Source organism: uncultured Phocaeicola sp., from assembly GCF_948499155.1.
GTDB classification, from domain to species: Bacteria; Bacteroidota; Bacteroidia; order Bacteroidales; family Bacteroidaceae; genus Phocaeicola; species Phocaeicola faecalis.
In genome coordinates this window covers 1-57671 of sequence record NZ_CAOOSE010000005.1, presented here as the reverse complement: position 1 = coordinate 57671, position 57671 = coordinate 1, and the positions used below count along the sequence as shown (strand labels likewise).

General features: G+C 41.1%; 37 protein-coding genes and 2 tRNA genes (1 of these 39 running past the window's edge). 18 read left to right on the top strand and 21 right to left on the bottom strand.

The annotated features are described in order from the left end of the window. The 6 genes from QYT14_RS05740 to QYT14_RS05715 all read right to left on the bottom strand — a co-directional run. Positions 1–325: the 5' portion of an RNA polymerase sigma-70 factor gene (locus tag QYT14_RS05740; protein WP_288324990.1), read on the bottom strand. Its footprint begins 254 nt before the window's first position; only the first 325 of its 579 coding nucleotides appear in the window; its start codon is at positions 323–325; its stop codon lies beyond the left edge, outside the window. Between the two features lie 732 nt (positions 326–1057). Beyond that, positions 1058–3589: a hypothetical protein gene (locus QYT14_RS05735; protein WP_288324989.1), complete on the bottom strand. Its 2532-nt coding sequence runs from the start codon at positions 3587–3589 to the stop codon at positions 1058–1060. 44 nt (positions 3590–3633) lie between these two features. Next, positions 3634–4134, bottom strand: coding sequence for an AraC family transcriptional regulator (locus QYT14_RS05730; RefSeq protein ID WP_289826312.1), 501 nt, complete (start codon positions 4132–4134; stop codon positions 3634–3636). Between the two features lie 524 nt (positions 4135–4658). Beyond that, positions 4659–6971 carry a GH92 family glycosyl hydrolase gene (locus tag QYT14_RS05725; RefSeq protein WP_288325871.1) on the bottom strand — a complete coding sequence of 771 codons (2313 nt, stop codon included), beginning with the start codon at positions 6969–6971 and terminating at the stop codon, positions 4659–4661. 16 nt (positions 6972–6987) lie between these two features. Then, the gene (locus QYT14_RS05720; protein ID WP_288325872.1) at positions 6988–9252 is read right to left on the bottom strand and encodes a GH92 family glycosyl hydrolase; all 2265 of its coding nucleotides are present in this window, start codon (positions 9250–9252) and stop codon (positions 6988–6990) included. A 40-nt stretch (positions 9253–9292) separates the two neighbouring features. After that, positions 9293–11518 carry a GH92 family glycosyl hydrolase gene (locus QYT14_RS05715; protein WP_237039118.1) on the bottom strand — a complete coding sequence of 742 codons (2226 nt, stop codon included), beginning with the start codon at positions 11516–11518 and terminating at the stop codon, positions 9293–9295. Positions 11519–11729: 211 nt separating this feature from the next. Here QYT14_RS05715 and QYT14_RS05710 point away from each other — a divergent pair, with 211 nt between their 5' ends. Continuing rightward, positions 11730–12416: a hypothetical protein gene (locus tag QYT14_RS05710; protein ID WP_237039119.1), complete on the top strand. Its 687-nt coding sequence runs from the start codon at positions 11730–11732 to the stop codon at positions 12414–12416. 128 nt (positions 12417–12544) lie between these two features. On the opposite strand, the gene QYT14_RS05705 is transcribed toward QYT14_RS05710, so the two are convergent. The 4 genes from QYT14_RS05705 to QYT14_RS05690 form a co-directional block, all read right to left on the bottom strand. Then, entirely contained in the window at positions 12545–13810 is a 1266-nt protein-coding gene (locus QYT14_RS05705; RefSeq protein WP_288325880.1) for a DUF2264 domain-containing protein, read from the bottom strand. 12 nt (positions 13811–13822) lie between these two features. Next, positions 13823–15097 (bottom strand): glycoside hydrolase family 88 protein, encoded by a 1275-nt coding sequence (locus tag QYT14_RS05700; RefSeq protein ID WP_289307287.1) that lies wholly within the window; start codon positions 15095–15097, stop codon positions 13823–13825. A 468-nt stretch (positions 15098–15565) separates the two neighbouring features. After that, positions 15566–17269, bottom strand: a complete 1704-nt coding sequence (locus QYT14_RS05695) for a RagB/SusD family nutrient uptake outer membrane protein (RefSeq protein ID WP_288325884.1) — start codon at positions 17267–17269, stop codon at positions 15566–15568. 18 nt (positions 17270–17287) lie between these two features. Then, a complete protein-coding gene (locus QYT14_RS05690; protein ID WP_288325886.1) occupies positions 17288–20455 on the bottom strand; it encodes a TonB-dependent receptor in 3168 nt (1055 codons plus the stop codon). A gap of 921 nt (positions 20456–21376) precedes the next feature. Between QYT14_RS05690 and QYT14_RS05685 the strand changes: the two genes are divergently transcribed. The 4 genes from QYT14_RS05685 (at position 21377) to QYT14_RS05670 (ending at position 30164) form a co-directional block, all read left to right on the top strand. Next, positions 21377–23215, top strand: a complete 1839-nt coding sequence (locus tag QYT14_RS05685; protein WP_288325888.1) for a heparinase II/III family protein — start codon at positions 21377–21379, stop codon at positions 23213–23215. Positions 23216–23384: 169 nt separating this feature from the next. Further along, complete coding sequence (locus QYT14_RS05680; RefSeq protein ID WP_289307579.1) at positions 23385–25655, top strand: glycoside hydrolase family 95-like protein; 2271 nt, start codon at positions 23385–23387, stop codon at positions 25653–25655. Positions 25656–25666: 11 nt separating this feature from the next. Next, positions 25667–28591: a glycoside hydrolase family 2 TIM barrel-domain containing protein gene (locus QYT14_RS05675; protein ID WP_288325892.1), complete on the top strand. Its 2925-nt coding sequence runs from the start codon at positions 25667–25669 to the stop codon at positions 28589–28591. 31 nt (positions 28592–28622) lie between these two features. Next, the gene (locus tag QYT14_RS05670) at positions 28623–30164 is read left to right on the top strand and encodes a Gfo/Idh/MocA family oxidoreductase (RefSeq protein WP_288325894.1); all 1542 of its coding nucleotides are present in this window, start codon (positions 28623–28625) and stop codon (positions 30162–30164) included. A gap of 210 nt (positions 30165–30374) precedes the next feature. Here the strand turns inward: QYT14_RS05670 and QYT14_RS05665 are convergent, their stop codons facing one another. The 3 genes from QYT14_RS05665 to QYT14_RS05655 all read right to left on the bottom strand — a co-directional run bounded on the left by QYT14_RS05665 (position 30375) and on the right by QYT14_RS05655 (position 38388). After that, positions 30375–34358, bottom strand: coding sequence for a two-component regulator propeller domain-containing protein (locus QYT14_RS05665; RefSeq protein WP_288325896.1), 3984 nt, complete (start codon positions 34356–34358; stop codon positions 30375–30377). Between the two features lie 260 nt (positions 34359–34618). After that, a complete protein-coding gene (locus tag QYT14_RS05660) occupies positions 34619–37069 on the bottom strand; it encodes a TIM-barrel domain-containing protein (RefSeq protein WP_288325898.1) in 2451 nt (816 codons plus the stop codon). A gap of 803 nt (positions 37070–37872) precedes the next feature. Further along, positions 37873–38388, bottom strand: a complete 516-nt coding sequence (locus QYT14_RS05655) for an outer membrane beta-barrel protein (protein ID WP_288325900.1) — start codon at positions 38386–38388, stop codon at positions 37873–37875. Between the two features lie 541 nt (positions 38389–38929). Here QYT14_RS05655 and QYT14_RS05650 point away from each other — a divergent pair. The 6 genes from QYT14_RS05650 (at position 38930) to QYT14_RS05625 (ending at position 41611) form a co-directional block, all read left to right on the top strand. After that, positions 38930–39187: a GlsB/YeaQ/YmgE family stress response membrane protein gene (locus QYT14_RS05650; protein WP_288325902.1), complete on the top strand. Its 258-nt coding sequence runs from the start codon at positions 38930–38932 to the stop codon at positions 39185–39187. A gap of 30 nt (positions 39188–39217) precedes the next feature. After that, a complete protein-coding gene (locus tag QYT14_RS05645; RefSeq protein WP_288325904.1) occupies positions 39218–39514 on the top strand; it encodes a YtxH domain-containing protein in 297 nt (98 codons plus the stop codon). Positions 39515–39549: 35 nt separating this feature from the next. Further along, positions 39550–39846: a hypothetical protein gene (locus tag QYT14_RS05640; protein ID WP_288325906.1), complete on the top strand. Its 297-nt coding sequence runs from the start codon at positions 39550–39552 to the stop codon at positions 39844–39846. A gap of 32 nt (positions 39847–39878) precedes the next feature. Beyond that, positions 39879–40811: a manganese catalase family protein gene (locus QYT14_RS05635; RefSeq protein WP_288325908.1), complete on the top strand. Its 933-nt coding sequence runs from the start codon at positions 39879–39881 to the stop codon at positions 40809–40811. A 251-nt stretch (positions 40812–41062) separates the two neighbouring features. Then, a complete protein-coding gene (locus QYT14_RS05630) occupies positions 41063–41353 on the top strand; it encodes a YtxH domain-containing protein (protein WP_288325910.1) in 291 nt (96 codons plus the stop codon). A gap of 51 nt (positions 41354–41404) precedes the next feature. Then, positions 41405–41611, top strand: a complete 207-nt coding sequence (locus QYT14_RS05625; protein WP_005682952.1) for a hypothetical protein — start codon at positions 41405–41407, stop codon at positions 41609–41611. A 91-nt stretch (positions 41612–41702) separates the two neighbouring features. Here the strand turns inward: QYT14_RS05625 and QYT14_RS05620 are convergent, their stop codons facing one another. After that, the gene (locus QYT14_RS05620; protein WP_288325911.1) at positions 41703–42926 is read right to left on the bottom strand and encodes an FAD-dependent oxidoreductase; all 1224 of its coding nucleotides are present in this window, start codon (positions 42924–42926) and stop codon (positions 41703–41705) included. 112 nt (positions 42927–43038) lie between these two features. Then, positions 43039–44181, bottom strand: coding sequence for an OmpA family protein (locus QYT14_RS05615; RefSeq protein WP_288325913.1), 1143 nt, complete (start codon positions 44179–44181; stop codon positions 43039–43041). A gap of 400 nt (positions 44182–44581) precedes the next feature. Here QYT14_RS05615 and QYT14_RS05610 point away from each other — a divergent pair, with 400 nt between their 5' ends. From QYT14_RS05610 to QYT14_RS05585, 6 genes are all read left to right on the top strand, one after another. After that, entirely contained in the window at positions 44582–45616 is a 1035-nt protein-coding gene (locus QYT14_RS05610; protein ID WP_288325919.1) for a hypothetical protein, read from the top strand. 505 nt (positions 45617–46121) lie between these two features. Continuing rightward, positions 46122–47558 (top strand): phage integrase SAM-like domain-containing protein, encoded by a 1437-nt coding sequence (locus QYT14_RS05605; protein WP_288325915.1) that lies wholly within the window; start codon positions 46122–46124, stop codon positions 47556–47558. Between the two features lie 39 nt (positions 47559–47597). Then, on the top strand, positions 47598–48602 hold the full coding sequence (locus QYT14_RS05600; protein WP_148476883.1) for a virulence protein RhuM/Fic/DOC family protein: 1005 nt from the start codon (positions 47598–47600) through the stop codon (positions 48600–48602). A gap of 103 nt (positions 48603–48705) precedes the next feature. After that, positions 48706–49539: a DUF6043 family protein gene (locus QYT14_RS05595; protein WP_148476881.1), complete on the top strand. Its 834-nt coding sequence runs from the start codon at positions 48706–48708 to the stop codon at positions 49537–49539. A gap of 191 nt (positions 49540–49730) precedes the next feature. Continuing rightward, positions 49731–50045 carry a helix-turn-helix domain-containing protein gene (locus tag QYT14_RS05590; protein WP_148476879.1) on the top strand — a complete coding sequence of 105 codons (315 nt, stop codon included), beginning with the start codon at positions 49731–49733 and terminating at the stop codon, positions 50043–50045. A 4-nt stretch (positions 50046–50049) separates the two neighbouring features. Then, positions 50050–51354: a DUF3987 domain-containing protein gene (locus QYT14_RS05585; protein ID WP_148476877.1), complete on the top strand. Its 1305-nt coding sequence runs from the start codon at positions 50050–50052 to the stop codon at positions 51352–51354. A gap of 72 nt (positions 51355–51426) precedes the next feature. Here QYT14_RS05585 and QYT14_RS05580 read toward each other — a convergent pair whose 3' ends face one another. The 6 genes from QYT14_RS05580 to QYT14_RS05555 all read right to left on the bottom strand — a co-directional run bounded on the left by QYT14_RS05580 (position 51427) and on the right by QYT14_RS05555 (position 57079). Beyond that, entirely contained in the window at positions 51427–51741 is a 315-nt protein-coding gene (locus QYT14_RS05580; RefSeq protein ID WP_262349712.1) for a helix-turn-helix transcriptional regulator, read from the bottom strand. A 96-nt stretch (positions 51742–51837) separates the two neighbouring features. Continuing rightward, positions 51838–52977 (bottom strand): hypothetical protein, encoded by a 1140-nt coding sequence (locus QYT14_RS05575; protein WP_148476875.1) that lies wholly within the window; start codon positions 52975–52977, stop codon positions 51838–51840. 92 nt (positions 52978–53069) lie between these two features. Further along, on the bottom strand, positions 53070–53711 hold the full coding sequence (locus QYT14_RS05570; RefSeq protein WP_288325918.1) for a hypothetical protein: 642 nt from the start codon (positions 53709–53711) through the stop codon (positions 53070–53072). Beyond that, complete coding sequence (locus QYT14_RS05565; RefSeq protein WP_148476871.1) at positions 53712–55058, bottom strand: hypothetical protein; 1347 nt, start codon at positions 55056–55058, stop codon at positions 53712–53714. It lies immediately after the preceding gene. Further along, positions 55055–55585, bottom strand: coding sequence for a hypothetical protein (locus QYT14_RS05560; RefSeq protein ID WP_148476869.1), 531 nt, complete (start codon positions 55583–55585; stop codon positions 55055–55057). The genes QYT14_RS05565 and QYT14_RS05560 overlap by 4 nt, the downstream gene beginning before the upstream one ends. A gap of 1421 nt (positions 55586–57006) precedes the next feature. Continuing rightward, positions 57007–57079 (bottom strand) — tRNA-Phe (locus tag QYT14_RS05555). Between the two features lie 126 nt (positions 57080–57205). Between QYT14_RS05555 and QYT14_RS05550 the strand changes: the two genes are divergently transcribed. Then, positions 57206–57278: transfer RNA gene (locus tag QYT14_RS05550), tRNA-Pro, on the top strand. Positions 57279–57671 lie beyond the last annotated feature (393 nt).

Genomic DNA, 57671 nt, shown 5'->3' with positions numbered 1-57671 from the left:
CATTTGAAACTCCACTCACAAATTGTTTTTCCTGATAAGCCGTTTCCAACTCCCTCCTTCTTACCCAGTCTATACAAGCATTGCGCACACTGGTCACTAAAAAATTCCGTGCAGAAGTGGTAATGGTTATCTGATGGCGATTCTTCCACAACTGAAAAAAAACCCCTTGTACAATGTCCTCACATACCTCCTTTTGTTCCACATACCTTTTTGCAAAAAGACACAGGGGAGCAAAGAAATCGAAAAACAATTTCTTGTATGCCGTAACATCATCCCTTGTGAGTATGCGGATAAATAGCAGGTCTATATCGTTATAGTTTTGCATGACTAAACAAAAACTATAAAGTTATGGTTCTTCGTCACTTAAGGTGAACATTTGAATAAAATGTTATAATATTTATTTCTAACAAGTATTATAATTACGTTGCAATACAAGTATCTATATTAACTCATAATACAATTGTTATAAACAATCCCCCCATAAGCACAAACAATAAATTACAATGGACAGTTAACATAGGTGCTTGGCTAAATTACAAAGAATTCATGCAAGGCAACAAAGATAAGCCTTCTTTTTGAATTTATATCTTAATCATATATTAAAATCCGATTTTCCATATAAAGGATTACCAAAGAGCGGGCATATAAGGACTTGGACGGATGGATTTAGTAACAGAGTTCTCGAAAATACTTTCAATAAGATAAAGACCATTAGCCGACAGTTCTTTTATCTTTATTCGGCAACATTACTCTGACACAGAAGCACCCATGTGACGAATGACTTCCCCACAAAGATCGTCAATTCCTTTATGGAATATTCCGCTAGGATAAACGCTAAAATGAGGAAGGGTAAGAAATAGAGTTCCAAGGTTGATAAAGTACGCAATATATTGCACATCAACAGTCTGAAGCAAAAATACCAACTTCTATCCTATTCTACCTATCAATGATTATGGAATTGTGTTTAGGGGCACAAAAAAGAAGGCATCCTTTTATCAAAGGACACCTTCTTTAATGATTCATCTATCTTAAGTAGATAATATACTTAGGATAATGATTAGGGCTTATTGATAGTCATAGGCAATGTAACGGTAGTCTTAATACCATTCAATGCTGTAACTGTCATTTCAAGAGTTGCTGAATAGTTAGGAGCATAAGTCATACCTTCCAAAGCGATACCGTCAGCAGATAATTTAGCTGTCGCACCGGTAGGAACACCTTCACCCTTAACTACGAATGTGAACTTATCATTTGTTGCACCAAACAATGTCATTGTATTGTAAACTGCCACCTTTGCACTGCTGGCAACTAATTGCAAACCTTCTTCTTTTCCAGCTGCTTTGGTTTCATCAAATTTAGCAATAGTACCTTTACCATCTGATGTAATTGCAACATTCAAATCTGCCACTTTACCGGCTTTGTAGAAGTTAAGCACCGCATCATTGAACGGAGACATAAAGTTTACTGCAAATGCAGGAACTTCAACTTTCAAGCCTGCTTTACCGTTAATCGAATATGCACCTTCTACTGTTACATTGCCTCTTACTGCACCGTCTTTCAGCAATTCATCAGTCATTGCCAAGATTGAACCAGATACAGTATAGGTAGCAACATCAGTAGCAACACTATTAATAGTCATTTGTTTCGGAACAAAAGTTAAGTTATCCCAATCCGCACCTGAATTTTCTACAGCCTTGAATGCGTTAGTCATTACATATTGTTTAGCAACTGTTGCATCAGCAGAGCCAACCAACAAAGCATTCAATACAGTCTTATCTGCATTCCATACAGAAGTAACCTTAGAGAACAAGTCTGTGAATGTAGGAACAGAGATGGTTACAGGAGCAACGACTTTCTTCAATTCATTACCACTAGCATCAGCAAATTTCATGTTCAATACATAAGCACCCGGAGCTGCAGTTGCTTGATAATCAGCATTTGCAAATACAGCATACTTAACCTTCTTAAGATTATCGGCATTATTGATAGGAGTAACTTCTGTTTTCGGTGTACCATCAGCATTCAAGTCTGAGTAGTATTTTACCTGAGCCATTGTAAATGCAAACTTACCGTTAGCGGTAGATTGGTCTGTTGTAGCTACCGCTTTACCGTCAATAGAAATCACATTCCAAGTCGGAGTAACAGCAGCCAACGCTGTAGCAGTCTGAGCACTCAAGCTTGTAAATGTAGTACCTAAATCAATAATGATAGGTTTAACCCCATCAGTTGCTGTATATTTCACTGCTGCTACAGGAGCTTCAGGATCAACAGTTGCCCCTTCGAATTTTACTGTTACCTCAAAAGAAGTACCGGTTGCTCCCTTAAAGTTTACGAAATTCACCATAAACTGAACCGTCTTTCCAGCAGCCTTTTCTGTAGAAGTGAATGACATCGTCTTACCATCAATAGTAACACCTGCCAATTCTAATGCACTAGCCGATTCCGGAGTCAAGTAAGCATCGTATGCTTTAGTTCCGTCAAATTCAAGAGTGACTGTTTTACCGAAAGGTACTTTAACTGAGCTAAGAGTTTCAGCATTGTATGTAACATCAGCAGCTACAAGAGCCGTAGCGTTAGACTTATCAGCAAGAGTAACTTTAGAAGCATATCCGGTTAGAATATTGCCATTGATTTGCAATGCATAAGCATAGTTGTTAGTTTCAGCCTTAAATGCATCTGTAATAGTCTTATCTGTTACCGTTTCATCCGGCTCGATATTCAGATTCCACAGACCATTGGCAGAAGCAGCCTTGGTAATAATACCTTCAAACGGAGTAGCCGTTACCTTAACCGGAGCAACTGTGCCATCACTACCCACCAACTTAATATCTGCATTAGACAAGTCTGCAGAAGAAGGATATACTTGCAAAATAAGAGGTTCGATAGTACCTACCAACAGCTGATCTTTAGCAATCGCACCTTTAGGACCATCCCATTTTGCATTGGCTACTGTTGCTATACCATAGTTCAATTTGTATTCAGGATTAGCTTCAACAGCTCCGTTAGTTACATTTATAAATTGTACACTAGTGATAGCAGCCGAAGTAGTAGGCAACTGAACTGTCTGCATCTTACCGTCAGCGTCGGGTATATTCAATGTACAGATACCGTTAGCCACTACTGCATAAGCATTACCGGCAGCTTTGTATTCCGACTTAACAAACTCTTTGGCTGTCTTGTCATAAAGATACCAGTATCCGTCTTCTACATACGGAGTCATATCCACTGCTTCTTCACCTTCACCGGTAGTGGCAAACCAGCCTGTAGCCTTGTCATCAATGCTGATTTCACCGGTCTTGTCGTCAATCACGACCTTGCTACCGGCAGCAGCGCTAGCAACAGTCAGATTATAAGAAGTACCGTCACTTACCGATACTTTGAAACCGCCGTCCACAGATTCAATCTTGGTAACGTAAGCACCACCGGCATTTACTTTGGTTTCAAGGTCTGAAAGCTTAGACTTCAAATCAGTCAGTTTCTTGTTGATTGCGTCGATATCATCGTCGTAATCTTTACAAGACACGAATGTTCCTGTTGACGAAACCATCAAGGCTCCGAACAGGGTTGCACTTAAAAACTTTTTGTTCATAATAGAAAAACTTTAAATTTATAAATTTAAAAAACTAAAATTGGTTATACATATTCTATTGGTTCTGAGGACTGTATCGCCCTCTGTTCTTGTTTCATATAGCGTTTTGGAGAGACGCCCGCCACCTTCTTAAAGGAAGTGTAAAATGTACTTCGCGACAGAAACCCGCATCGTTGGGGCAGTTCCTCCAACGGACACTTGCCTGAACGGAGCAGCTCCTTGGCATATTCTACTCGGTATGTGTTCACCAAATCTTTCAGGTGACAACCGAAGTAGCGGTTCACCACGTTCGACAGATAAGTCTGGTTCGTTTCAATCATATCGCTCAGCTTATTCAGTGAGAGCTTCGGGTCAAGAAACACCTGGCGCACTTCCAAATAGTACAATACATATTTATATAGCTCACAATCGACTTTCCTTGCCTGCTCCACGTTACGGCCTGCAAACTTCTGCTCCCAGTAAAGATGGGCAGCCCGGAAGAGCAGATTCTTCTGCCTTTCGGAAGTAAAGGTGCGCTTGTCGCGATGTAGGAACAGGTAGTCCATTGTACTCTCTTTTTATCGTCTCTATTTCAGATAATTACACATTTTTCAAACCCTTAAAAAAGGGTTGCGTTCGGTGCATCTCTTAGTAAGAGATACACCGAACGCACATAACCGCTTTATTATTAATAGTTTAAGCCGATAAAAAAGTGTCCTATAACTTAAGACTAAAGATATTTTTGCACTTGCCTTGTGATTTTTCTTCTCAAAAAGTTTTAATTATCAAAACTTTGTGTAAATTTGCATCGAAAAGTGTATCTCTTAGTAAGAGATACACTTTTTTTTCTTCATTCTCCCAAAACCTTATTCACCACGTTCCCAATAGATTAAGCATCATCAAGTGTTTGTTTTACTTCTGTTCTGTAAATCTTAACGGATGTCAACGTATCATAATGGAGAAATCTTGAGATTAAAAAAAAAGACCAAGGTCTTTCTGAAAGGAACTTAAGTGTTTTTCAATAAGACCAAGGCCCTTTTTAAAGTAGCCGGAAAAGTTTTAAAACGATGGGCAGGAAGTGAAACAATGCCTAATGCACAGCATCCCTTGAGAAGGAATAGGGCAAATCAGACTCTTGTGTTCCTCGCAGCAAGTTAGGATAGGCGGACATACGAAACTCTATCTTGCCACCCTTCAACATTTCACCGTGCTTCAGGAAATTGGCCGTATAAGATTGGCCGTTGACCTCCATTTGGTCAATATAACGGTTTCCTTCACTATTCTCGGGGGCAGAGAGTACCAAGTCGTTTCCATTTTCAAAGTGAAGGGTTGCCTTGCGGAACAGCGGTGCACCAAGAATATATTCATCCGTTCCGGGACATACCGGATAAAAGCCCAATGCAGAAAATACATACCAGGCCGAAGTCTGACCGTTGTCCTCATCTCCACAATATCCGTCGGGGGCCGAAGTATACATACGGTTCATCACCTCACGCAACCAATATTGCGCTTTCCAAGGTTGTCCGGCATAGTCGTAAAGGTAAATCATGTGTTGGATAGGCTGGTTGCCATGTGCATAGTTCCCCATGTTCATTACAGTCATCTCACGTATTTCGTGAATCACCTGTCCGTAATAGCTGTCATCGAAAACAGGAGGAACGGCAAATACCGAGTCGAGCATCGTGACAAACATTTCCTTACCTCCCATCAGGTCTATTAATCCCTGAGGGTCATGAAATACCGACCAGGAATAATGCCAGCTGTTTCCTTCGGTAAAGGCATCACCCCATTTCAGTGGAGAAAACGGCTTCTGAAACTTTCCGTCCTTGTTCTTGCCACGCATCAACTTGCTTTCACTATCAAACAGGTTCTTATAATTCAAGGCACGTTTCGCGAAAAGACTGATTTCTTTCTGCGGACGCTTCAATTCCTTAGCCAAACGATAAATACACCAGTCATCATAAGCGTACTCCAACGTGCGGGCAGCATTCTCGTTGATGCTTACATCATAAGGGATATACCCCAAACGGTTGTAATATTCATATCCCAAACGTCCGGTGGAGGAAGCTTGGGGATACACATTTTCAGTGCCGTGCAATAACCCCTTATACAGACTTTCCACATCTTCCACACGCACACCTTTCATATAGGCATCCACCAAAACAGAGGCCGAGTTATTCCCCACCATACAACCGCGATGTCCCGGACTCGCCCATTCTGGAAAGAAGCCGCTTTCTTTATATGTATTTATCAGACCTTCCTGAATTTCTCTGTTGACCGACGGATACATTAAGTTAAGCAATGGAAACAGACAACGGAATGTATCCCAAAAGCCGGTATCGGTATACAGATAGCCCGGCAATACTTTTCCATTATAAGGACTGTAATGTATCGGTCGTCCCTCCGCATCCATTTCATAAAACTTACGCGGGAAAAGCAACGAACGGTAAAGGCAGGAATAGAATGTACGATATTGTTCGTCTGTTCCGCCTTCCACCTCTATCTTGCCCAGCACCCGGTTCCAAGCATCCTTACCTTTTTGTACCAACGCATCAAAAGTATCAGTACCCAATTCGCGAAGATTTGCTTCCGCCTGTCCGAAGCTGATAAACGAAGAGGCTACCCGGGCATGTACCACTTCACCTTTACCGGTTTTGAAACCGATTACGGCTCCTGCATGGAAAGCAGTCTGCTCCATGACGTCCCTTTTTAAAGAAAGGGAAACCTTATCCTTTTTTCTTTTAGGTTCTACATCATTGGAAAAAGTAGCCCGATAGACAAAAGGTTTCTCGAACTCAATGACAAAATAGTTCTTGAAGTTGTCGGGAACACCTCCGCTGTTACGTGTGGTGTAGCCTATAATCTTATTCTCTTCGGGAATAATCCTGATAAAGGAACCGCGGTCGAAAGCATCAACCACCACATAAGAATCATTATCGGGAAAGGTGAACCGAAACATAACCGCACGTTCGGTCGGTGTAAGTTCGGTCACGACATCGTGTTCCGCTAAATATACCTTATAATAATAAGGATGCGATACCTCCCCCTTATGGGAAAACCAACTGGCACGCTTGTCTTCATCAAACTCCGGTTTTCCGGTGACAGGCATCAGAGAAAATTGACCGTAATCGTTTATCCACGGACTGGGCTGATGAGTTTGCTTAAAACCGCGAATCTTGTTGGCGGTATAAACATACTGCCATCCGTCACCCATCTTCCCGGTTTGGGGCGTCCAAAAATTCATTCCCCACGGACGGGCAGTCGCAGGATAAGTGTTGCCGGTGGAAAGTTCGAAGGAGGACTGAGTCCCCACCAACGGACTCACATAGCCGACATAGTCTTTTGCCTGCACCCATAAAGTGAGGCAAAGAGCTATAGCTGAAAGGAAAAATTTCTTTATCATCGTGTCCCGGATTAGTTTATGGTTTTAACGGTTCAGCCCCCATACTGATTTCCATCACCCCTCCCGCCGTCAGGTCGCTGTGCGTAAAGAAAGGCTGTTCCAACGGTTTTCCATTTAACACAATGGACTGAACATATTTATTTTCTTTTGAGTTATTCTTCGTTCGAATGACAAACTCCTTTTGACTGGGCAAGTGAATAGTCACCTCTTCAAACAAGGGACGGCCAATAGAGTAAACCGGCTTACCGGGGCATACCTGATAAAAGCCCATCGCATTCAGAATATACCAAGCTGACATCTGACCGCAATCTTCGTTGCCCGAAAGCCCATCGGGAGCATTGCGGTACTGACTATGCAGCACACTATCGACCAACTCCTGCGTCCGCCACGGACGATTGACATAGTTATACAGATGAATAATGTGATGACTCGGTTCATTGCCATGAGCATATTGTCCGATAAGGCCGGAGATATCTGCCGAAGCTGTCTCTCCCTCAAGTTCGGAAGAAACAGCGAACAGGGAATCCAGCTTGCCGACAAAAGCATCTTCTCCTCCCATCAGTCCGACCAGACCGGGTACATCATGAGGCACAAACCAAGTCCACTGCCAAGCCGTACCTTCGCAATAATCGTCATTACGGTGAGTAGACGAACGAGGATTGAACGGAGTACGCCATTTTCCTTTACTGTCCAATCCACGCATAAAACGAGTTTCGGAATCGAAATAAGACTTGTATGCACCGGCAAAACGAGCATATTTATCTCTTGTTTCCATATCTCCCAAGCTATCTGCCAAAACAGAAATGCACCAATCGTCATAAGCATATTCCAAAGCCTTTGCCACCGACTCGTTTTCGAAGTCGCAAGGAATATACCCCATTACATCCTTATAATAACGCGCGCGAGGCATCACAAAAGGAACCAGCCATTTCGGACCGACAATACCGGTTGTGTCATATTCGGCAACACGCAGACAGGCTTTGTAGGCTTCTTGAACATCAAAATCACGATACCCTTTCACGTATGCATCAGTGATAATAGAGACAGCATGATAGCCAATCATCGTTCCCGTATAATTGGCAGCACAGTCCCATTTTGGGAAAACACCTCCCTCACGCTGTTTCTTCAGCAACGAACGGATATAGCTTTCGTTGGTCTGAGGATCTATAATGGTAAGTAAAGGATGCAATGCACGGAATGTGTCCCAAATAGAGAAAGTAGTATACACAGGATCTTCCTTATCGGTGGTATGCACTTTCAAGTCCATACCCAAATAACGTCCGTCTACATCGGTAAACAAGTTCGGACTTAAAAATGCATGATACATAGAGGTATAGAAGATGGCACGTTGGTCGGGATCTTCCGTTTTCACATCTATCTTCGACAGACAATCATTCCAGATGCTACGGGCATCAGCACGTACCTTGTCAAAATTCCAATCGGGCAACTCAGCCAAAAGATTCTGCCTGGCTCCTTCACTGTCGACAGATGAAATAGAGAAACGAACCATTACTTGCTCATCTTTAGCCGTATCAAAATGGAGCAGCATTTTGCAAACGGGAATCTGCTGTCCGCCCTCTACAACAGTATCAGTATAGAGAGTATGGGTAAAAGGCTTTGAGAAAACTGCATAGAAATAAAGGTCCTGTTGCCAAGCCCAATAAGCACTGCGCTTGTATCCGCGGAGCACAGTATCATTGACAGCCTCCACAGCCATAGCCTGATTAATTTGCTGCTGGATGTTATAGTCCATGTCCAGAATGAAGCCCGATTCATTGCTTTCTGGAAAAGTATAACGATGCATGGCAGCACGCCCGGTGGCCGTCAACTCGGCTTTCACACCATAAGTATCCAAGAAAACCGAATAATATCCCGGTTCGGCATACTCGTTGCTGTGTGAAAAGGCAGAAGCGAAAGGACGTTTCTGGCTCTCTTTACCAAGATATTCCACCTTTTGCTCACCCACGGTAGGCATCAGAAGAAAGTCCCCGAAATCGGCACACCCCGTGCCGCTGAGACGCGTATGAGCAAAACCATTGATGGTGGAGTCTTCGTAATAATAACCCGAACAGGAGTCCCAGCCATCGATACGTGTATCGGGGCCCGGTTGAATCATTCCATGAGGCAGCATTGCACCCGGATGCGTATGCCCGTGCCCTCCCGTTCCGATGAAAGGGTTAACATAACCAGTGTATTCTTTCAATTCCGTCGTTTGGGGAGAACACGCACTCAAGCATAATAATCCTGCCAGACAACCGCTTACAAGTATATTGAGTTTCATTGCTTTATAATTGATGTTATTTCATTTCCAACAAAATATATTACCGATACCAAACCTTTCCCGGCTCTGGCCCCATCTCAAATTCTACGGTAGCCCCATCCATAATCTGTTGATGGGTGATATAACTCTTGTCGTATGGTTTTCCGTTCAGTTTGACCGACTGAACATAGATATTCTCACGATTGACAGCCGGTGCCAGCACCGTAAACGTTTTTCCGTTATCAAGATGCATACGCATTTCGGGGAATAACGGAGTCCCTATTTCATACTCACCACTTACAGGATTAACCGGATAAAAGCCCATAGCACTGAATACGTACCAGGCAGACATCTGCCCGCAGTCTTCGTTTCCACACAGTCCGGCCGGTGCATTAAAATAAAGATTATGCATCACTTGTGCCACATACTTCTGAGTCTTCCACGGCTGACGTGCTTTATTATACAAATAAATGACATGATGACTCGGTTCATTGCCGTGAGCATACTGTCCAATCATGCCGGTACTGAAAATAGGCAAATCCTCCTTTCCGGCAGGAATATAAGTAAACATACTGTCGAGCTTTTCGGCAAAGCGATTTTTTCCACCGACCAAAGTAATCAGTCCGCGAATATCCTGAGGCACAGACCATAAATATTGCCAACCATTGCTTTCACAAATATGAGCAGTATAGTCATCGGGAGAGAAAGGTCGGATAAAAATACCTTTGTCATCAATGGGTTGCATAAATCCCGTAGCGGGGTTGAACACATTCCTGTAGTTTTGAGAACGTTTATAAAACTCCTCTGCCAGTTCTGTCTTCCCCATCTTACGAGCCATCTCCGCAATGCAATAATCATCAAAAGCATACTCCAGTGTTTTGGAAAGTGACCAGTTTTCGGAATTATACTCATCTTTTATATTATAAGGAATATAGCCGAGCTTTTTATAAAGCCCGATTCCCCGGTAATTATCCAAGTTGGCTGTGGCAACACAAGCCTTCAATGCTTTTCCGGCATCAAAATCACCTATTCCTTTCAAATAAGCATCCACAATAACAGGAACAGCATGATAACCAATCATCATATCAGTCTCACTGCCCCAAAAGTTCCAAACCGGAAGGCGGCCGTTCTGGTCATAAAAGGCCAGGAAAGACTTTATCATATCATTGGTACGAACAGGCTCGGTATAAGTAAGAAGCGGATGAGCGGCACGATAAGTATCCCATAAAGAAAAAGTACCATAATTCACCCAACCATCCGCCTTATGTATTTTCCGGTCAGGACCATAATACGAACCATCCACATCACTAAAGACAGTGGGCGCTATCATGGTACGATACAAAGCGGTATAGAAATTCACTTTATCATCCAGACTACAGATACCTCCGACCTCTATCTTCCCAAGCTCACGGTTCCAGCTTTCTTTAGTCTCTGCCACATACCTGTCAAAATCATTGTGCGGAGCCTCAACCGCCAAGTTCTTGGCCGCACCTTCCATGCTTACTCCCGAAAGTGCCGTACACAACACCACTTCTTCCCCATCTGCCGTATCAAAATTGAAACGGGCTACATAAGCAGTTCCTATAGATTTGCCATCCTGCACAACGGCAGTAGTATCTATTTCGGAAGACTTGAAAGGTTTGGAAAAACGAGTACGGAAAAAGACACGCTGTCCACGCGCCCAACCGTCAGAGAAACGATACCCCTGTATGGTGCATGAATCCACAATTTCAATATAAGAATCTTGTGTGAAATCCCAATTCATCGCTTTCTTCAAATTCAGGAATACGGCAGCCTGTGCTTTAGGAAAAGTATAACGTTGAATGCCGCAACGCTCTGTCGCAGTCAACTCCACATTAATGTTGTAGTCCTTTAGCAATACACGGTAATATCCTGCGGAAGCCTCTTCATCCGAATGTAAGAATTTAGAATGAATGCCCAAAGGGGCTTCGGCTTCATGATAAGGCAGAGTGACAGGCATATAAGAGATATCATACAAATCACCGGCCCCTGTTCCTGAAAGATGCGTATGGCTGAAACCGGCAATGGTACTGTCGGGATAATAATAACCGGAGATGCGGTCCCAACCGGGCAAGCCATTGTCCGGGCTTAGCTGAACCATGCCAAATGGTGCTTGAGCACCGGGATAAGTATTTCCGGTAAAATCAGTTCCGATAAACGGATTCACCAACAAACTATAATCAATCACCGGTGCCGGCTGCCTATCGGATATACATGCTCCCAATATCACTAGAAAAAATAAAAACGAAAGAAGCGGTGTCTTCATATTCTATAAAAGATTTCATTATTACTCTATCACAAAAATACACATTATAATCACAAGAACAACCTTTCCCGCCAAACACTTCATCCTTTTTCCGATTATTTTTCTCATGCCAATCATAAAAAGCAATAAAATAAAGAAAGTTTTTTGATAGGAAATCTGAAGTTTTTTCGTATGTTTGTCACATCTATTACTAAAAAGCACTACTTAATCAATGAAAAAGAGCGATTTTATCTTTCTTTTGGTGGCTATTGCCATCTTTCTCCCCTTCTTTGTGAGTGACGCCGTTTATGAATGGTATAAATCATTCAACACCGCCCACGGCATGACAATGAGTTTCCTGAAGTTTGCCATCCTTTCTACCATGGGCGAAATGATTGGCCTGCGCATCAGTACCGGAGTTTACATCAACCGCACTTTCGGAGTCATTCCCCGAATGGCAGTATGGGGACTGCTGGGTATGGGTATCAATATGGCTATGATTATCTTTTCAAAAGGAGTGCCGATGTTTATGGAATATATGGGCATGGCAAATGCTTCCGATACTATCAACGGAGAAATGTGCCTCGAAAAAATAATGATAGCATTAGCCATCTCTGTTGCCATGAACAGTATCTTCGCCCCTGTCTTTATGACCCTTCACAAAATAACCGATACACACATAAGCAATTGCGCCGGTTCGGTAAAGGCATTGGTTACTCCCATCCCCATGAAACAGATTATCACAGAACTGAACTGGGCGGTGCTTTGGGGATTCGTATTCAAGAAAACCATTCCTCTGTTCTGGTATCCGGCACACACCATCACTTTCCTGCTCCCACCAACTATGAGAGTATTATTTGCTGCCGTATTAGGCATCGTATTGGGAGTGTTACTGGCCGTCGCAGCCAAAAAGAAATAAACATTCTAAGTTCATAGGACTCCATAATATAAAGTAAAGGCTTCGATTTATCACAAACCGAAGCCTTCATCTATTCTCAAACAAGTCATTTACTATGTTAAAACTCTTTTTCTTCTTTTAGTTCCATATTAATATTCCACCTTATAATCTCTATGCAGGTGTTCTCCTTTCCATGCCTTTTTGGTAGTCCAGTCTTCATAAGGTTCTGTCCAAAAAGCATTGTCGGCAGGGAGTCCTAACGGCAAGAAACTCAAAGTCGCCATATAAAGGCTGCCGGTAGAAGTATAACCGTCGGCAGCTTCGGGTTGATGTCCATTAAACCCTAAAACCAGCCAACCGTTCTTGTCAAAGTTCTGATTACCTTCATATAAATTGCGATGTACGGCAGTCAAAGCACAACGCACCTGGGCAGGTTTCAAATGAGCCGGCAATTTCTCACGCAAAGCTACATCCGCCAATGACTGGAAAGCCGCCGAACGGTAAGTCACCGAACGTCCCAAAGCCGGATAAGTACCGTCGGGCCCGATAATACGTTCACAAAATTCGGCATGGCGTATCATACGTGCCATAGCTTCATCCACTTCTTTCTGACCAGCTCTTTTTTTGGATGCCAATGTTTCAAGCATAGCCACATACATCGGATTCAATACATAAGAATTATAATAGTCCATACTGAATTTGGGACCATCGCAATACCAGCCGTCACCTGCATACCATTCTCTCACTTTATTCTTGGCAATCTTCAGGCGGAATGGATCACACTCACCCCCTGCCCAATTGATGAAAGACTCATTCAGTCCCGTAAAAATCAACCAGTTATTGTAAGCACCGGTACGATTGCGCAAAGCCTTCAACGATTCAATATAGCGTTGCTTGGTCACATCGTCCAACGGTTCCCAAAGTGCTTTAGGAGCGCGCAAGAAAGCATGTACCAGATAAGCGGCATCCACGATAGGCTGTGGCTGTTTCGTAAAATTCAGTTTATCCGGCGAATTCGGATCAACGGCATTTTTCAATCCTTTCAACACTTCTTCACGCATCTGCTTGCGAAGTTTTCCCTCTTCGGTATCGTCATCGGGCAGCGACAACCAGGGAGCTACGCCTGCCAATGTACGACCGACAGCTTCCAAATGGGTGATTTCATCATAGCCTTTCGGATTTCCGCTCGGAGATTCTATCGGCATATTCTGACGCAATGTGTTCTCTGCCAGATTATGAATCACAGGATAGGCGATTTTCCACATAAGCTCCACCCAAACGGCACGGTCTTGTGCACCGGTAGTCGTTTGTTGTTCTTTCGCAGCTTTATCTTTCTTATTTTTAGCTTGCAAAGAAGAAACAGGCATTGCCATTAGAAAAACCAACAACAAAGCAAAGTAATTTAATCGTTTCATAGTCATTATTTATTAGAAGAGAGATTCATTATTCAATAATTTATTATAGCGATGCAGAGCTTCTATAAAATAGTAATCTGCATACGTCAAAGGCACATCGATTTCACCACCATGCGGAATGGCACCGGTGCTATGCTTCAGAATGAAATCAGCGTTCTCACCCAATTTGGCACGATAAGCAGGGCTGCCCAACGAATGAAGAATCTGCTTGGCACCTTCCAAATATTTTTTGCTCTTGGCACCCTTCACATAAGTACTCAGCTCCATCAAAGCCGAAGCTGTGCAAGCAGCGGCTGAAGCATCACGATACAGAATAGGCGTAATGCTGGCTTTGGAACGTACACCGGGAACATAACCTTCTTCCCAAGCATTGAAGTCCCACCACGCCACCTTATCGCTAGGCAGATTAGGATGATCCAGATAATAATCAGCCATGCCTTGAGCTGTTTTCAGGAAACGTTTATCACCGGTTTCGCGATAGCACAAAGTAAACCCGTAAATACCCCAAGACTGGCCTCTCGACCAACAAGAATTATCGGAATAACCCTGAGAGGTTTCTCCCTTGATAGGAGCTCCGGTCTCTTTATCATAATAGATAATGTGATAGTGACTGTAGTCCTTACGGATTTGATTCTTCATCACCTTTTCGGCATGCGAAACAGCTACTTTCTTATAAGTGTCATCACCTGTCACCTTGCTGGCGTGGAACAACAACTCCAAATTCATCATATTATCAATGATAACAGGAAAGTCATAGACTTTATCACCGTGCCAAGAACGGAAACCGTTCCATGACTGAATCACACCGGCTTTAGGACGGAAACGCGTACAGAGTGATTTAGCCGATTCAGTCAAAATGTCCTCGTATTCGGCTTTCGGTGCAAAACGATTCGCATTGCCGTAGCTGCAATACATCATGAAACCGATGTCATGATTGTCTGTAAAAGTCTTACAAGGCTCCATCTTCTGCGTATAAACCAAGGCAGAATCCTGCAAAGCCTTATCACCTAAGAAGTCGGAGATATACCATAAACTGCCCGGAAAGAAACCGGCTGTCCATAAGTAAATACTTCCTTTGGATACCGTTCCGTCTTTACGCATACTGTGGGGCATCACGCCACTGCCATTTTTTCCCTGACTCGGAGTCTTCAGCATCAGATTATACTGTTTGGCTGCAAATTCCATATTTTCTTGAATAAATTCCTTTTCGGAATTTTGAGCTTGCACATTGCCTGTCACACACGAAAACAAAAGAGCCGTGAACAAGCCGAAGTTTTTTTTTATCATATTCATGTTTTTAATGGTGTTAATTTCAAATAGGTTTACTGCAAAGATATAGGCATTGAATGTAAAAAGAAGGAACATCAATCTTATAAAGGAGAGAAAACGTACATTCCTGCATTTTTAACGAAGAAAGTGGGAAATAGGGCATTATATGCATAAAAAGCACCCTCTGAATTGGACAAAACATACCCCATTTGGACAATTTCTCCCTCTACATTTATTCTCCATTTCTATTACATACTGTCTGAAAGACATCCGTTACAGTATTACAGATGAGACTGTATGGATAGTCCAAGTCTTTTCAAAAAAAAGCTGTAGTTCTTTCTGAATAAAACCAAGCCCTTTTTGAGAGAGGATGAAATGACAGCCTCAGACTGTTGAACGGACAGGAAAATCCCGCCTACACACCAGAAGACTACTGATTAGTAGGCGGAATCTATTTCCCAACCTTTTTACCTTAATGATTTCAAATTACCAACCCGGATTCTGTTGTGATTTCAAATCAGGATTACGCTCAAGTTCTGTTAGAGGAATGGGCCATAAATAATCACGTTCAACAAACTTACGAGTATAACGGTCATTACCTAAGATATCATCATATTTGAAGTTTAGTTTTTCTTCGCAAAGCTTCCAACGCTTTAAATCACCAAAACGATGTCCCTCGGCTGCCAACTCAACCGCACGTTCGTGAACAATACGCTGGAACACTTCATCATGAGTGCGAGCTTCAAGCCAAGACGGACCACTATTCAAAGCCGGCATATTAGTGGACGGACGCTGACGAACCTGATTGATTAAAGCCACGGCATCATCCAGTCTACCTATCTCATTATAACATTCGGCCAACATTAGCAATACATCTGCATAACGAATAATCGGGAAGTTAATAGGCACGTGATAACGGTCATTGATTTCTCCATTCATGTCACCTTCCGGCACAAACTTGCGCCATATATAGTCATACCAACCACGATTATTGCGAATATAGCCATAATTCTCATTTGTTCCTTTCGCCAATACCAATTCCATTTCTTTAGGAGTACGACCTACTGCCCCTAGAGTATGCGCATACGGAGTAAGAACTGTTTGTTCCAAACGCGGGTCACGATTTTCATAAATCTGGCGAAGCAATTCCTTCTTTTCAGGATATTTAGAAACCACATTATTTGTCAGTTCTGCTAAAAAAGTTTCCTTTTGAATCGCCTGACTGGTCGTAAATCCTGGAATATAATCTTCCCAATCAAATGGTTTTCCATCTTTCATTTCATACATATCTACCAAAATATCCGTAGGTATGCTATTGTTCCAACCACCTCCGAAAGAAGAACGGCTACCCATATAAAGACCGGAAGGCAGACCGCTATCATTGCCGACTCCACCGGAATTCTGAACAGCGAAAATCATTTCATCACTACAGTCTCCTTCGGGTTTGAACAAATCAGGATAGCTATCATAAAGTTTATAACCGTAGCCTCTTCCACTAGGATCATTCACTACTTCTTCAAAATCTGTTGCAGCACCGCTATAATCTTGATTGAAGAGTTTTACTTTACCCCTTAATGCAACAGCAGCACCACGTGTAGCACGACCATATTCACTCTGTTCCCATTTTACAGGTAATACGTCAATCGCTTCCTCCAAATCGTCCAGAATGAATTGTCTGATTTCTTCCGCACTGCTACGAGGCTTTTTCATATTCATGAAATCATCACTAATGATAGTCGTTTCATCATATAAAGGCACACCGCCCCAGAAATCCAACAATTGGAAGTAGTAAAGAGCACGCATGAATTTGGCTTCTCCCTTATATTGAGCTTTCAACGCATCAGTTATATCCACTCTATCGATATTCTGCAACAAAAGGTTAGCGCGAGCCACACCTTCATAAAGTGCAGACCATTTGCTACTAACATCACCGTTACTATTCGTATAGCTTCCATAAATAACAGACTCATAACGTCCAAATGAAATTTCTCCTAAAGCATCTACACCAAAATAAGTGCCGTATGTCTGTTCATGTTTCATTTGGGCATAGATACTCATCATGCCTTGGTGAGCATGCTCTTCTGTTTGCCAAAAAGTAGCAGAGCTCAATTTATCGTGCGGATATTGATCCAAGTCATAGCAACTGCTCATCAATCCTGCCACTGCTAAAAGTAATAAATATTTTTTCATATTGGTATTATCATTAATTTAGAATGAAACATTAAGTCCGAAAGATGCCTGACGCATGGTCGGATAAGTAAACTTGTTTGTTTCCGGATCCATACCGGCATAATCTGTAAATGTAAAGAAGTTCTCTAAACTGCAGAATAAACGTACCCGACTCAAAGAGGCTGCCTGAACCCATTTTTGAGGGAGAGTATATCCTAACTGAATATTACGGATTTTAAAATAGGACTTGTCTGTTTCCCAAATGGTGCTCTGACGAGTATTGCGGCTGTCGCCATTGGACATCAGACGCGGATACTTAGCGTTTGTCACACCTTCATGCCAGCAGTTATCAGCTACTTCTTTACTAATCTGGTTACCGAAAGTCAAATATGAGGAACGCATGTGCGTATATTGCACTTTATAGCTGCCTGTACCGGACAATACCGTTGAGAAGTCGAAACCTTTGTATTCAAATCCCAAGTTGAAGTTGAACAAGAAGCGCGGAGTATCTCCATGACCTCTGGCCACTCTGTCGTCATCATCCAAATAACCGTTGTTATTCATATCCTTATAAAGCACGTCACCAAGCTCCGGACGCTTAAAGTTCTTGAAATAGTTAATGGGATTGCCTGCTTCATCCAATCTGGGATTATCAACAAGCGACTGTACATAGTCTAAATCCGCCTGTGTCTGAATGATACGGTCTGCAATATAGATGTATTGAGTGTTAATGCCATATCCTTCTTTAATCATGGCAGTACCGCTATAACTAGCCTCATCACCTTTGAACTTGGTTACTTCATTATCCACAAAAGTAAGGTTGGCACCGATATTATAGTGGAAATCATTGATTTTATCCGCCCAATTCAAAGTCAGTTCAAAACCTTTATTCACTACTTCCGCACTATTTTGGATAGGAATTCCGGCTGTACCGTGAACCAACGGAGCAGGAAGGTCAATCAAAATATCTGATGTCTTTTTATAGAAATATTCCAAAGAACCGTTCAAACGGTTATTCAATACTCCAAAATCCACACCAATATTAGTAATGGCTGTGCTTTCCCAAGTCAAGCTCGTATTCGAGATAGAAGTCATGCCCAATCCTACCGCTTTATTACCATTTAATACATAGTTGCTCTGAGCATAAACCGGAACTGCAGCATAATCGTTGCCTTTCAAGTCATTATTACCAAGCTGACCATAAGACACGCGCAGTTTTAAAGCATCCAGCCAATTGCGGGTACCTGCCATAAATGATTCCTGCTCCATACGCCAAGCGGCAGACATAGAGGGGAAATATCCCCAACGCTTGTCCTTAGAAAAGCGTGAAGACGCATCAGCACGAAGGTTGACTTCCAACAAGTATTTATTATCCCAACCCAAGTTAATACGTCCAAAGAACGAGCGCATAGCCCATTCGGAATGTGAACCACTTGTTGTCGACTCACCGGTGGCACCGTTGATTACATCGACAGAAGAGTCCAGCCAATCATATCTTTGTGCGCTGAAGCTACGGTCACGGCGCATTTCCTGACTGGCACCTACCATCGCATTCAAATCAAAACGATTATTGAAGAACTTGTTTTCATAACGTATTACACCATCCATAAATATACGTTCAATCTTACGGTTGTAATTGTATACATAACTCTGACCACTGTCCTTTTGAGTCATTGTCTCTGTTGCAAAATTCCAACGGTCATTAAAATTAGACTTTTCCCAATTATCTTTATCCGTAAGTTCATAAGAATAAGAGCCCGAAATACTCAATCCCTTCAGAGGAGTGATGGTTCCATTGAACTGTGCGCGTACATTACGTTCTTTCTTCTCACCTATTTCACGGTTCAACCACCACAATGGGTTATTGGCTTGCGCATCATCTTCAGGATTCTGCATAGCACCGTAACGTCCATCATGACGAAGCACCAAGCCTGGAGTACTTGCCACACCATAAGTGAACATATCGTCTACCCGATCCTGTCCCAAATCAATGTTTGCTAAGTACCCACTCACTTTTGCACCTAAAGTCAACCATTTAGTGATTTTAGCCTCTACATTAGAACGGAAATTATAACGTTCATAACCGGAATTTTCCATGACTCCCGGATTATTGTTATAACCAAAAGAAGTATAGAAATTAATCTTCTCACTACCACCGCTTACCGAAAGATTGTGATTGGTGGCAACAGCTGTATCAAAAACTTCGTCAATCCAATTGGTATTAGGATATATCAATGGATTCCTACCATTGTCATCACGCCATTCCTTAATGGTAGCTTCCGAGAAACGTCCCGGTTGGCCGGAATTACTATAAGCTTCATTCATCAATTCCATATAATCAGCATAATTTGACACCGGATCCAATGTTCTACCAATTGATTCCAATGAAGCATAGCCAGTATAATCTACATTGACCTTTCCACTTTTACCTTTTTTAGTAGTAATCAAAATAACACCATTAGCAGCACGGCTACCATAGATAGATGCAGATGCGGCATCTTTCAATACAGTCATGCTTTCTACATCCTGAGGAGCAACAGTGTTAATATTACTTTCTACCCCATCAATAATAACCAGTGGCGAAGAGTTATTCAAAGTACCTTGACCACGTACTAAAATAGAGGCATTGTCATCACCCGGCTTATTGCTGGCTGATGTTACCGAAACACCTGCTGCCATACCTGCCAAACCGGAAGAAAGATTGGTGATAGGACGTTTCTCTGCGATATCATCCATATTGACGGAAGAAACAGAACCGGACAAGTTTACTTTCTTTTGTGAAGCATAGCCCACTACCACTACTTCATCTATAAGTTCGCTACTTTCCTTTAACTTAATAGTCAGTGTGCTTTGAGTGCCGACCTTCACAGTCAGGTCTTCATACCCTACAAAACTGACAACCAAGACAGCACCATTAGGTACATTGTCTAATGAGAACCGGCCATCCACATCCGTAATAGAACCGTTAGTCGTTCCTTTTACAACCACATTGGCACCAATAACAGTTTCACCGGTTTCATCGATTACCGTACCTGTAATAGTACGGCCATTCTGCTGTACGATAAGAGAAGAATTTGTGGAACTGATATCGGAAGGATTACCTCCGGCTGCATAAGCCGGACTTACCGCCAACACCAAAGCTCCTCCCACAAAAAGTTTGAATAGCTTGGTATGTAAAACACACCACTGTTTTTTCTGTTGATACATAGTCCTATATAATTTTAAGGTTTTGCTGCAAATTTATACGAATAGTACATAGGAGCAGGGGTACATTTGTGTTTTTGAGAGGAGTATACTTGTACCCTTATATTTTTAACGTTTGCAGCACAGGGTACATATTTGTACAACAAGATACATTTCCGTACAAAGAATAAAAGTTAAAGGAACAAATTTCATCCTTTTTCCAATAGCCTGACGGAGCCTGACACAATGACATATATACGTGCAGGCTTATGCGTACGTCCGTGTAGCCCGATGCGTATATACGTGTGGGCTTATGCCACCGTACGTATAGGCTTATGCCACCGTACGTGTTGTGAATGTTGCAAAAAGACCTTTGTGTTTTTAAAAAAGCTCGTTATGTTTTCAAAAAACTTCAGCACCTTTTTAAAAAAGCTCGGTGTGTTTTTAATGTAAGGGCGGCTTGCCTCCTCTCACAAAGTTGTTCATTCCTCCTTGTCCCTTCATCCTTACATTTTAAATTTAACACACAGACGAACAACCGGTTAAAGATGACAGTACATCCCCTCATCCTCCCTTCAGCCGCGCTTTCCAAGTCCCTTCACAATCTACCTTCAGCGATTTCCTTTTTGACGAATGAAGGGAGGCTGAAAGGACGACAACAAGATGCCCATTCACCACCGGAACCCCTATCAGCAGGGCGTTTCAACGGCTAATGAAAGGAAGAAGGAAGAAAACGATTCGGCTGATACGGAGACTTTGTAACCAAAAGATTTCAGCCATTTTTATGGCTGTCTCTAATATAATTTAAATTTTTATTCATTGAACGGAAAGCACCCGTCAAGTAGATGATATTTCCCCCTACATTATATTTTATATTCTTATTTTTGTGCAATCAAATAAGAATAGAACAAATTAAATAAGCAACGCCCTAACCAATCATTTATTATGAAGAACGTTATCATTTCAACGAACCGCATAGGAAAAAGCATCATGCTTTTGGCCATGCTACTTTTAACTTGCAGTGCATGGGGACAACAAAATTGGCTGCCAAACCATCCCCGTCTATTATTTACCGGAGCCGAAACCTCGGAAGTGAAAGAATTGATAAAGAGCGAGCCATTGGCCGGTGAATTGGCGTTGTATTTGAAAGCACAAGCCGATTCCATAGCAGAGGCACCACAATTGCCATACGAAATGGATAAATACGGTAATATGTTGTGGACTTCACGTGCTTATGTCTATCGGTTGGGTACTTTATCATTAGCCTACCGCATCTATGGTGAAGATAAATATTTAAACGCAGCCAATGATGCCATCTTGTGGGTGTGTAACTTCCCTGATTGGGACCCAAAGCACTACCTTGATACAGCCGAAATGACTGCAGCAGTAGCCATTGCCTACGACTGGCTTTTTGCCGAACTTCCACACGCTACAAAACAGCTAGTCAAAGCGAGTATCTACAAGAATGCGATTCATCGGGTGTTGCGCGAATACGAAAAAGGAGGACCGGGCAGTTGGGCAAAGCGTGAAACCAACTGGAACGTGGTATGTAACACCGGTATGGTATTGGGCGCATTGGCTGTAGCCGAAGACTATCCCCAAGAAACCGGTGTCATCTTAGAAAATGCCGCCAAATACATGCCCAACTGCCTGAAACTTTTTGCTCCCGACGGTGTATGTTACGAAGGGCCCGCCTATTGGGGATACACCAACCGCTACCTTTCCATGTACTTGAAAGCGGTAACAGACAATGGCGGAGATAAGGGAGGCATTGCCCAATTGCCGGGTATCAACCGTACAGCACTTTACCAGATACGCACACTCACCCCATCAGGACATCCGTTCTATTTCGGCAATGCAGGTATCGGACATGAGTCTTTTGGCGGTCCCGCCTATTTTCTGTATGGTAAAATGTTCCATCAGCCCGAAGTATCCGCCTGGAATAGAAACGAAGTGGCTAAAGCACTGCATGGTGCCAGAATGTTCGACCAACTCTTCTTTCTCTCCTTACCTTGGTTTGACAACACTCCTACCGGTAAAACAAGCACTGTGCCTGCCATGGAAGTGTATCACAACAAGATTAATGACATTGTGGTGTTCAACGGTGACCGCAACAAAAGGGGTTCTATCTATTTAGTAGCCAAAGGCGGTTTACCCAATCAGGCACATCAGCAAATGGATTGCGGCACATTCATTGTAGAAAGTGACGGTGTGCTTTGGACAGAAGACCTCGGTGCCGATGACTACGACTTGCCCGGTTTCTGGGATGGGAAGCCCGGTGGCCAGCGTTGGAAATACTTCCGCAACAACAATTTCTCGCACAATGTCATCAACATAGACCATAGCCTGCAATATGCCAATGGCCATGCTTTTGTCTGCGAGGAACATCCCGAAGCCAAGCAGCCTTCCGTCAAACTGAACTTATGTGAAGTGTACAAGGAAAAAGCAAAAAGTGCTTATCGCAAATTCACACTACTCAACAGTCATACTATGGAAATAGAAGATGAAGTGAAGTTGCTTGATGCCAGTTCAAAGGTGTCATGGGTAGCCGGCACCAAAGCCAATGTAGAAGTGAACGGAAACAAAGCTCACTTTATGCGTAATGGCAAGCATTTTTATATGCAGATAACTGCTCCTGCCGGTGCAGTGTTCAAGACTTATCCGGCCAAGAATACTTATAAGGGAGAAAAACCTATCGAGGGTATCACCATGCTTGAAGCAGAATGTTCGTTCAAAGGAACAGACGGTAAGGTGACGGTACGGATGAGCAGCAAAAGACTTTGATAATAATTAATACATGAAACTATCAAAGATTGGCCGGAAGGCGCTGCCTATATCATGGCAGTAGGTTATGACGGACAACGTGTGAAGTGCTTTAAGAAGTAAACCAATAGAAACATTTATTAATTCGATTATTATGAAAAAAAACAGCTCAAACCATTGGAGTCGACAAATGGCTATTTTATACCTGGCAGGTCTGGTCGTAGGCAATGTATATGCCACACCTGCCTCCGACTTAAAACAACCCAATTTACCGTTTGTATCTGCCTCCTGTTTAGAACAGGAAACAGCCATAAAGCACGGCCTGCATTTCAGTACCCTTCCCAACCGCTGGGACGAGGCTGTTCCTTTGGGAAACGGTATCATGGGGGCACTTGTGTATCAGAAAGATGGTAAATTACGCCTGGCCTTGGATCGGGCCGACTTATGGGACTTGCGTCCGGTAAAAGAATTCAACGGCCCAAAGTATAGCTATAAGGCTATCTGCGAGGCAGTAGACAAGAAAGACATGAAACCGATATATGAAGTAATAGACGCACGTACACAAAAAGACATTGCACCCACCAAGCTTCCTGCAGGTGCATTGGAATTTGCCATCGGACAATTAGGTGAAGTGGCAAGTGTAGACCTGGATGTAATGACAGCCATCTGCACTATTACATGGAAGAATGGAACCAAAGGATATTTTTTTACGAATGCAGTAGATAAGAAAGGTTACTTCCGTTTCGTTCATCTACCGGAAAAGATAGCCATTAATCTCCAATCTCCTTCTTTTGAACTGAAAGAAGGAGAGAAAGAGCAACATAACTCTCTTTCTCGGTTAGGGTATAAGAATGGAAAGATTGTCAACAAAGAAAATCATATCAATTATCGTCAGAAAGTATATGGTGATGTCTCTTATGAAACCGATTTGAAGTGGGAGTACATAGATGACAGTACAATGGAAGGTGTATTTTGCATCACAACAGATGGCACTTGGTATAGCGAATCTCTTTCTGCAGGGAAACAGATGAAGAACCATACCAAAGATTTCTCAACTGCCCGCAAAGAGCATACAGAATGGTGGAAACAGTATTGGCAACAATGTGAAATCAATCTCCCCGACAAAGTATTGGAACGTCAATGGTATCTTGAAATGTATAAGTTTGGTGCAGCCTCACGTAAAGACGCTCCCCCTATCTGCCTCCAAGCCGTATGGACTGCCGACAACGGACAAACTCCACCTTGGCGCGGTGACTTCCACAACGACCTAAATACCCAACTTAGCTATTGGCCGGGCTATGCATCCAATCATCTGGAAGAATCTTCTGTTTTTACAGACTGGCTTTGGAAGATAAAAGAGAACGGGCAAGCATATACCCGCCAGTTTTTCGATGTAGAAGGACTGAACGTACCTTGTATATCTACACTCGATGGACGGAATCTGGGAGGATGGAATCAATACTCCCACTCACCTACAGCAGCCGGCTGGTTGGTTCATCATTTTTATCTACAATGGCAATATTCTGCCGACGAGGTTTTTCTGAAAGAACAAGCCTATCCTTGGGTAAAGGAAGCAGCACGTTTTTTTGAAAACATCTCTGTAAAAAATAAAAACGGAAAGCGACAATTACCTATTTCAAGTTCGCCTGAAATAAATAACAATGATTGGGATGCGTGGTTTAAAGAAACGACCAATTATGATTTGGCATGCATCCGATTTACTAATAAAGCTGCTGCTGATATGGCAGAAGCATTAGGACTGAAAGAAGAGGCCAAGCACTGGAAATCACAAAACGAAGAGTGGCCTGATTTTGCAGTAGACTCCACCGGACTAACTATTGCACCGAACTACCCGCTAGCCTATAGTCACCGCCACCTGTCGAACATGCTGGCTATCCATCCTTTTGGGTTATTAGACATTTCACAAGGAAAAGAAATGGAAAAGTTAATTAAACGTTCCATTCATCACACCGAAGAGATGGGAGTAAACGGTTGGTGTGGGTATACTTACAGTTGGCTAGCCAACTTCCATGCTCGTGTTTTCAACGGAGATGCTGCAGCACGTGCATTGCACATCTTCATCAAAGCATTCTGCTCACCCAACAGTTTCCATCTCAATGGTGACCAACTTAAAAAAGGTTATTCCGGCCTTACCTACCGGCCTTTCACCTTAGAAGGAAATTTTGCGTGTGCCTCTGCCATCCAAGAAATGTTATTACAGAGTCATACCGGGGTCATCAAAGTTTTCCCCGCCATCCCCGAATCTTGGCAAAACGCCTCTTTCCGTAATATGCGCGCGATGGGAGCTTTTCTGATTACCGCAAGTTACAAAGACGGAAAGGTGGAATATATCAAAGTTCAATCGGAAAAAGGAGGAAAGCTGAAAATCTTTAACCCATTCACAAAGAAAGTTGAAGAAGTGGAAATGAAAGCCGGAGAAACCAAGAACTTAGTTCGCTAATTTATAAGAGAATGAGAAAAATAGTATACATATTAGTGTCATTCATCTTACTTGCATTGCACGTCAGCGCACAACGTATTGCAACTTTTGAGATGCGATATATTACCTCTGACACAAAAGCAAACGGAGATAGTGATTTTCATGGGGAGACCGAATGGATGAATCTCGACCAACGCATCGACTTCTTAAATAAATATGCCGCTTACTCTGCTGAGTTTTGGGGAAATCCGCAACTGAGCCAACCACTGCTGGCTATAGGAGAAGCCCAAGGTGTAGTGCAAAATATAAAACCACAACCATTAACAAAGGTGCGACGGACGTTGCGTTTGTCTGATTGGCAGGCATATGGGCATCGACCGGGAAAAGCAGAAGAACAGAGGCAGCAATGGAGGCTATGGGCCAGTGCGCCGGAAGCCACTATTGCCAATGGCGGACTAAAGCTTAATAATGGCAGCACAGAAAGAGAAGTAGGCAAAATAGACTGGCGCTTTAAATTCAACACCACATTGGATAAACTGAGCCCTAACTTTACCCTTGCTTTCAATAAAGGAGACAAGACCTTATTGTCCATCGTGCTGGCAACAGATAAAATAATGACACAATCCGGTCGGCACAAACAAACCGCACCATTCAATTTTGATCCAAAAATAAAGTTGGAAATCTATGGTGACATACCCAATCACCGCTTTTTCGTAACTGTCAACGGAGAGACGATTTTAGAATGTCCCATAGATACGACCTTGGAACAAGAAATCAATCGTATCAAACTAACCTCTCTGCAAGGAGAAACAGTTATAGATGATATACTGCTGTTCAACTTTACAGCAGACAGCACCAACCAACATACTCCTTATTATACCAGTCTTCTTCTGGATGAAGATTTCGAAGAAGTATTGCCCATAGACGGCTGGCAGAATCCAACATATAACGACCAGTGTTGGCAAACTGTTAATCTTCCATCCGCTCACGGAGGCCTCAGAGAAAGAGAAGAGAGTTATTATCTAAGAAAGAAAGTACATGTAAAAGATTTCGGCCGTGCCGTGCTAAAGCTGGAGACACTGGATCCAGGAGGGGAAGTATGGATAAACGGACAACCGGTAGCCGTAATAAACAACCGCCATCCTTATGACTTGGATGTAACGGATTACCTAAAACCGAATAGCGAAAATCTGATAGCTGTCCGCGTGAAACCATACAAGGCCCGACACTTAATGTTACACTCGCCTTCAGATCCTTACATAGGTTGGCAATTGGGTAGAACAGAACTGATACTTACCGACCGGTGCATGATAAAGAATGTGTTTGTCCATACAGCTTCCATTGCCGACAATCAGGCAATACAAACCAATCAGATTATTCTCCAATACCCCGGAGTCTATAGTTGTAAAGGAAATGTGGAAGTCAACTACTACTCATGGTATCCTACAGAGGGTGAGAAAGTTGCCTCTACCCGACAGGACATTGAAATCCGCCCTGCCATAGACAATAAAATCATTATCAACCTACCGATAAGACAGCCCAAACTATGGCAAACCGAGCAGCCTAATTTATATAAGGTAGAAGTCATCTTGCGAAATGAGAAAGGAGAGGCCATAGACGATTATATGCTGACTACCGGCATCAGAACCATCGAACAAAGGAACGGTACTCTGTATGTCAACAATAAAGCCGAGATGCTGAATGGGGCTCAAATCATGGGAAACCGGTATCCGATAGAAACCATTTCCAAAACCAATCGCTGTGTATCCGACGAAACGGTTGCACAAGATTTACTCATGATAAAGAAGATGAACGGCAATATGCTACGCATCCACGTTCATGCCGAGAAAGATACGATAGACGGCATCAACGACCCGCGTTATGCCGAGTTTGCCGACCAACTGGGTGTATATCTTTTATGGCAGACAGCCGGATGGATACGTGAAGGAGAAGCGTGGAACGTTGACTTTGAAGGTTATCCCAAGTTCATGAAGCAAGTCTACAACCATCCGTCCATTGTGATGTGGGAAGCAAGCAATCATCCCAACCGCTTCAAGAAACATGATATCTCCGACTCCAACTATTATATGGAGCGTATCTTCCATACAATTAGCAGTGCCGACACCAGCCGGTTAATTTCACCGACTTCTTTTTGGCAGCATACACATTACGGCAACTATGACGGAACAAAAGATTACAAAGGTAATCCGATGACGCCAACCCCTGTTTTAATGGAGAAATTAATGACTCGCGGGAGTCAAGATGCCTATACAGGATATGGTGCTGATTGGTCATACCTCCGAAAAGCTCCACACAGTTGGGCAGCTTCCTGCCTGGCAGCCAACGACAAATGCTACTTTAACTTTGAGCATGAAGAATCGGCAGCCCAGCCCAATTGGGAATTAGTGAAGAAAGAGCCTTGGTACAAGTTACAGTCCTACGAATGGGGATACGAAGAAGGCAGCATAGGCCGTAAACTCAATGCGGAAGAGTGGCGTATCAGTCAGGCATTTCAGGCTTTCTCAGCATGGGAGTCCATGAAAAAACAGACACTCTTGGGATATGACGGATTTTCATGGTGCAGTCTGGAGTCGGGCGCCAATATGTTCACTTATCAGAAACCGTTAGTAGATGCAATGGGAGTACCCAAATTAGCTTTTTATGCCAACAAGCAGGTTTTCAATCGAATTTGGGCGGCAAGTGACAATGTAGATGTGGTTTATGGACCGAATGACTCAATCGCTCCTGTTATATTCAATCTGGGAGACGAACGCACTGTACACCTGAGTATCGAATTGAAGAACGAAAAAGGAAAAACCGTGGAACGTAGAAGTATAAAGAACATCCATATCGACAAAGGCCGGAGTATAACCAAACTGAACCGCTTCCAATTCAAACCGAAACCGGACGGATGTTACTTTATCGTTTACACGATTACAGAAGCAAGAACAAAATAATTCTAGTATTTAATAAAAATAAGACAAAGACATGAAAACATTAAAGTTATTAACCCTGGGGATATGTTTCACATTAGGAGCATGCTCCAATCAATCCACCTCTACTGTGCAAACCAACGAACACGGTACACAATGGAGCTGGGACAAAGGAACCATTGTAGTGAAGACTCCCGAACGTCCGGCAGACCAGACAAGCGCCATCGGACTGACTGTTCCCAAAATGGAAGTAGTCCGTGTGGGATTTGTGGGACTGGGCATGCGTGGTCCCGGAGCCGTGGAACGTTTCACTTACATTCCCGGTGTACAGATAGTGGCACTTTGCGACTATAAACAAGAGCGCGCAGAAAAATGCCAGAAGTATTTGCAAAAAGCGTCAATGCCCAAAGCCGCCATTTACTCGGGAGAAAAAGGATATGAACAACTTTGCAAACGCGATGACATAGACCTTGTTTATGTAGCCACCGATTGGTTACACCATTTTCCTGTAGCCATGTGTGCTCTGGAAAACGGAAAGAATGTGGCAATCGAGGTTCCGTCAGCCATGAACCTGAAGGAATGCTGGGATTTAGTGAACATGAGCGAAAAGACCCGCAAACACTGTATGTTATTGGAGAACTGTTGTTACGACTGGTTTGAAATGAACACCCTGAATATGGCACAACAGGGTGTATTGGGCGAAGTAATCCGCGCACAAGGAGCATACATCCACAATTTAGATCAATTCTGGGATTATTATTGGAAAGATGGAGAAAACGACAAACTAGGTTGGAGACTGGATTATAATATGCGTCATCGCGGTGATGTGTATGCCACCCACGGACTGGGCCCCGTCGCACAGGCATTGAATATTCACCGGGGTGACCGTATGAAAACCTTGGTAGCCATGGATACTAAATCGATTGTCGGCAAATCATTGGTGGAGCAACGAACCGATTCTGTTTGCAATAATTTCCGCAACGGCGACCATACCACTACCCTCATCCGCACAGAAAACGGAAAAGTAATTGAAATTCAGCACAATGTAATGACACCGCAACCTTATAACCGTTTATATCAATTGACAGGAACAAAAGGATTTGCCAATAAGTATCCCACACAAGGATATGCACTGAGCGCCGATCAACTGGCCGCTTCAGGCGTACAGCCCCAGGTAGACAATCTGAGCGCACACGGATTCATGCCGAAAGCAGAACAAGACGCATTGGTTGACAAATATCGCCACCCGATATTGAAGAAATACGGAGAAATGGCAAAAGAAGTAGGAGGTCATGGAGGTATGGACTTTATCATGGACAGCCGATTGGTATATTGCCTGCAAAACGGCCTTCCCTTGGATATGGATGTTTACGACTTGGCTGAATGGTGTTGCCTGGCAGAATTGGGCGAACTTTCTATGGACAATAACTGTGCAGCCGTAGCCATTCCTGATTTTACACGTGGAGAGTGGAATACCGTGAAAGGCTTTAAACATGCTTATGCTACACCTGAAGAGGAAGCTTCAAGCATGGAGAAAGCAAAAGCATTCACAGCCAAGCTAAAAGAACAAGGTGCTAAAGAATGGGCAGCCGAATAAATCACAGATTCTACAAAGACCGGATTTAATGCCTGTTGGAATTCTCTTGGGAGTGTGTCAAAACTAAACCAGTCTATCCAATCGTCAGCTGTAGGGGCAGGGTTTGCCTGCCCGAAGACACCAAGTATGTTTTCGGACGAGCGAACCTCGCCCCTACGAACTAAACAATAGCATTATCCACGTTTTAACACACCCCCCTTATATCATCCATTAACGGCCCCTGTACTCCTGCGGTGTCTGATTAAAGCAAGCCTTAAAACAATGCCTGAAATAACGCGGAGAGTTAAATCCAACCTGATAGGCTATCTCATTTATCTGTAACTCAGTATGGTTCTTTAACAAATCGGCAGCATATTTCAAGCGGGTATTCAATATAAATTCATTCGGAGTCATGCAGCTCAGCGCCTTCAGTTTGTTATATAGCGAGCTACGGCTGATTAATAATTCTTTAGCCAACATGTTCACATCAAAATCCGGGTCTGATAAATGTTCTTTTATAATGCCCTCCAGTTTTGATAAGAATTTGGCATCAATCGGATTCAATACCAACGTTTGCATCTCAGTTTCCACAGAAGTACCAGTTGTCATCTCCATTCCGAACTTTTGTTTCAACATCTTGCGGTTGCGTATAATATTAGCAATACGCCCCAGTAATATCTTATTATTAAAAGGTTTCTCTATATAATCATCAGCCCCGCACTGCAATCCCTCCATCTTTTTATTGTCCGAAGTCAAAGCAGTCAGCAACACAACCGGAATGTGACATAAATCAAAATTACTCTTTATTTTGGCACACATCTCCAAACCGGACATTTCGGGCATCATAATGTCACTCAGAATAAGATCAGGATGTTCTTCCATTGCCTTCTGCAATCCTTCCTTACCGTCCATGGCAATAGTGACCCGATATAAAGGAGAAAGCAATGAAGTCAATATCTGCAACAAGTCTTCATTATCTTCTACTATCAACAGGCAATCCTTGGCTGTAATATCTCCTTGCGTTTCGGGAGTCTCCTCCTCCCCTGTCTGATCTGTCTCTTGTTCTCCACCTTCTTCAAGAGGCATCGCAAAATGATTGTCAAACATCTCTTCCGGCTCAACAAAAGTCACATAGTCATCATCACGGAAAAGATTTTTTTTAGGTAATGTAACCGTAAAAATAGTACCGTATTGCAGCGCACTCTGCACTGTAATTTCACCGTGATGCAATTCTACGATTCCTTTTGACAAAGCCAAACCGATACCGCTTCCCGGTGAAGAAATAGCAGAATCTACCTGATAGAAACGGTCAAAGATATAAGGCAATGCTTCTTGCGGTATACCTTCACCCGTATCGATGACTTTTATCTCGAGAACCGTTTCCTTCTCCTCTATCTGTAACTCTACCCTTCCCTTCTCCGGAGTATGCTTAAATGCATTCGACAACAGATTGGAAAATACTTTCCGCAACTGCCGGCCGTCAAACCAACACTGCATACTCTCCATCTCCGTATGAAACTCAAGTTGTATGTTCTTCAACTGCGCCTGATCCATAAAATCCTGCTGAATCTGTTTCAGATAAAGAATGATATCCAACCGGCACACATGAAGCTGTAATTTTCCCCGTTCCATCTTCCGGAAATCCAAAAGTTCGGATATCAGTTCCCTAAAATGAAAAGTATTCTTATATATTTTCTGCAAACGTGTCCGCAGATACGGAGAATAGTTACCGGATTGCAATAAAGCCTCAAGCTGCGAGATAATCAACGTTAAAGGAGTACGGAATTCGTGAGATATATTGGCAAAAAACTGAAGTTTTGCCTGTATAAGTTCTTCGTTCTTTTCTTTCTCAAGCTTCTCTTGTGCCAACGAAGCGCGTAACTGCATCCGGGCACGCCAGTTCCGCAACAATGAATAAGCGATTGCAACAACCATACAAAGGTAAACCAAATAAGCCGCCCATGTAGACCACCAAGGAGAATGTACAATAATAGCCAACGCAATGGAATGCACCTCATCAAGTGAACTCTGCTGCTTTTCACGTACAATCAGCTTATATTTGCCGGGATTCAAGTTTGTATATACTATTGTATTATTATAAATCGTATTCCACTCATTACTGAACCCTTCCAGCCAATATTCATAAATCTTTCTGTTAGCATTATCAATATAACTATTCGAAGCTATAGATATTGAAATATTATTTTCATTGTACTCCAGATTAATTTGATTGGCAAAAGGCAATGCTGTCTCCAATATATGGTCGGATGTTTCGCACGAAACAAGTTTATCGTTCACAGACAGCGATGAAAAATAAAGGTTATACCGGGGAGACGGATTGAACAAAGAGTGGCTCATGAAAGAAGCCATGCCCGAGGTCCCGCCGACAAACACTTCACCGTCACGACAACTCAATAAACCGCATCCATCATTTATGGCAGAAAGATGTAACTGATTTTCAGCATCAATCATCTTCATCTCCTGAGTTTGCGGATGATAAACCAATAATCCTTTTTCATTGGAAACAGCCAAATAGTCGCCCTGAATAACAGACAAATTATAACAATAACGAATATCGAAAATAGAACATTGCTTAAAGCTGTTTTCCGCAGGGTTGAATGCATACAGACCGTCCCCATAAGTGCCAAAGTATAAAGTACCATCGGTATACTCCACCATATTCAACACTTGAAATCTACCTAGCCCCCTCTCATTATACTTATAAATGTATTTCTCTTCCGGCATCTTCATATTAATCCGCACAAGCTGGTCATGCTGGGCAATCCAAATATAATCTTTGGAATCTATCAAAAAAGAGGAACCTGCCCGATGAGTTTCCCGAATAAACGGATATAAATGCCCCATCGTCTCCTGCTTCAAGTCCTTTACATACAGACCTCCACCGGAAAGAATATAAAGGCTGTCTCCACGCAAAATTATTTTGGAAAGAGATTTTCCCATCTCTTCCGTATGATATACTACTTTTCTTGCAGTTATATCAAAACAGAAGAAACCTTGTTTGTGAGTACCTATATACAGACAATCCCGTTCTTCATCATATTCTATACATTTCAAATTAGAGAATAACGGAGACACACCCTTTTCATCTGCCAAATAATGTGTAAATTGTGTGGAGTCTCTATGTAAATAATTCAATCCTCCCCCTTCCGTACAAATCCAGACATCCCCCCGTTTATCTTCCACCATATTTCCGACGAAGAAGAAGCTCAAACAATCTTTCCGGCCAACCCCTTCCGAATAATGTGTAAAAATATCTACCTGAGGATTAAAGTATTGCACTCCTCCATAATAGGTACCAACCCAAATTGTTCCTTGAGAATCTTTGCAAAGCGAGAAAATGGATGAATGCTTCAAACTTCCTGGTTGCGTATCTTTCTTATAACAGGATACATTGCCCAGCGTATCTATTTTATTCAGTCCATTGAAAGTTCCTATCCAAATAGAACCTTCATCGTCTTCTACAAAACACCGGATGTCATTGTTAGATAATAGAAAATTTTGCTCATCAACAAACTGTTGGCTTATACCATTTTCTATGGTATACATTCCTTGCCTGAACGCAGCCACCCACATTTTCCCCTTCGTATCTCTATAGAGTGAAAGGACATTGACTTTGGGGATAACACAAACTGGAGCCGGATTATCCAAGTTATCCACCCGATAAAGTCCGTCGGTAGTACCCAACCACACACATTCATTGTCGTCCACATAAAGATAGGTGATATGTTTCTTTAACGACAGTTGATAGACAAAAGCAAATTCCTCTTTCTGCCGATTCCATTTGAAAACAGAATCACGCGTTGCCGCCCACACCTCTTGGTCATGCATATGCAGACAGTTCGCCCTCTGCTTTAAAAGAGAGAACTGCTCCTTACGAAGATCATAACGAACAAGTGCATAATCCGAAATAAAAAAAAGATTTCCCTGTTTATCACTGACAAGATTATCTACGTTGTTCCCCAAGAAACTCCTGACAGAATCTTGCGACGGCTTATAAACAGTCATAGAATTTCCGTCATAACAACTCAACCCTTCCAATGTGCCAAACCACATTCTTCCCAATTCATCCTGACAAATGGAGATAACTGATATTTGGGACAATCCGTCTGTCTTACCCAAATGTTTAAAATACACATTGCCTCGAAGCGTGAAAGAGACAAGCAAAAGGACGTATAACAATATTTTTCTTTTCATAGTAATATCACATTTCCCATATTTCTTCATCAGACTCCAACCTTTCACCCGCAGCTTTATTCATTTTCTGCCGGTTATCGCCTCTGCATCGAGCCTCATAGGTTGATGTCTTTTCAGGATATTATATATTTATGGACTTATCTAAGATTCAGCACAAAAATAACAATAATTTCTTGATAATGGAATATGATATAAAAAACAGGGATATTTCGCTGTCTACAGGCGTTCTTTCCTCCAGTCCATCTATACCGCCCGGCAAACTAAAACTTCAGTTTCATTGTTTTATTGTCGTACATAACCTCTTTTTCAACTACAGACACGTCCCCCGATTTCGAAGGAGTAAGAATCTGAATCTTGAACTTTCTATTCTTCAATTTAGGCGACATTTTACCAGTAGGTGCAAACAGAGTGAACGTTCGATGCGTATTATTCCATTTCATTTGAATGGCTGAATAACCTCCTCTCTCATAGGCATAAGTCTCATTATCGTCTTCATAAAGCAGAAACTCTGCATCTTTACCTGCATAAACTGATAATGTCATTTCAGAACCATCGTCTTGAGCGACATATTGAACCACTTTATTACGTGGAACAATGGAACCGGCTTTTACAAATATTGGCAGCGTTTCTAAAGGAGCATCATATTTTATTTCTTTTCCTCCTTCATAACATTTGTTGGAGTGAAAGTCAAACCAATAAATACCGGAATGTTGTGGTAAGTAAATCCCTTCCAATGTATTGACATCCGAAATAACACCTTCCCGGTCATAATACATCGGTCTGGTTATTGGATGAACCATTAATGCGTCCCCTAACATATAACTGCTTCCATCATCAAACGTTTTCCGGTCGCCTGAAAAATCCACTACTGTACCACGCATCATGGCCGAACCTTTTGACGTAACCTTCCAAGCTTCTGAATATATATACGACAAAAGCGTATAACGAAGATGTATCGTCTCAACTTGGATATCATAGAATTTGCTGCCGGGCTCACCAAAATGCCAAATTTCACGCGGTACTTCTGTTCCATGAGCCCGGAATATCGGAGAAAGAGCCCCATATTGAAACCACCTTGTATATAATTCCAAATAGGCAGAATCTTTAAGTCCCTTCGCATATCCTCCATCACAAGAAGATATGCTTTTATGAATTTCCGTCCCTATCTCTCCTGTTCCTTCACCGGAATTTTCCTTACTTCGCACTCTAAAGCCACCGATATCAGTAGTCCAATAAGGAATACCGGTCATACAAATATTAAGACCGGCTACAATTTGCTTCTTTAATACGTCCCAAGAAGCATAGATGTCTCCAGACCATATAGAAGTACCAAACCGCTGCTGCCCTGCAAAAGCAGAACGAGTTAAGATAAATGCGCGATTATCACTCTGTTTCCTTAAATTTTCATACATCATCCCAGTTAATACATACGAATAAGTATTGAGATAACGAGCGGCAGATCCGATAAAAGTTTTACCGGCTTTTTTGCTCCATAAAGTCTGCTTTTCAGGATATAGCCCATCTTTATAAGCCGGTTCTGTCGCATCCAACCACCAAGAGTCCACACCTTTTGTATAAAGTCCCTGATACAGATGGTTCCAAAAAATCTTTTGGGCTGTAGGAGCATATATATCCGCTACCTTGTAACCTGCCCATGTGGGCACGTCATACAACACATTTGCCGAATCCATCTCTTGATATACTTTCGTGGATTTTCCGAAACCAGGCCAAACAGACAACGTCAACTTAACATGGTACTTCTGATGCAAACCTTCAATTACCTTTCGGGGATTAGGATGAGTAATTGGATTGAAAATCATGCCATTCCATGAATCAAGGTTTTCCCCCCAATATTGCCAGTCTTGAACGATGTTGTCTAACGGAATATTTCTCATTCGGTAAGTTCTCACCACATTTTGAAGCTCATCAAATGTCCTGTAACGTTCTTTCGACATCCAGAATCCAAAAGCCGACTTGGGAAGCATTGGTGAGTTCCCTGTCAATTCGCGGAATTCCGACATGGCATCCTTCATATCTTTCCCCACTACCAAATAATAATTTACGCCATCTCCTATCTCAGAAGTAAAAGTAGCTCCATCAAGAGTATCTTCAAAGGTGGAACAAGAATAATTATCCCAAAACAACACATAATTTGAAGTGGATACAACAACCGGATTTGCAATTTCACGATTGGCGTGTACCAGCAACTCCTTATGCCCCCTATAATTATAAACCCCATCCTGATACTGCCCCAAACCATAAATAGCTTCATCAGGCTTTAAAATGAAGGTTTGGCTCACTGTATACGCTTTTTCCCCTAAATCATCAATTTCAGAAAACTGATTACCACCTTCTACGAGAATCGTATCATGGCTTTGAGCATCAGAAAAAAGAATCCTATCCTGCCAAACATCATAAGTTGCTTCTACTTTTGCCGATTTTAAAGTAATCTTATTTTGCAATGAACGATATTTTATACCTTGCACTCCAAAGGCTTTATCGTTTACAACAAGGGAAGGCTTCTGTTCTTGTCCTGCAGGATAGGTTCGAATGTGTATAATATTATCCTTCAAAAAAGAAATCTCAATTTGTTTTGCTTCAAGAGAAACTGTGACCCCATTTCCTCTCTTTTGTACAGCAGAGAGGGAGCTCCTTTGTCCATAAGAACAGAGTGAAACAATGAAAAACAAAAAAAATATTATTCTATTCATAATTAACCGACACTATGCAGCATAAAATCTTATTTAATGTCTATACCTTTCAGAAACAACACAGTCCGTAAAGGTTTCCACACCAGTAACTTCACTTATTCCAGTGCTGCAAAATCAAAAAAAGGAAGCCCTGATATGTCGGTAAAGATAAGCATAAAGTTTATATTTTGGATACGACTTCCAGATGTAAATGGTCCGCATAGTCAACGCTGTTGTCAACCATCTCAATCTTGACAGTTTCAAGAAGCTGCTTTATAAAGAAATGGGCCGTTGCGCCTATCATCTCTCAATAATATAACATAGCATACAGAAGATCAGGCACATGAAAGAAAACAAGGTGACAATGGGCTCCGCTTTCTTTATTATAGTTTTTAATATCAAAAGATATGTGCGAAACTGATAAAAGCAGAAAAAAAGCACAGACGCAACCGAATGCTTACGGTATATGATGTGATGTGCAGATGATTGGTGATAGTGAAGAGATGAGTCAATGGCGACAATTTGAAACTATCGTACAGGTAAAACTGTTTACCCGATAATAACCTAATATCATATTCGATAGGTATTCCATGAATGTTGATTAATACAGGATCTTAGCACCTATATCCGATTTTTCGGCAAGTCTTTCTCCTACAGAATTCCCCCAATATATACAAACGGGACATTGCTGTATCGTATTATAGACAACTGTAAATATCATCAGGATTTCAAAACCTGATAAGGAAAGAATAAGAGAAACTGGATTAACCGAAGTTTCTCTTATTTATTATTGTACAAATATTAAACAACTTGTATTCTGCCGTTTAAAATCTGTATCCATATCCCAACATAATCGATGCGTTGTCATCTTTGGCAAACATAAACTTCGCTTCGGCATTCAGATAACTGCGTTCGGAGATAGGCAATGTGATACCTCCTCCCAGATTGAAGGCGAATTTGGTAGAGTTACTCCGGTCTATTTCCATCTTTTTCCCATCTGCTTCGATACTCTTTTTTCCATAGAAATTGTTTTGCATACCGATACCTGCAAGAGGATAGACAGAAAATCCCTGCCCGTCTTCTTTAAAGTTGAATACATAATGGAAGTTCACATTTACATCCAGTCCGGTAATTTTGTCTTTAGGAAAGTAAAAAGTCACGTCTGGAGCAATCCGAAGATTATTCGCTATCGCATAGCGTCCTTGTACTCCTAGACCGAATCTTTCATAATTAGTCTGATAACCGACATTTCCCATCAAGGAACCTTCTCCTTTGACTGTTTGGGCATTCATGCCTACTGATGCCAATGTAATCATGGCCAGTAAAATTAGTTTTTTCATAATTAAAGCATTTAGTTAATAAAATGTTTCTTTTAAAAAAGTACCCCTTTTAGCTCAAACAACAAATGTTTAATTACATTTGTTTACTACATATAGTTACACACACATGACACACACACACTAACACGAGCACATTTTTTTAATTTTTCATAAACTTGGAAATGATGTTAATTCCGTTTTTTTACCCTGAACCATTCTTTTTAATGCTTTGTTTTTCAACATATAGCAGGAAGCAAAGTCGGTTATATTCCGAATTACTAGTCCATTATAAAGAATGAGGTATATGGTGTCGGATTGTTGTAACTGATTAAAGCTACATTGTTTTAAAATAGTAAAATATCAGTATTACTTAATTATTAAAAGTTTATAGCCATGAAAAATCTAAGTTTTGATTTGCGAGCCAGACTGATAGTCAGTTCTGTCATCAGGACAATAGCTTGTTTGTTTCCAAACTCCTCCAGACGGATAAAGTGATGATATATCAATCTCTATATTTACATGTAAATTCTAAACCAAGTGTATAACTTAAAAAAATCAGCCTATGTATTTTCTATGGTACATTATTATCGGAATTCTTGCCGGATTCATTGCCGGCAAATTAATGCGGGGCGGTGGCTTTGGCCTGTTTGCCAACCTGTTAGTAGGTGTTGTCGGCGGTGTTTTGGGTGGATGGATGTTCGGTCTGCTGGGAATCGCAACAACAGGTCTGTTGGGCAGCCTGATAACTTCGACTGTGGGAGCTATCGTATTGTTGTGGATTGTTTCATTGTTTAATAACAAAAAGGAAATTGAACTTTAATTATTTTAACTTTTTAAAAACAACTTGATTATGGGAAATAGAAATTCTAGTTTATGGATCGGCCTGGGAGTAGGTTCGGTCATCGGTGCTTTAGCTTATCGTTTTTCACGTACTTCAAAAGCCAAGAAACTGAAAGAAAAAGCATGTGACGCTTTTCATAAGATAACCGGTAAAGCAGAAGGTATGTTGGAAGAAGTTAAAGAGAAGGCTGTGGATACCGGAAAGGCTGTAGCGGACAAGGTGGCCGACAAAGCATTTGATTTTGCCGAGAAGACAGACGATTTTAAGAATAAAATGCATACAGTGGCTTCCGAAGCAAAAAAATAAACCGGAAAAGGTAATCGTCAAGAACTCAGACATCTATGAAATGGGAGGAACATTTGAAACATCAATTGCCGGCCAATGGCAGATGGGAAAATTATGAGCAACTGTACCGGATGTGTCTGTTGGCATACGCCGAAGGCTGTAACGAGGAAAAAAAGAAAGCTTTCGAGGCATACAGGCTTCGTTGTGGTAGACTGTTCGGCAACAGATGCATGCCGTCTGCTGGCAGCAGGGCGAATCCAAAAAAGATATGTGATGCAAACTGTTCCTACATAAGGAAGTATGAGTTTGAATTGTATAAACTGGGTGGGTGTATGGAAGACCCACCTGAATAAACCTGAATTATTGACTTTAAATTGAAAAGATTATGTTTTATCATGTAAAAGATTTGCAGTTCAACGCCCGGGTTTCACAACCGGATCCACGTTTTGCACGTGTGATGCTTGAAGCATTCGGCGGTGCAAATGGAGAATTGAAATCCGCCTTGCAATATTTTGTACAGGCTTTCAGTTGTCACAATCCATTCCCTGATAAATATGATATGTTAATGGATATTGCCACTGAAGAGTTCGGACATCTGGAAATTGTAGGGGCCACGATTCAGATGCTTTTGGGACCGGTGAATGGAGAAATGAAGAATGCACTTGAAGATACGCCGCTCCGCATGATGATGAGCGGTAAGTCTGCTAAAGAGGACCTGATTCATCAAGCATTTACCAATCCACAATTTTTGGTAGGAGCCCCCGGCAGTCCGGCTTTGACAGACAGTAACGGAAATCCTTGGTGCGCCACCTATGTGTCTGCTACGGCAGAATTGACGGTGGATCTTCGTTCCAACATGGCAGGAGAGGCACGCGCCAAAATAGGCTATGAAAATCTTCTCCAGTTGACGGACGATCCCTTGGTAAAGGAAACGCTTGGTTTTCTCATGACTCGTGAAGTAACACATTACCAGCAGTTTGAGGCTGCTTTGGAAACAATTCAGCCCAATTTTCCGCCGGGAGTATTTCAAACATCTCCTAAATACAGCAATTTATATTTTGATCTGTCGAAAGGCGATGACGCTCGTGGACCTTGGAACGAAGGGGAGAGCACGCAGCTAAAGGAACAGTGGCAATATATAGAACAACCACTTGAAGAAGTGAGAAGCACGGACGGATTGCTGGATAGAAAACCGGAAGGTACCGATCGGTCGGAAAAAGAGATTGCCAGAAAAGAAGCACAATTGTCCAAGGAGCGTAGCGGGCAGGTACTGGCGTCTACTCCCAAGAAGGAGATGTCTTGGTGCAAGTATCAGTGATTTGAAAAGAACATCGGTTTAAAGCCGTTGTAATTATTAACCATAAACCATTTTAATTATGACCAAGAAAACAGAAAAGAAACAGGAAGAGGCAAAGAGCACAAAAAAGAGTGCCCAGGCCCAAGAATGTAAGTCTTCTGCCTCATGCAAGAAAGCAGAGAAGAAGTAAGAACTTAGAACCTTAAAAATTGTATGGACTGTCCGGGAATCCGGTTTCCGGACAGTCTTTTAATCATTAAAACAGTATGGATATGAAAAAAATATTATTAGCAGTTTTTGTATTGACGTTTGTGGTATCCTTCACGTCTTGTCGTGACAAAAGAGAACAGGACCGGGCAAGGCATCAAGTGGAAAAAGTGAAAGAAGACATCAATGATGCCGCAGACAAAATTTCCGACAAGGCAGAAGACGGCGCTGATGCTGTAAAGGATGCATGGAAAGGTACAAAGAAAGATGTCAAACAAGGGGCTGAGAAGGCTCAAAAGGAAATAAAGAAAGGATATAATGAAATTAAAAAGGAAGCAAGTAAAAAACTTGGCTGATCTTTGTAATTTATTATTTTGCCAGTAGTAAACCTTACATGTGAATAAATTATGGTTGGATTCGTAATATGGATTGTTGGACTGGTGCTGACTATCAGGGCCGCCTTGGAAATATGGCGCATTCATGCACCGGCAGAGAGGAAACTGATAGCCATCGTATTGGTGGTTTTCACCAGTTGGGTAGGATTGCTGTTTTATTATTTTTATGGTAAGCCCCGTATGGCACAGTGGTTGGGAACAGGTATCGAAAGGTATTGATGGTTGCATAACTATTTATACTGATTGTACGATGATATCCTGATACAAAAAAATACACCGGTCATTGACAGTGCCCGGTGTATTCTTTCTTTTACCAATATTTTTCGATTCTTTCGTAGCCGAAAATACCACTACGTTCATCTTTCATACCTTGTAGCTGACGACAGATTATTTGTGCTCCGATCATGCTGAAAGTTATTCCGTTTCCCCCATACCCCAAATTGAAAAACATTCGTTCCTTGTCGGGCCAGTTGCCGATGAAAGGTAGTCCGTCTTTGGTGGTACTAAATGTGCCGCACCATACCATTTCCGTTTCGAAAGGGAGGTCGGGCAATAGTTTTCGGACCTTCTTTTCCAAGATACGGGTTTTCTTTCTGAGTAATGAATCACGGCACTGCGGGTCACTGAACTTTTCGTCCTCACCACCTACGATGATCCGGTTTTTATCGGTGGTGCGGATGTATAGATACGGATCGGCTGTTTCCCAAATCAGGCAATGTGTCGGCCACAGATGTTCGGAAGCTACCGGATGCGATATGAGTGCATAGGTAGAGGTCAAATCCATGATTTTTTGAGGAAGGAATTGTCCGGCCTCAAATCCCGTGGCTATGATTACATATCCGCATTTAATTTTATGTCCTCTGTCTGTTGTCATAATACAGCCATCAGATGTTTCTGTGCACTCCTTTATTGAAGTATGGGTAAAAACTTTCAGTCCGCTTTCTTTTATATGGTAAGCTAACAGTCCAGTTGCCGCCCTATAGACATCCATTTGTGCGGATGCTTCATTTATCAGGGCATTGCCAGGTGTCTTCACCTTATATTCCTCTCTAATTTTCTTCTTCTCGAGCAGACTGACCGGCAACTTGTGTTTTTGCCGTATTTCATACTCTTGTTCCAAAAGTTTGTTATCCGCCGCACTACTGGCATAAAAGAGGCTGGGCAGTTGTTCGAAACCGGCATTGACTCCCGTTTCTTCCAGTACTCTTTTTATATCAGAAATGGATTGGAGGCAGGCATGGTAAGCCGTCGCAGCGTTTTCTTCGCCGATGATTTTTCCCATCCGACAAAGAGGAACGTCAATTTCATATTGCAGCAGTGCAGTGCTTGCAGCAGAACTTCCGGTTGCAATGCTGCGTTTGTCAACTATGCAGCATTTTATTCCGGCACGGCACAATTCGTGTGTCATCAAGGCTCCCGTTATGCCGGAACCTACAATGACAACATCTGTCGACAAATCATTTTCCAAAGGATGGAAATAGTCCCATAAGGAATTTCTGATAATCCAATAGGGTAATCCTGAGTATAAATCCATAATATATTTTATTATTATCCCCTCACCTCCTGCCGAGAAACAGGAAATGGGGGGATGAAAAAAAATAGAAAAATCATCTTATTAAAATTTATTTTCCACTTGTATTTGAAGGTTATTTAGCCTCTTCGATGGTACAAATGCTGACGCGGTTCCAGTCCGGTTCCGAGAACATATCACCGATTCCCTGTCCTTCAGCAGTGATGCGAGTATCACTGATCTTGTATCTTTTTACGAGTATGGTCTTTACGGATTCAGCACGTGCGTTTGCCAGTTTCTCATTGAAAGCGAGGTTGCCTTCGGGAGAAGCATATCCTTTGATAAGAACCTTGGCGTCAGGATGCTTTTTCATGTAAGTGGCCACACGCTCCACATTGGGGAGCTGGGAGGCATCAACTACCGATTTCCCTTGTCTGAAGGTAATGATTGACTCAGGAATACGGTTGGTTTTCACCACAGTTTCTATGTTGGCAGCCTGAGCTCTGCAGTCAGCCAGTTCTCTTTGCAAATTGTTTGTCTGCTGCATAGCATTGTTCAGCTGCATGTCCTTGTCATTCAATTGTGACCGCAGGTTGTTGACCGCATCATTCAGTTCTCCGACTTCTACCGGGTCATACGGCTTCACGGTTGTGAAATGGTGCGTGCCATTGCTACACATGAAATGATAGGTTAATCCGGCAGTCAGTTCAAAAGCCGCATTATTGGCGTTGAAACGACTTTTTTTTCGATTAAAATCTCCCTGCATATCGTATACAACTGCCGGTTTGATGCCGAACGTCCATGCTTTCTCCTCACCTAAGTTAAAGTTCAGATTCAGGCCCAGGCGTGTTGACCAGGAGTTTGTATCGCCGGGGCCGTTCTGATAGTAATGCAGCCATCCGACACCTGTCAGGGCTTCGATTTCAAAAGTGCGCGGCTCGCCTGTATAACTTCCGAAAAGGTTCATCAGGTTGACTTTGCCAAACAAGCCCACTTCGGAAGCATCAAATGCGGTCTTGCTGGCCGTGGTGTTTACATATCCCATGCCTTGAATACCCAAACCGAATATGGGAGTAAGTTGCTTTCCAATCCCGAATCCAAAAGCTGGACGGGCATTTTTGAAGAAAGCACTGTGGGTAAGAGGAGTCACAGCACCGGTTTTCAGTTCTATAGACCAATTATCACCCAAACGTGTGCCTTCAAGGGCTGTACGATCACTTTGCGCGTACATAGTAAAGGCACCCATGCTTAATGCTAAAACAAAGACAGATCTTTTCATAATCAAAAATTAATTAATGGTAATACAATAAAATGTCACACACGGTATATTATCTGTTGTATAGTTATAATTGCAAATATGGCAATAAATTGCTTTGTCATTGTTCTTTATAAAAAACAGCGCATAGAAAAAGATAGTTCGGGAAATAGGAAGAATTTTAATATCTGTTTAGAAAATCAAAAAGTGCATATACCCCATATTAATGAATAAATCACATCGGGATATTAAGGTATGCAGTCCGTAAATTTATAGATGAATCTGTCAATTGCAACTTTATATATTCATGCGTTTTTTAACACAAATATTTATCGTAATGACAAATATAAATCAAACAAATATTCTTTTATCGTTGTTTTTTTATGAAGAATCAATTATAGTATTAATTAAAAACCTGACAATTATGAAGAAATTAAGTTTTGCAGAACTGAAGGGCAGAGTGTCCTGGGGTAGTGTATTGGGAGGTGTTATAACCGTATTGGCGATATCCGTACTGCTATCCTTATTAAACTCAAGTATCGGATTATTTATGCTTAATCCGTTATCCGAACATCCCGCTTCGGGCATAGGTACTGCGGTAGGGATTGGTTCTGCCGTCATTTTGGTTGCCGGCATGACTGCCGGTGGCTTTGTAGCCGGAAAGCTTGCTGGTATGGATGGGATAATACACGGATTTCTAGTTTGGGCTACCACGTTAATTGTTGCTGTAATACTAGGGATTTTTTTGGCGGTAGGCACAGCGAAAATGACAGCGAATGCACTGGGAGCCGTTTCATCCGTCACAGGTAGTGTCTTATCCGGAGCGGGCGATACTGTTGGAAGTGGAGTTTCCGCATTATCTGAGGAGGCAAAGGAATTATTTGGCAAGATTGATTTCAACACAGTCCTGAAAGAAGAGGACATGCCGCAAAATATTCGTACCGCACTTGCTAAAAGTGATGTGAAAGAATTGCATCCGGACTATCTGAAGAAACAATTAGAGGAAGTAAAAGATGACCTGGGCAAATCTGTAAAGGCCATTATTGCTTCTCCTCAAGAAACAGATGAAACAGTGAATGGCTTTTTGAATCGATTGAAACAACGTGCAGAAAAACTTAACCAAAATATAGATCGGAATGATCTAGCCAAAGCGATAACTAACAATACCAATCTGTCTAAGCCGGAAGCGGATAAAATGGTTGGGCAGTATATGAATCTGATAGACAAAGCACGTTTGGAAGCCGCAAAACAAATAGACAATTTGGAAACCAATCTACAAAAAGCGGAACAGGAATGGAAAGAGATTAAGCATAAAGCTTTAGTAGCTGCAGATAAGGCAACGGATGCGGCTGCACGGTCTGCTTTGGTTTCATTTTTCGCTATATTACTTGGTGCTGTATTATGCTGCGCTGCGGGTGCTTATGGCAGTAGAAAAACGCAGGAAAGAGTAGATATCTGATAATTGGGATGAATTAGACAGGGTCAAGTCAAAAAGTATGTGGGTATAATATTTGAGAAACATTTAAAGTTTGCAATGCTAAAAACATACATCCTTCCAAAGTATTATAAATCAAGTACATCAGACGAGCACTTGATTGGACGTCAGCATTGTAATTCAGAGTTCATGCTTATCAACCACAGGGTTTTCAGATTACCCCCATAGTTCTGCTCTGATCCCACTAATTTCGCCTATTCTTGGAAAAGAAAAATCTCTGAATTTCTTTGAAATTCAGAGATTTTTCTTTCTTAAAAAGTGGTGCCACCAGCACTATAAAAGTTAAAGTATTATCACTTAAAGTAAACCTAAACAAACCATATATAACTGATAATCAGTTATATTGAATCCATTTAAATTTATAACAATGTATTTGATGTTATAATTTATAGTGACTATAATAGTGACTATTCAAAAAAAGTCACTATCTTTGTATTACCTAATTCATAAATGAATGGGCACATGGTTTATGGCAAAATCTCTTTCTCGGTTCTATATCCGCAAACAGGATGAAAAGAACGAAATGGCTACACTTTTCTTTCGTGTTCAAAACAAGAAACACAAAATTGACACTCTTTTCTCTTCCCAAATCCGTATTGATGTAGCGGAATGGAAGAATGCAGTATCGAGTTCAGAAAACTGGATACGACATCAAAGATTGAATTTCAGTTTACACGACACATTGAACAAAATCGAGATTGCAGTAAAAACTGAGGTTGAAGGTATGGTGTTCAACAAAGAGCATGTAGAATCCCAAATACTCGCTATCGCCAATCCCAAGAAAGCAGAAGCTAAATTAAAGGTTCAACGTGAAGAAGAAGAAAAACGATTAGAAGATATTCGATTAAAAGAGGAACAAGAACGATTAATCAAAGCAGGCATTGAAGCCGAACGTGTCAAGATTTGGAATTTTCTTTCTCAATTCTGCACAGACATTAAATCAGGTAAACGTCTAAATGGAAATGATAGATATTCTGCCGGAACAGTTAAGGCTTGGCATAGCTTTATGAGATTATATGGCAACTTCGATAAGAAGCATCAATATACATGGGAGATGGTTAATCGTGAGTTTGTAACTAAATTCCTTAACTATATGGAGAAACAGCATTATATGGTTACTGCTCAAAACAAGTATCTGGTTACGCTTCGGGCACTTGTTGGCTACGCTTATACAGATGGCATACATAATAATGATAGAGCTACACAATGCTTTTCAAAAAAGAAAATAGAAGAAAAGGATAAGGCTGCTGAGATTTATTTGACCTCTGCAGAACTTCAAGCATTGTATGAAATGCCATTAACTGGGTTGCAAGACCAGGTGCGTGATATATTCTTGGTAGGTTGTTACACTTGTCAGCGTGTTAGCGATTACAATAATATCTCCCCTGAAAGTTTTACAACCACAGCCAAGGGTACACCTATCATTCGACTTGTCCAGCAAAAGACACGCACAGAGGTGAAGATTCCTATAATGAATCCCAACTTGCAGATGATTTGTGAGAAGTATAATTATAATCTCCCGTCTGTGGTGGACGTTATTCTCAACCGTTACATCAAAGAAATACTGAAAGACCTTTCAGTGAGAGTTCCATCTCTGGCAAAACAAGTGCCGACTAAATTAACAATGAAGCAGAAGAAGCAGGAAGAGGAAGGTAGACTTGTTGTGGAGCGTAACGGTAAGGGAGAAGTAATGATGCCGCGTTATAATTGTGTTACGACTCACACTGCACGACGTAGTGGCATAACAAATATGTATCTTTCTCACAAGTACACCATTCTACAGATGATGCACGTTAGTGGTCATAAAACACAAAAAACATTTATGGATTATATCAAGCTATCCTCCGATGAAATAGCAGATGAAATTGGTGCTATTGCCAATGGTGCGAAAGCTGATGTATTTTGAATTAGATTGCAAGTATAACAAATTGAAAAGTAAAATATTATGGATAATTTAAATCAAACAGATAGCATAGTTATATATCAAACGACAGATGGAGAAACCTGTATAGACGTTAAGTTCCAAAATGAAACCGTTTGGCTCTCCCAAGCTCAGATGGCAGAACTGTTCCAAAAAGACAGAACGGTAATTGGACGGCACATCAACAACATATTCAAGGAAGGAGAACTTGAAGAGACCTTGGTATGTGCAAAATTTGCACATACCAAGGATTATGGTCGTAGAGAAGGGTTTACCCAGCGTACAGAAACAACACTTTATAATTTGGACGTTATTATTTCTGTCGGGTATCGTGTTAAATCTCAACGAGGTACTCAATTCCGCATTTGGGCAAATAAAATTTTGAAACAATATCTGCTTCAAGGCTATGCCATCAATGAACGCATTGCTGTTCAGAAATTTGATGAGTTAAGCCAATTGGTTAAGGTTCTTGGTCGTACTATTCAGAATCAAGAGAAGCTAACAGAGGACAGTCGTTCGCTGCTGAACGTAGTCGTGGATTATACATACGCCCTTGACACACTTGACCGATATGACTATCAGGAACTGACAATTGAGAAAACGACAGAGGAAGTTGCATTCCATGCCACATACGAAAGTGCCATGGAGGTTATTCATGGGTTGCATGAGAAATTTGGTGGCAGCGCATGGTTCGGCAATGAGAAGGACGATTCTTTCAAAAGTTCCATCGGGCAAATATACCAAACTTTTGGTGGCATAGACCTTTATCCGTCTGTTGAGGAAAAAGCAGCCATGTTGCTTTACCTTGTTACTAAGAACCACTCATTCAGCGATGGCAACAAGCGTATTGCTGCGACACTCTTCTTGTGGTTTCTCAATGGCAACGGTATTCTTTACAATGAAGATGGATCCAAACGTATTGCAGATAATACATTGGTGGCATTGACATTGATGATAGCCGAGAGTCGCACTGAAGAGAAAGATACGATGCTGAAGGTCATTGTAAATCTTATCAATCAGAACAACTGATTGAGGGAAAATAAAGGCCTGGCAGCACAAAAGTGTTGTGCATTTCGTTTTAGGATTTGAATGGACATACCTTTGTTGTTTCAAACCATATAAGATGTTGCTTATGAACAAGAATAACAAAGTGTCCAAAGAGCGTATGGACGAAATCAAAGCGTGGATGGAAACACATCCCAATGAATATGCACAATTTGCGGAGAATATGAACCAACAAGGGATTGGCGAAATATTAAAGCTGGGCGAGGCTGCTCTTTCATCTTCTCCAAAGTTCAAGAAAGAAGTGGAGAAAATGATGGCGAACGATTCGTTTGATGCCATTTCTCTATTGGAAAGTCTTTCAATGTCCGATTTTGCTGCCGATTATTTCAGCGAAAAGAGTGATGATAGGATGGCTATGGCTGCTTGGATTAAGTATGGTGAATCGCCCGAACTAATTCTTGACGAGTTGGATAATACAGTTGTACAGCAGGGAAAGCAGAAATATAGAACTATGCTCTCCAACTTACGCAGACTGCTTTTCGGTAAATTCTTCTATCGGAAAGATCAACCAAACCGTGAATTCTACTATCAAAGACACCAAGCTCCGAGCAGTAGTCCCTTTCAGGCATTACTTGCTTCCCACAATGAAGACCTCATAAAGCGAATTGGAGAATGGGCTATTGGTGGAAGTTATAGCGGAATGAGCATGGCACACTTGTATATCGCTCTTGTAGAAGTAGGAGAAATAAGTGCCAAGTTGCCATTAACAAAATTCTTGAATGCCATGAAAGAATCCTATCCCAAGCACCCCACTATCGGTGTACGTCAATTACAGAAAAGCGTATGCTACTTGCAAAGCCTATCGCCCAACAAGAAACAATATGGCAAGGATGAACTTGAACATCGCTATGCAATAGACTTGATAAAGTCGGAAGTCATTCTTGTAACACCTAATCGGTAATGTGAAATAGATTCGTTTTTATTCGTTTGATTCGTTTTCTGGTTCGCGAACTAAACGAACTCTTATTTTTCTTTATTCCAATAAATTAGGATATACTTTTGTGCCATCGCTTCCAGTTGGGGCGATGGCGTTTCTGTCTTAACCCGTCAGCAGATACGTCCTTCATTCAGACGGAATACAAATATTATATTATGGACGAATTATTTAATATCCTCAGTGATGGCAAAGCCCACGTGAAAGTAGAAATGAATGCGGAAGACCTGAAAGCATTCTCTGATGAACTCATCCGCCGTGCAAAAGATGAACTTGGATCTATGGTGGAGTTAGCAAGAAAGGAACGTATGCTCTCTAAGGCTGAAGTAAAGGAACTGTTTGGCGTGTGCGATGCCACCCTCTGGCATTGGGCAAACAAAGGAATTCTTAAACCTGTAAAGACAGGCAACAAGGTTCTCTATCCAGAACATGAAGTACGCAAAGCTCTTGGCCAACGTCATGTAAATTTCTAAGACTATGGAGAACAACAATAGTATTTCTTTCCCTTTAGTTGTATTCCCAAAGTCTATCCGTACCATTATAGAATCGTTACATCAGTACGAGAACTATCAACTGGATTTTACGGCCGCGGCATTCCTAACGGTGTTTGCGGCGGCGATGGGAAACACTTGGTCGGCTCGCTTCATGACGGGGTGGATAAGCCGTCCGATTGTGTATGTCGTACTTGTCGGACCTCCCAGTTGTGGAAAGACACCTCCATTACGTCAGGCTATAGCTCCGCTATTGAAACTTGATGAGGAATATGATGGTGTGTATGACAAGGAAATAAAAATATATCGTAAATGGGAACGCCTTACACCTAAGCAGCGTAAGGCGCAATTATTACCCGAAGAGATGGAACCTCCTAAACATAAATGCCATGTGGTGGTCAATTCCACGATAGAGGCTCTTATCACCGCCATGCGTGACAATTCGCACGGTGTACTTATCTACAATGATGAGATTGACAGCTTACTTTCCAATTTCAACCGTTACAACGGTTCGGATGAAAGCTATTTTCTTAGCCTGTTCAGTGGTACACCATTCAAATACAGCCGTAAGTCAAACAACGAGTATATATTTCTTCCTCACCCGTACTGTTCCATTATTGGCTCAACACAGCCGGGGATGTTATCTACACTATTTGGTGGAAAACGAGCCTTGAACGGATTCTCTTCACGCTTTCTAAAGGTGTATCCCAAAATTTCTGCCATGCCTTCATGGGGAGAAAAGACCATGCCGGATGATGTGTTAGGAGAATGGGAACGAATCATACGTCAGGTTGTGAATTACAGCTTAAAAAGAAAAGCAAATTCCTTTGAGCTTCCGTTCTCGCAAGAAGCAAAACGCCTGCTTATCAACTGGAAAAACGAGACTAACAATCATATCTACTCTGAAACGGATTCCGAAACTGTCAAGGCCCTCTGCGGTAAGATGGAAACGTATTTAATACGTTTCTGCCTTGTTATTCAGATTATGCGTGGTGTCTGTGGTGAGTCTGAAATGGATGATATCGATATCGGAAGTGCAGAACGTGCAATTCTCCTTACTGAATACTTTAGAGCAATGGAAGAATGTATTGCTCCTGAAATGGAAATAGGTGTTCTGGATATGAGACATACTGAGTTACTTACCTTGTTACCCCAATCATTTTCTACCGCAGAGGCTGTATCTGTTGGCAAGAAACTTGGCATGTCTGAATCCACAATCAAGAGATTCCTGCGTGAAGGCGCACGAGAGTTCATCAAGAAAGAGACGCATGGTCGATATGTAAAACTCTGAAATGTCAAATGACATTTTGAATTTTTTGACACGATGACATTATTTGATCTCCCTACAAAAAGAGGAGACGTATTATGTTTGTAAAACAAACCTGATACGTCTCTTTAATTGTATGATAATGAAATAGAAACTATCCTGTTTTTTGTTGTGCGACTTCGATAGCCATGTATTTTCCAAAACAGTATCCAATACTTTGTCTGTCAACCATAGGGTAAGAAGTTCATTCTTGTCTATTTTGAAATACTCAACCAATTGTGTCACCAGTGTGCGTTTTGCGCGTCTATTGCCTCGTTCTATTTTACTGAACATCGGAGTATCTATTTCCAGCAAAGTTGCCAGTTGTCTTTGAAGTACCCCATGTTCATCTCTCACCCCCCGTCGAGCCATTGTGGAGTTGTATTCTAAGGGGAGTGATAGCCGATACAATGAAGAGAATACAATCATTAAGGCTATATTTTAATGTTGTAGCAATAATGGTCGATTTTATTCGAACTTATCAACTAATTTCTTTTCTTTCCCTGTGTTTTTAAGTGAAATAATTTGCATTTTGTTGTTTTTGAAACGCTCAACAAAAAGATTCCTAAATTCTTTTGAGAAGAATTCTAGTTTATAATCAAATGATACAAATGAGTCTGATACTGAATTGTATATATCTTTCTTTGTTTCTATATGATATGTAGTCCAAAACCAAGCATGATCTTCACATCGAACATCTTCTCTGTTAATACAGTATTTGAGCGTATTCTCCATGAAAATTTTTATGTGATCTTGTTTACTGAATTCTTCGCGGGCAAAATTAAGAGCTTTACATTCATTATAGAGACTCATAAAAGAATCGGCATTATCATCAATATTGATATATTGAGAAAGGTAAGCACAATGAGAATAAGCGTCATCTAATTGCGCTTTGTATTGTTCTAAAAGAATTCTATGTTCAATCTGATGTGGCTTTTGTACCAATTTTAAGATTTCTATTAGGGGTTCTAATACTTTTGCAACTTCTTCGGAATTGAAAATTATTCGTAAAGCTTTGTCATATCTATGGTTAAAACAACTATTGTTGCAAATATATCTCCTGCCACCACAATTTTCACAATCGTTTTTACAACGAGAATAATCACAATTGGAATAATCATAACCATCACAGTCATCACAATCATCAGAAGTGTCATATTGTATTAGACAGACCCAATTATCTTCCACTAAGTCAGATAACTTTGAAATGGAGATATATGTATCTTCAGACCAATCTAATGGTAGTGTTTTTCTATTATGAGTTAACAAAAAATCAGTACCTGAGGTAGTTATGGTATAATGTTTTTTATTTATATATTTTCCAACATAAATACTTTCACCTGGCAGAAACCAGTTTTTGTACATTAACGGAACAAGTGTTATATTCTTTTTATTGTATATAACATCTGTTACTCTAACTATATTACGATGTGGGTAATAAGCAATTAAATTTGCATTTTCGTCTTTAAGAACGAATACAGTATTTCCTTTCAGAACACTTTTGAAAACAGCGTCTACATTTTCATCATTCATTAGAGAGTTAAACGATACTTTTAGAAGAGTTGCTAATGCTTGTGCTTGATCTGTTTTTTCGGTTTCTTCTTTCATTGATTGATTAGGCTTATTATAGAAACCTATCAACCGCATTTTGTAATTTTGTTTCATTTATCCTTATCTCGCTTTGTGTCATATTGAATAAATCACTTTTTTCGCTTCAAAATTAATTCCGTCATACTTATTAATGGGTAGATTGACTTCCCAATCTTAGGTAAGGATATCAATGATGCTCTAGTTAAACTATTGACTCCTAGTGATATTCCAAGACCAATAGGACCAGCCAATAAACCTACAGGCGCTAAAAGACCGATAACTTTAGCTATATTAAGCAAAGATGTATTGACAGAGCTTTTTGTTGGTTGAGCACCTGTACCCATAAGCTGTAAAACTGTTGTTCTAAAAAACGGATAAGTTGACTCTATATCTACAATTCCAGCCTCCTTTATTTTTTGAAATTCTTGAAAATCAACATCTATGAATTGATTGATTTGTTCAAGCTTGGTCGCATTAACCATCTCTTCTTTACTGAGTAACGAAACTTTTTCTATACTATTTTTTTTCAAACGTTCGGCTGCACGAATTGCCAATTCATATCTTCTTGTATAGATTCCAGTATCCATACCTAACTCATCAAAACATTTTTGCAAAGAGTTAATTTTCAAAGAAGCACCTTCGCCTTTAAAAAATAAACTTATCTGAGCTTGTGAACTGTCTATTAGCGATGAAAGTTGAGTATTTGTCATACCGGTCAATTTCATTCTAGTTTTAATATCTTCAATAATCATTTAGTTAAATGTAAAATAGTTACTACCAATAGAAGAATATAACTCTTTAAAATTATCATCTATTTTATCATGAACGTATTTATCTCTTAATAGAGGTTTCTTAACCATATTCCATTTAAGTTGCTGATACGAATACTTAGCAAAAGCCATCCATTGAGGATAATTTATTGCCATGGGATTTTTGGTGAAGTATACTTTTCCTGCATTAATGGATGTGGAAACGCTGTGACTTATAAACAACATGGTTCCTAATTTGGGTCTTTTCTCCCGATTAAGTGTGAAAGGAATAGACTCTTTTATACTATGTCCTCCCTTGATTCTTTTAAGTGCATAGCATATCCTTACAATAACTTCACTAACCATTACGGGTATAGACGATGAACAGAAATGGACAAAATCATACCCCTCATAATACATACCTTGTACAATTTCAGCTATCGTCTGCTCTTCTTCACCGATTTTTCCAAACTGAAACAGATTGAACACCCCCATTAAAGGAGCAGGAAGCCCCATAGAAGTGGTTAAATCAGATTTTAAATGTCTTAATTGACGAAGTATGGCCTCGAATATAGAAGATTCCGTTCTGCCCGTATAACATCCCATTACTTGAGAGATAATCTTTCCAGATTTATCAATGGTAGTCATTCTATTATTCATAATATCAAAAACACCAACCAAAAAGCCAAGGATAGGATCGTGACCTAGTGAAAGCAATCTGTGATAATATGTGGATAATCCCTTCACGTATGTGGTGGTATTTCTATTATCTTGTGCATCATAAGGGGTTTTATACCTCGCCTTACTCCCAAGTTTTTCCATTTCCTCGGGTGGAAATTTACTTTCAAAATATTTCCTTATATAATTTGACAACGAACCGGCTTTCAAACCATTAGTTGTGGGTTGTGGTATACCGACTAGTAAAATATCCAATGCTGCTGAAATGATTCCCGCAAATACACAAATACTGATATCTATTGAATCTAACTTATGCAATTGATTAAAATCATTATTCAGCTTTAGTATATAATCTTGATTATCTTTTAGTTCATCTGTTGTAAATAAGGATTGAAGAGAGATATCTCCTTGTATTTCTTGTTCCACTTTTTGAACAAGTTCCTCCCATTTGGGCATGTCCAGTGTAACAATAGACTCTTGATCATGAAGACAAGAGGACTGTTTGATTTCCTTTAGCTTATCTTCATGACCTAATGACTTTATTAATATCTCGCTTTGTTTGATAGAATCGTCCACTGAGTTGAAAAAAGAAATGCTTTTCAGTATTTCATCTTGATGTTTTAGAATTCTATTTCTTAGCATTTCCTCTTTTGTGTATTTATAATCCATCATGCGGCTGATGATTTTAAGTCTTCACGCAATTCTTCAATAATCTTCTGGAGCAGAATATTCAATCCATTTAAGTATTCAGCTCTTTCTTTCGAAGCATTAGATTCTTCTTTTAATTTTCGGATAATAGCTTCGTGCTTTCTTAAAGCTTCATTGTATAATCTGTCTTTTTCTTGTTTGAGCTTCTTGGCTTTTGCACTTTTTGCAAACCAAACTCCAGCAGCTCCAGCAATTGCAACTGGTGCTGCTAAAACAAAAACTCCAGCAACCATACCACCACCAACAAGAGCACCTGCAGCTGCTAAACCGGATGTGATTCCAGCGGCAGATAGACCAACAACGCTTCCACAATAATATAAAGCGGCAAATGACACTGCCCCGCCAATACCTGCGCTAGCAGCACCTGCTATCACTTCAGGTATGGTGCTATCAATAATAGTTCTTGTACTATCATTCAATGCCTCCGCTGCTTCATTTAGTACTATTCTTACTGCTTCAAGCGATTCAATGCTTTTAAAATTTTTATCCATTACAATTGAAGTTTTTATTAGTTTAATTCTGGCTGCAAAGATATGTATTATTTAGGTATAAACAAATAAAATCTTTAGAAATACCAAAGAAAAATTTTCATCGTAAGGTAAGATCATTTCGGTTTGTGAAATATTACTGTTAAATACGCTCGGCGGATATAGTATCTTTGCAGCAAATCTGTAAGATCTATATGAGGACTTGTCGTCAAAAAGTCACATTAATACTCCATTTCAAGCGATGCTGATTGATGTTTACTCTGCTAATTGCGGGAATAACTGTTTTTTTCGGTGTTGAAAAACAGCGAATAGTCTGTCGCCAAGTTTTGCGAAGTCGCATATAACCACCTTGCGTTATTATAAACATCTTTATCGTTGATAATTTTAACCGAAGGCAAAACAACATTAAGTGGAATTGAATCATAGTTTACCGACACATAGTTAATTTAGATTCCGTTTATCCGTTTTGAAATTCTATGGTTATTGGGTTACAGCCTCCCTTTTATCAAGTTTTCTCGAAACTTCGATATCAAGTTCTTTGGTTACTTCATCTTGCCATTCAAGAATGTATTATCCAAGACCGTCTGTTATTAAGGCGTAAGCATTTTATGTAAAACGAAGATAACGAACACCGTTCTTGTTATTCTCAATCCATTTTTTGCATGGCAAACAGTGACAGGTCACCCCCGCTGCACAATAGTCGGCAAGTCACTTGTGTGTGTCAAAACGAATTTTGTCACCACAAAAGTACAACTTGCTTGACAAATCCTGCAAGACCAGAGAGGTGTCCCAACGGCTGTTTTGGGTGGTAAATCGGCTAAAACGCCATGTCGTAACCGAAGTTCGAGAAAACTTCTAACCAAGATAGCTTGATATCTCAGTAGCTTGAATGCATGATATTAATATGTCTTGGATAAAGCAACCAAGATACTAGGGTGTACTATAACCGAGGCGTTGTGGTATTCCGTTCTGAAAACAATTTGGTCTCATCAACCTTTGGATAGTCATACTGTTTGACTTTGGTTGTTCGGTTAGACTAACCACGGTAACTTTAACCAAGGTATGTGGATATAGAGAAAAGTTCAAAGTAGCAATAATGTCAAAGTGTCATCGTATCATTCTGGAATATGAATTTTGAGAATAGTCGCTACTGTGAGAAATATCTGGCGATGGACGGAATAGTGACTAAACCAACAAAAGGGGAAAATAGTCACTATCTATCGTGACTTTCAATTCTGTTGAGAATTTAGTTCGTCACTTAATTGGATAGAAATTAAAAGCCGCTATTTAATGGCGTTTAATCAATATGATTTATGCTGTTTTACTAAGGTTTACATAGTGACTATTGTAGTGACTTTGCCAATAGTGACTAAAAAGAAAAACTCCGAAATACTTAATTGTAAGCTATTTCGGAGTTTTATGGGTGGTGCCACCAGGAATCGAACCGGGGACACAAGGATTTTCAGTCCTTTGCTCTACCAACTGAGCTATGGCACCATTGTTTCTTGTTTGCGGTTGCAAAGGTAGGCATATTTTTTGAATCTACAAATTTTTTGCAAATTTTCTACCAAATTCTTTTTGGTTTCAAAAAAATGATTTACCTTTGCACTCGCAAAACAGAAACGGAATGTAGCGCAGTTGGTAGCGCACTACGTTCGGGACGTAGGGGTCGGGCGTTCGAGTCGCCTCATTCCGACAGAAGACGACAAGCAATGAAAATTGTTTGTCGTCTTTTCTTTTTTTACCTCTGCAGATTCTTATTCAGGTTTAAGTCAAAAAGTGTGTTGGCATCATATTTTGGGAAAATTCCAATATTACAATGTAAGAATGCAAATTCTTTTAAGGCATTATAAATTAAGTATATCAGACGACTACTTGATTTGACACCAGCATTGTAACTCATAGTTCACGCTTATCACCTACAGGATTTTCGGATTGACCCGAAAGTTCTGGGCTTTGTACTAAAATCCGTGGCAGGAAACATTCTCAAAAAAAAGCATCTTGCCACAATCTGAATAAGAAGAAAGGCAGATGCCTAGCATTCCACCACCCGATACACATTCCCCTTGGCAGTATGTACCCGCTCGCC

Excerpts from the sequence above, each read along its gene's own strand:
- QYT14_RS05735 (WP_288324989.1), bottom strand. The coding sequence starts at position 3,589 with ATGAACAAAAAGTTTTTAAGTGCAACCCTGTTCGGAGCCTTGATGGTT.
- QYT14_RS05730 (WP_289826312.1), bottom strand. The coding sequence starts at position 4,134 with ATGGACTACCTGTTCCTACATCGCGACAAGCGCACCTTTACTTCCGAA.
- QYT14_RS05725 (WP_288325871.1), bottom strand. The coding sequence starts at position 6,971 with ATGATAAAGAAATTTTTCCTTTCAGCTATAGCTCTTTGCCTCACTTTA.
- QYT14_RS05720 (WP_288325872.1), bottom strand. The coding sequence starts at position 9,252 with ATGAAACTCAATATACTTGTAAGCGGTTGTCTGGCAGGATTATTATGC.
- QYT14_RS05715 (WP_237039118.1), bottom strand. The coding sequence starts at position 11,518 with ATGAAGACACCGCTTCTTTCGTTTTTATTTTTTCTAGTGATATTGGGA.
- QYT14_RS05710 (WP_237039119.1), top strand. The coding sequence starts at position 11,730 with ATGAAAAAGAGCGATTTTATCTTTCTTTTGGTGGCTATTGCCATCTTT.
- QYT14_RS05705 (WP_288325880.1), bottom strand. The coding sequence starts at position 13,810 with ATGAAACGATTAAATTACTTTGCTTTGTTGTTGGTTTTTCTAATGGCA.
- QYT14_RS05700 (WP_289307287.1), bottom strand. The coding sequence starts at position 15,097 with ATGATAAAAAAAAACTTCGGCTTGTTCACGGCTCTTTTGTTTTCGTGT.
- QYT14_RS05695 (WP_288325884.1), bottom strand. The coding sequence starts at position 17,269 with ATGAAAAAATATTTATTACTTTTAGCAGTGGCAGGATTGATGAGCAGT.
- QYT14_RS05690 (WP_288325886.1), bottom strand. The coding sequence starts at position 20,455 with ATGTATCAACAGAAAAAACAGTGGTGTGTTTTACATACCAAGCTATTC.
- QYT14_RS05685 (WP_288325888.1), top strand. The coding sequence starts at position 21,377 with ATGAAGAACGTTATCATTTCAACGAACCGCATAGGAAAAAGCATCATG.
- QYT14_RS05680 (WP_289307579.1), top strand. The coding sequence starts at position 23,385 with ATGGCTATTTTATACCTGGCAGGTCTGGTCGTAGGCAATGTATATGCC.
- QYT14_RS05675 (WP_288325892.1), top strand. The coding sequence starts at position 25,667 with ATGAGAAAAATAGTATACATATTAGTGTCATTCATCTTACTTGCATTG.
- QYT14_RS05670 (WP_288325894.1), top strand. The coding sequence starts at position 28,623 with ATGAAAACATTAAAGTTATTAACCCTGGGGATATGTTTCACATTAGGA.
- QYT14_RS05665 (WP_288325896.1), bottom strand. The coding sequence starts at position 34,358 with ATGAAAAGAAAAATATTGTTATACGTCCTTTTGCTTGTCTCTTTCACG.
- QYT14_RS05660 (WP_288325898.1), bottom strand. The coding sequence starts at position 37,069 with ATGAATAGAATAATATTTTTTTTGTTTTTCATTGTTTCACTCTGTTCT.
- QYT14_RS05655 (WP_288325900.1), bottom strand. The coding sequence starts at position 38,388 with ATGAAAAAACTAATTTTACTGGCCATGATTACATTGGCATCAGTAGGC.
- QYT14_RS05650 (WP_288325902.1), top strand. The coding sequence starts at position 38,930 with ATGTATTTTCTATGGTACATTATTATCGGAATTCTTGCCGGATTCATT.
- QYT14_RS05645 (WP_288325904.1), top strand. The coding sequence starts at position 39,218 with ATGGGAAATAGAAATTCTAGTTTATGGATCGGCCTGGGAGTAGGTTCG.
- QYT14_RS05640 (WP_288325906.1), top strand. The coding sequence starts at position 39,550 with ATGAAATGGGAGGAACATTTGAAACATCAATTGCCGGCCAATGGCAGA.
- QYT14_RS05635 (WP_288325908.1), top strand. The coding sequence starts at position 39,879 with ATGTTTTATCATGTAAAAGATTTGCAGTTCAACGCCCGGGTTTCACAA.
- QYT14_RS05630 (WP_288325910.1), top strand. The coding sequence starts at position 41,063 with ATGAAAAAAATATTATTAGCAGTTTTTGTATTGACGTTTGTGGTATCC.
- QYT14_RS05625 (WP_005682952.1), top strand. The coding sequence starts at position 41,405 with ATGGTTGGATTCGTAATATGGATTGTTGGACTGGTGCTGACTATCAGG.
- QYT14_RS05620 (WP_288325911.1), bottom strand. The coding sequence starts at position 42,926 with ATGGATTTATACTCAGGATTACCCTATTGGATTATCAGAAATTCCTTA.
- QYT14_RS05615 (WP_288325913.1), bottom strand. The coding sequence starts at position 44,181 with ATGAAAAGATCTGTCTTTGTTTTAGCATTAAGCATGGGTGCCTTTACT.
- QYT14_RS05610 (WP_288325919.1), top strand. The coding sequence starts at position 44,582 with ATGAAGAAATTAAGTTTTGCAGAACTGAAGGGCAGAGTGTCCTGGGGT.
- QYT14_RS05605 (WP_288325915.1), top strand. The coding sequence starts at position 46,122 with ATGGCAAAATCTCTTTCTCGGTTCTATATCCGCAAACAGGATGAAAAG.
- QYT14_RS05600 (WP_148476883.1), top strand. The coding sequence starts at position 47,598 with ATGGATAATTTAAATCAAACAGATAGCATAGTTATATATCAAACGACA.
- QYT14_RS05595 (WP_148476881.1), top strand. The coding sequence starts at position 48,706 with ATGAACAAGAATAACAAAGTGTCCAAAGAGCGTATGGACGAAATCAAA.
- QYT14_RS05590 (WP_148476879.1), top strand. The coding sequence starts at position 49,731 with ATGGACGAATTATTTAATATCCTCAGTGATGGCAAAGCCCACGTGAAA.
- QYT14_RS05585 (WP_148476877.1), top strand. The coding sequence starts at position 50,050 with ATGGAGAACAACAATAGTATTTCTTTCCCTTTAGTTGTATTCCCAAAG.
- QYT14_RS05580 (WP_262349712.1), bottom strand. The coding sequence starts at position 51,741 with ATGGCTCGACGGGGGGTGAGAGATGAACATGGGGTACTTCAAAGACAA.
- QYT14_RS05575 (WP_148476875.1), bottom strand. The coding sequence starts at position 52,977 with ATGAAAGAAGAAACCGAAAAAACAGATCAAGCACAAGCATTAGCAACT.
- QYT14_RS05570 (WP_288325918.1), bottom strand. The coding sequence starts at position 53,711 with ATGATTATTGAAGATATTAAAACTAGAATGAAATTGACCGGTATGACA.
- QYT14_RS05565 (WP_148476871.1), bottom strand. The coding sequence starts at position 55,058 with ATGATGGATTATAAATACACAAAAGAGGAAATGCTAAGAAATAGAATT.
- QYT14_RS05560 (WP_148476869.1), bottom strand. The coding sequence starts at position 55,585 with ATGGATAAAAATTTTAAAAGCATTGAATCGCTTGAAGCAGTAAGAATA.